The organism is Pseudomonas sp. LBUM1662 (assembly GCF_059695915.1).
The window spans coordinates 4297682-4354743 of the sequence record NZ_CP166793.1 but is presented as its reverse complement, the minus strand read 5'-3'; the positions used below and the strand labels follow the sequence as shown (position 1 = coordinate 4354743).

General features: G+C 60.0%; 52 protein-coding genes (2 of these 52 running past the window's edge). 22 read left to right on the top strand and 30 right to left on the bottom strand.

What is annotated here, in order from left to right; genetic code table 11:
* Positions 1-1026 carry the 5' portion of a UDP-glucose dehydrogenase family protein gene (locus tag ACA049_RS19725; RefSeq protein WP_497329107.1) on the bottom strand. 327 nt of this gene lie to the left of the window's left edge, so only the first 1026 of its 1353 coding nucleotides appear in the window; its start codon is at positions 1024-1026; its stop codon lies off the left edge, out of view.
* Positions 1027-1414: 388 nt separating this feature from the next.
* On the opposite strand from ACA049_RS19725, the gene ACA049_RS19720 reads away from it, so the two are divergent.
* The 8 genes from ACA049_RS19720 (at position 1415) to ACA049_RS19685 (ending at position 9870) form a co-directional block, all read left to right on the top strand.
* Positions 1415-3112: a sulfatase-like hydrolase/transferase gene (locus ACA049_RS19720; RefSeq protein WP_497329104.1), complete on the top strand. Its 1698-nt coding sequence runs from the start codon at positions 1415-1417 to the stop codon at positions 3110-3112.
* 168 nt (positions 3113-3280) lie between these two features.
* Positions 3281-3949, top strand: a complete 669-nt coding sequence (locus ACA049_RS19715; protein WP_497329102.1) for an ABC transporter ATP-binding protein — start codon at positions 3281-3283, stop codon at positions 3947-3949.
* Position 3950: 1 nt separating this feature from the next.
* Positions 3951-6422 (top strand): ABC transporter permease, encoded by a 2472-nt coding sequence (locus ACA049_RS19710; protein WP_497329100.1) that lies wholly within the window; start codon positions 3951-3953, stop codon positions 6420-6422.
* Positions 6412-7467 (top strand): lipocalin-like domain-containing protein, encoded by a 1056-nt coding sequence (locus ACA049_RS19705; protein WP_497329098.1) that lies wholly within the window; start codon positions 6412-6414, stop codon positions 7465-7467. Before ACA049_RS19710 ends, ACA049_RS19705 begins: the two co-directional genes overlap by 11 nt.
* A gap of 133 nt (positions 7468-7600) precedes the next feature.
* Entirely contained in the window at positions 7601-7843 is a 243-nt protein-coding gene (locus ACA049_RS19700; RefSeq protein ID WP_497329096.1) for a hypothetical protein, read from the top strand.
* Positions 7844-7854: 11 nt separating this feature from the next.
* Positions 7855-8028, top strand: coding sequence for a hypothetical protein (locus ACA049_RS19695; protein ID WP_497329094.1), 174 nt, complete (start codon positions 7855-7857; stop codon positions 8026-8028).
* A gap of 86 nt (positions 8029-8114) precedes the next feature.
* Entirely contained in the window at positions 8115-8699 is a 585-nt protein-coding gene (locus tag ACA049_RS19690; protein ID WP_497329092.1) for a hypothetical protein, read from the top strand.
* Positions 8700-9048: 349 nt separating this feature from the next.
* The gene (locus ACA049_RS19685) at positions 9049-9870 is read left to right on the top strand and encodes a VanW family protein (protein ID WP_497336918.1); all 822 of its coding nucleotides are present in this window, start codon (positions 9049-9051) and stop codon (positions 9868-9870) included.
* A gap of 90 nt (positions 9871-9960) precedes the next feature.
* Here the strand turns inward: ACA049_RS19685 and ACA049_RS19680 are convergent, their stop codons facing one another.
* The 6 genes from ACA049_RS19680 to ACA049_RS19655 all read right to left on the bottom strand — a co-directional run bounded on the left by ACA049_RS19680 (position 9961) and on the right by ACA049_RS19655 (position 19488).
* Positions 9961-10563: a hypothetical protein gene (locus ACA049_RS19680; RefSeq protein ID WP_497329090.1), complete on the bottom strand. Its 603-nt coding sequence runs from the start codon at positions 10561-10563 to the stop codon at positions 9961-9963.
* A gap of 62 nt (positions 10564-10625) precedes the next feature.
* On the bottom strand, positions 10626-11096 hold the full coding sequence (locus tag ACA049_RS19675) for a hypothetical protein (protein ID WP_497329088.1): 471 nt from the start codon (positions 11094-11096) through the stop codon (positions 10626-10628).
* Positions 11093-16072, bottom strand: a complete 4980-nt coding sequence (locus ACA049_RS19670; protein WP_497329086.1) for an RHS repeat-associated core domain-containing protein — start codon at positions 16070-16072, stop codon at positions 11093-11095. The genes ACA049_RS19675 and ACA049_RS19670 overlap by 4 nt, the downstream gene beginning before the upstream one ends.
* Positions 16069-16854 carry a DUF4123 domain-containing protein gene (locus ACA049_RS19665; protein ID WP_497329084.1) on the bottom strand — a complete coding sequence of 262 codons (786 nt, stop codon included), beginning with the start codon at positions 16852-16854 and terminating at the stop codon, positions 16069-16071. Before ACA049_RS19665 ends, ACA049_RS19670 begins: the two co-directional genes overlap by 4 nt.
* Positions 16799-18841: a type VI secretion system Vgr family protein gene (locus ACA049_RS19660; RefSeq protein WP_497329082.1), complete on the bottom strand. Its 2043-nt coding sequence runs from the start codon at positions 18839-18841 to the stop codon at positions 16799-16801. The genes ACA049_RS19665 and ACA049_RS19660 overlap by 56 nt, the downstream gene beginning before the upstream one ends.
* A 131-nt stretch (positions 18842-18972) precedes the next feature.
* Positions 18973-19488, bottom strand: coding sequence for an Hcp family type VI secretion system effector (locus ACA049_RS19655; RefSeq protein WP_033058787.1), 516 nt, complete (start codon positions 19486-19488; stop codon positions 18973-18975).
* Positions 19489-19903: 415 nt separating this feature from the next.
* Here ACA049_RS19655 and ACA049_RS19650 point away from each other — a divergent pair, with 415 nt between their 5' ends.
* The gene (locus ACA049_RS19650) at positions 19904-20581 is read left to right on the top strand and encodes a type 1 glutamine amidotransferase domain-containing protein (protein WP_497329080.1); all 678 of its coding nucleotides are present in this window, start codon (positions 19904-19906) and stop codon (positions 20579-20581) included.
* 112 nt (positions 20582-20693) lie between these two features.
* Here ACA049_RS19650 and hglS read toward each other — a convergent pair whose 3' ends face one another.
* The 3 genes from hglS to ACA049_RS19635 all read right to left on the bottom strand — a co-directional run bounded on the left by hglS (position 20694) and on the right by ACA049_RS19635 (position 24729).
* Positions 20694-22070, bottom strand: coding sequence for a 2-oxoadipate dioxygenase/decarboxylase HglS (gene hglS, locus ACA049_RS19645; protein WP_497329078.1), 1377 nt, complete (start codon positions 22068-22070; stop codon positions 20694-20696).
* Positions 22071-22304: 234 nt separating this feature from the next.
* Positions 22305-23252 carry an alpha/beta fold hydrolase gene (locus ACA049_RS19640; protein ID WP_497329076.1) on the bottom strand — a complete coding sequence of 316 codons (948 nt, stop codon included), beginning with the start codon at positions 23250-23252 and terminating at the stop codon, positions 22305-22307.
* Between the two features lie 22 nt (positions 23253-23274).
* Positions 23275-24729 (bottom strand): flavin-containing monooxygenase, encoded by a 1455-nt coding sequence (locus ACA049_RS19635; protein ID WP_497329074.1) that lies wholly within the window; start codon positions 24727-24729, stop codon positions 23275-23277.
* 248 nt (positions 24730-24977) lie between these two features.
* Here ACA049_RS19635 and ACA049_RS19630 point away from each other — a divergent pair, with 248 nt between their 5' ends.
* On the top strand, positions 24978-26051 hold the full coding sequence (locus tag ACA049_RS19630) for a diguanylate cyclase (RefSeq protein ID WP_497329072.1): 1074 nt from the start codon (positions 24978-24980) through the stop codon (positions 26049-26051).
* 212 nt (positions 26052-26263) lie between these two features.
* Positions 26264-27505 carry a M20/M25/M40 family metallo-hydrolase gene (locus ACA049_RS19625; RefSeq protein WP_497329070.1) on the top strand — a complete coding sequence of 414 codons (1242 nt, stop codon included), beginning with the start codon at positions 26264-26266 and terminating at the stop codon, positions 27503-27505.
* Between the two features lie 316 nt (positions 27506-27821).
* On the opposite strand, the gene ACA049_RS19620 is transcribed toward ACA049_RS19625, so the two are convergent.
* From ACA049_RS19620 to ACA049_RS19585, 8 genes are all read right to left on the bottom strand, one after another.
* The gene (locus tag ACA049_RS19620; protein WP_094471765.1) at positions 27822-28691 is read right to left on the bottom strand and encodes an isocitrate lyase/PEP mutase family protein; all 870 of its coding nucleotides are present in this window, start codon (positions 28689-28691) and stop codon (positions 27822-27824) included.
* A gap of 128 nt (positions 28692-28819) precedes the next feature.
* On the bottom strand, positions 28820-29854 hold the full coding sequence (gene astA / locus ACA049_RS19615) for an arginine N-succinyltransferase (protein WP_497329068.1): 1035 nt from the start codon (positions 29852-29854) through the stop codon (positions 28820-28822).
* Positions 29855-29915: 61 nt separating this feature from the next.
* Entirely contained in the window at positions 29916-30932 is a 1017-nt protein-coding gene (locus ACA049_RS19610; RefSeq protein ID WP_497329066.1) for an arginine N-succinyltransferase, read from the bottom strand.
* A 119-nt stretch (positions 30933-31051) separates the two neighbouring features.
* Positions 31052-32401: an APC family permease gene (locus ACA049_RS19605; RefSeq protein ID WP_497329064.1), complete on the bottom strand. Its 1350-nt coding sequence runs from the start codon at positions 32399-32401 to the stop codon at positions 31052-31054.
* A 57-nt stretch (positions 32402-32458) separates the two neighbouring features.
* Positions 32459-33211 (bottom strand): N-formylglutamate amidohydrolase, encoded by a 753-nt coding sequence (locus ACA049_RS19600; RefSeq protein WP_497329062.1) that lies wholly within the window; start codon positions 33209-33211, stop codon positions 32459-32461.
* Positions 33195-34526: a glutamine synthetase family protein gene (locus ACA049_RS19595; RefSeq protein ID WP_497329060.1), complete on the bottom strand. Its 1332-nt coding sequence runs from the start codon at positions 34524-34526 to the stop codon at positions 33195-33197. Before ACA049_RS19595 ends, ACA049_RS19600 begins: the two co-directional genes overlap by 17 nt.
* A complete protein-coding gene (locus tag ACA049_RS19590) occupies positions 34523-35167 on the bottom strand; it encodes a cysteine hydrolase family protein (protein ID WP_497329058.1) in 645 nt (214 codons plus the stop codon). The genes ACA049_RS19595 and ACA049_RS19590 overlap by 4 nt, the downstream gene beginning before the upstream one ends.
* A gap of 2 nt (positions 35168-35169) precedes the next feature.
* Entirely contained in the window at positions 35170-36024 is an 855-nt protein-coding gene (locus ACA049_RS19585) for a MurR/RpiR family transcriptional regulator (protein ID WP_497329056.1), read from the bottom strand.
* A gap of 341 nt (positions 36025-36365) precedes the next feature.
* Here ACA049_RS19585 and ACA049_RS19580 point away from each other — a divergent pair, with 341 nt between their 5' ends.
* On the top strand, positions 36366-36929 hold the full coding sequence (locus tag ACA049_RS19580; RefSeq protein ID WP_497329054.1) for a histidine phosphatase family protein: 564 nt from the start codon (positions 36366-36368) through the stop codon (positions 36927-36929).
* Positions 36926-37681: a precorrin-6A synthase (deacetylating) gene (gene cobF, locus ACA049_RS19575; RefSeq protein ID WP_497329052.1), complete on the top strand. Its 756-nt coding sequence runs from the start codon at positions 36926-36928 to the stop codon at positions 37679-37681. The genes ACA049_RS19580 and cobF overlap by 4 nt, the downstream gene beginning before the upstream one ends.
* A 109-nt stretch (positions 37682-37790) precedes the next feature.
* Here cobF and ftrA read toward each other — a convergent pair whose 3' ends face one another.
* Entirely contained in the window at positions 37791-38765 is a 975-nt protein-coding gene (ftrA, locus tag ACA049_RS19570; RefSeq protein ID WP_497329050.1) for a transcriptional regulator FtrA, read from the bottom strand.
* Positions 38766-38866: 101 nt separating this feature from the next.
* Here ftrA and ACA049_RS19565 point away from each other — a divergent pair, with 101 nt between their 5' ends.
* On the top strand, positions 38867-39301 hold the full coding sequence (locus ACA049_RS19565; protein ID WP_497329048.1) for a rhodanese-like domain-containing protein: 435 nt from the start codon (positions 38867-38869) through the stop codon (positions 39299-39301).
* Between the two features lie 125 nt (positions 39302-39426).
* Here the strand turns inward: ACA049_RS19565 and ACA049_RS19560 are convergent, their stop codons facing one another.
* Positions 39427-40059 carry a type 1 glutamine amidotransferase gene (locus ACA049_RS19560; RefSeq protein WP_497329046.1) on the bottom strand — a complete coding sequence of 211 codons (633 nt, stop codon included), beginning with the start codon at positions 40057-40059 and terminating at the stop codon, positions 39427-39429.
* Positions 40060-40304: 245 nt separating this feature from the next.
* On the opposite strand from ACA049_RS19560, the gene ACA049_RS19555 reads away from it, so the two are divergent.
* From ACA049_RS19555 to ACA049_RS19545, 3 genes are all read left to right on the top strand, one after another.
* Positions 40305-41084 carry an ABC transporter substrate-binding protein gene (locus tag ACA049_RS19555; protein ID WP_497329044.1) on the top strand — a complete coding sequence of 260 codons (780 nt, stop codon included), beginning with the start codon at positions 40305-40307 and terminating at the stop codon, positions 41082-41084.
* Positions 41085-41281: 197 nt separating this feature from the next.
* The gene (locus ACA049_RS19550; RefSeq protein ID WP_497329042.1) at positions 41282-42394 is read left to right on the top strand and encodes a succinylglutamate desuccinylase/aspartoacylase family protein; all 1113 of its coding nucleotides are present in this window, start codon (positions 41282-41284) and stop codon (positions 42392-42394) included.
* Positions 42395-42571: 177 nt separating this feature from the next.
* Entirely contained in the window at positions 42572-43288 is a 717-nt protein-coding gene (locus tag ACA049_RS19545; RefSeq protein ID WP_497329040.1) for an alpha/beta hydrolase, read from the top strand.
* 3 nt (positions 43289-43291) lie between these two features.
* Here ACA049_RS19545 and ACA049_RS19540 read toward each other — a convergent pair whose 3' ends face one another.
* The 4 genes from ACA049_RS19540 to ACA049_RS19525 all read right to left on the bottom strand — a co-directional run bounded on the left by ACA049_RS19540 (position 43292) and on the right by ACA049_RS19525 (position 46558).
* On the bottom strand, positions 43292-43879 hold the full coding sequence (locus tag ACA049_RS19540) for a DcrB/PsbP domain-containing protein (protein WP_497329038.1): 588 nt from the start codon (positions 43877-43879) through the stop codon (positions 43292-43294).
* Positions 43880-44027: 148 nt separating this feature from the next.
* Positions 44028-44702: a glutathione S-transferase family protein gene (locus ACA049_RS19535; protein WP_497329036.1), complete on the bottom strand. Its 675-nt coding sequence runs from the start codon at positions 44700-44702 to the stop codon at positions 44028-44030.
* Between the two features lie 81 nt (positions 44703-44783).
* A complete protein-coding gene (gene yddG / locus ACA049_RS19530; RefSeq protein WP_497329034.1) occupies positions 44784-45707 on the bottom strand; it encodes an aromatic amino acid exporter YddG in 924 nt (307 codons plus the stop codon).
* Positions 45708-45763: 56 nt separating this feature from the next.
* Positions 45764-46558 (bottom strand): hypothetical protein, encoded by a 795-nt coding sequence (locus ACA049_RS19525; RefSeq protein ID WP_497329032.1) that lies wholly within the window; start codon positions 46556-46558, stop codon positions 45764-45766.
* 164 nt (positions 46559-46722) lie between these two features.
* Between ACA049_RS19525 and ACA049_RS19520 the strand changes: the two genes are divergently transcribed.
* The 3 genes from ACA049_RS19520 (at position 46723) to ACA049_RS19510 (ending at position 49188) form a co-directional block, all read left to right on the top strand.
* The gene (locus ACA049_RS19520) at positions 46723-47256 is read left to right on the top strand and encodes a chalcone isomerase family protein (protein ID WP_497329030.1); all 534 of its coding nucleotides are present in this window, start codon (positions 46723-46725) and stop codon (positions 47254-47256) included.
* Between the two features lie 10 nt (positions 47257-47266).
* Complete coding sequence (locus tag ACA049_RS19515; protein ID WP_497329028.1) at positions 47267-47791, top strand: DUF3833 domain-containing protein; 525 nt, start codon at positions 47267-47269, stop codon at positions 47789-47791.
* Positions 47792-47868: 77 nt separating this feature from the next.
* Positions 47869-49188, top strand: a complete 1320-nt coding sequence (locus ACA049_RS19510) for an Nramp family divalent metal transporter (RefSeq protein WP_497329026.1) — start codon at positions 47869-47871, stop codon at positions 49186-49188.
* A 101-nt stretch (positions 49189-49289) separates the two neighbouring features.
* Here ACA049_RS19510 and ACA049_RS19505 read toward each other — a convergent pair whose 3' ends face one another.
* Positions 49290-50183 carry a LysR family transcriptional regulator gene (locus ACA049_RS19505; RefSeq protein ID WP_497329024.1) on the bottom strand — a complete coding sequence of 298 codons (894 nt, stop codon included), beginning with the start codon at positions 50181-50183 and terminating at the stop codon, positions 49290-49292.
* A 113-nt stretch (positions 50184-50296) separates the two neighbouring features.
* Between ACA049_RS19505 and ACA049_RS19500 the strand changes: the two genes are divergently transcribed.
* On the top strand, positions 50297-50899 hold the full coding sequence (locus ACA049_RS19500; protein ID WP_497329022.1) for an NADPH-dependent F420 reductase: 603 nt from the start codon (positions 50297-50299) through the stop codon (positions 50897-50899).
* A gap of 234 nt (positions 50900-51133) precedes the next feature.
* On the opposite strand, the gene ACA049_RS19495 is transcribed toward ACA049_RS19500, so the two are convergent.
* Genes ACA049_RS19495 through ACA049_RS19485 form a run of 3 tightly spaced genes read right to left on the bottom strand, consistent with a single transcriptional unit; the run spans position 51134 to position 53724 of the window.
* Complete coding sequence (locus tag ACA049_RS19495) at positions 51134-52315, bottom strand: acetyl-CoA C-acetyltransferase (protein ID WP_497329020.1); 1182 nt, start codon at positions 52313-52315, stop codon at positions 51134-51136.
* A gap of 11 nt (positions 52316-52326) precedes the next feature.
* Positions 52327-52992: a CoA transferase subunit B gene (locus ACA049_RS19490; protein ID WP_008153883.1), complete on the bottom strand. Its 666-nt coding sequence runs from the start codon at positions 52990-52992 to the stop codon at positions 52327-52329.
* 33 nt (positions 52993-53025) lie between these two features.
* Entirely contained in the window at positions 53026-53724 is a 699-nt protein-coding gene (locus ACA049_RS19485; RefSeq protein WP_059402853.1) for a CoA transferase subunit A, read from the bottom strand.
* Between the two features lie 305 nt (positions 53725-54029).
* Between ACA049_RS19485 and ACA049_RS19480 the strand changes: the two genes are divergently transcribed.
* Entirely contained in the window at positions 54030-54932 is a 903-nt protein-coding gene (locus ACA049_RS19480) for a LysR family transcriptional regulator (protein WP_497329018.1), read from the top strand.
* A 123-nt stretch (positions 54933-55055) separates the two neighbouring features.
* Here the strand turns inward: ACA049_RS19480 and ACA049_RS19475 are convergent, their stop codons facing one another.
* Positions 55056-55886 (bottom strand): NAD-dependent protein deacetylase, encoded by an 831-nt coding sequence (locus ACA049_RS19475; RefSeq protein WP_497329016.1) that lies wholly within the window; start codon positions 55884-55886, stop codon positions 55056-55058.
* Between the two features lie 202 nt (positions 55887-56088).
* Positions 56089-57062: the 3' portion of a class I SAM-dependent methyltransferase gene (locus ACA049_RS19470; protein WP_497329014.1), read on the bottom strand. It continues 73 nt past the right edge of the window; 974 of the gene's 1047 nt are visible here — the last part of the coding sequence; its start codon lies off the right edge, out of view; the stop codon is at positions 56089-56091.

Below are 57062 nucleotides of genomic sequence, written 5' to 3'. Positions count from 1 at the left end.
CAGGTAACGGCTGGGGGCTTCGCGCATGTCATCGGTGTTGGGCTTGAACGCCAAACCCCAGATCGCGATGGATTTGCCGGCCAGCCCGTTCGGGAATTGCGCTTTCAGTTTGCTGAAGAGGATGTGGCGCTGGCTGTCGTTGACGTCGGTGACGCTACGCAGCAGACGCAACGGCATGCCGTTGTGTTCGGCGGTGTGCAGCAGGGCGCGCAGATCCTTGGGGAAGCACGAGCCACCAAAACCGCAACCCGGGTAGATGAAGTGATAACCGATGCGCGGGTCCGAACCGATGCCTTTGCGCACCGCTTCGATGTCGGCCCCCAGCAGTTCGGTGAGGTTGGCCAGTTCGTTCATGAAACTGATGCGCGTGGCGAGCATCGCGTTGGCCGCGTACTTGGTCAGCTCGGCGCTGCGGTTGTCCATGAACATGATCTTTTCATGGTTGCGGCAGAACGGCGCGTAGAGCTCGCTCAGCTGGCCGCGGGCTTCGTCATCATCAGTGCCGACGATGATCCGGTCCGGGCGCATGCAATCGGCGAGGGCGCTGCCTTCCTTGAGAAACTCGGGGTTGGAGACCACCCGCACATTCAGTGCGCTCTTGCCACGGCGAAGCAGTTCTTCGTTGGCGGTGGCAGCCACCTGGTCTGCGGTGCCGACCGGCACGGTGGACTTGATGATCAGGGTGCGATCGGCCTCCATGTAACTGGCGATCTGGCGGGCCACATTCAGGACGTGGCTGAGGTCGGCGGAACCGTCTTCATCGGCGGGCGTGCCGACGGCGATGAAAATCAGCTCGGCGTGTTCGACCGCATCACTGGCCTGGGTCGTGAACAGCAAACGGCCGGCCTTGATGTTCTCTTCCAGCGTACCGGACAACCCCGGTTCGCTGATCGGCGGTACTGCCTGTTGCAGTTGCTTGATCTTGTTCGGATCGATGTCGACACATAAGACACGATGTCCGACATCGGCCAGTGCCGCTGCTTGTATCAGGCCGACGTAGCCCGTACCAAATACGCTCACGTCCATATTGGCGTGCCTCGTAAGACGGTGGAAAGAACTTAAATAAGACTGTCAAAAGGGGTATAGCCCAGCGTTGGGAAAACGTGTCAGCAAAATGACATGTTGCGCTGCTATAACAGGCCCATTTTTGGGGCGTTTTGCCATCAAGTGCTTGCCACTGCTGGATTTGCCGCGGTTTTGACGGGTTTTTCACTTTTCCAAGAAAACGATAAACGGTCGTAGGGCATGAAACACAAGGGTTACAGCCGGTCAGGTGTGTCAGATTTGAGTCAACGTTTTTTTGACGCTTTGTGTAAAAACCCGACATTTCTTGCGCTTTGATGGCCCGGTGCTAGTGTCAAAAAATGGCCGACAATCTATTGGCCAACGGACGGCCACGAGCATCGGAAATACTATGATTCGATACCTCAAAGAACTGCTCTTAGTTATCTATTTAGTTAAGAACTACGACTATTACCTGGAACGCCTGAGCGCAATGGGGATCGGTTTCCCGGTGCTGCTGTTTGGCGGGATGTTTATCGCGTTGACCGTGGCGCTTTTCATGACCGCGTACATTCGCCAGACACTGATCCGTCATGTGTTTGCCCTGACGATGTTTGTCTCGGCGGTGTTTTTCGATGTCTATACGCGGGTCACGGCCGACTACCTGACGTACAGCAGCTTCGTCTCGCTGGTGTATTCCGGCGGGTTCATTCAGGAGGCGGCGTACCAGTACCGCGACGCGATCATCAGTGGCGTACTCGGCGGCTTGTTGCTGCTGTTCGGCATCGGGCTCAAACCGCGTCGGCGCATGCCGTTGCCCGGTGCGTTGCTGGTGGCGGCGCCGGTGCTCGGGGTGCTGCTGCTCAGTGCGGTGTTGTTCGTGCGAGCGGGCGAGGGCGCCCGTGGCCTGCCGATCATGTACACGCCGCTGGCCTATTTGAACCTGTTCACCTATGAGGCCCTGCACAACACCGTCGGCCCGCGCGAGCCGGTGAGCCTGGCGCGCAACGACGCACCGCCGGGGCACGACATCGTGCTGATCATCGACGAAAGCATTTCCGGCAATTACCTGGACATCAACGCGCCGTTCGGTGTGCACAGCAACCTCAAGGAACCGCGTCCGGGCGTCGCGATCTTCAATTACGGTTATGCCGCTTCCATTGCCAATTGCAGCGCCGACACCAACATCACCCTGCGCTACGGCGGCACCCGCGCCGACTACATGCGCATCAACAGCACCCTGCCGTCGATCTGGCAGTACGCGAAGAAGGCTGGCCTGCGCACCGTGTACATCGATGCCCAGCGCACCGCTGGCAACTTGCAGAACCTGATGAACGAAACCGAGAAAAAGGACATCGACGAGTTTGTGCAATTCGACCAGACCAGCGTGCGTGATCGCGACATGGCGGCGGCGGCGAAGCTGATCGAGCTGCTCAACGACGGCAAACCGGAACTGGTGGTGGTCAACAAGGTAGGCGCGCATTTCCCTGTGCACGACAAATACCCGGATGCGTTCATGGCCTATCGCCCGACCTTGCCTCGCGGCCAGTTTGTGGAGATCGCAGACACCGGCAAGCGCGATGGATTCAACGGTCAGCCGGACGATTGGGTGCTTTACCGCAATGCCTACAAGAACACGCTGCTGTGGAACGTCGGGGAGTTTTTCTCACGGGTATTTGCCCAGGCGGACATGAGCAATGCGCTGCTGATCTACACATCTGACCATGGGCAGGACCTGCATGAACGGGGTAACCCCGGGTTGAATACGCACTGCGGGGGAGATCCGGTGGAGGAGGAGGGCCTGGTGCCGCTGGTGGTGATCCAAGGCGATCAGTTGCGCACACTGGATTGGCAGAAAGCGCTGGCCGCGAACAAGGACCGGTCGAGTCACTACAACATTTTCCCGACGCTGTTGCAGTTGATGGGTTATGACCTGGCGGGGATCGAGTCGGTGTATGGCAAGCCGTTGAGCGTGCCGACGGCGGACGACTTTACGTTCAACTATCGGTTCAATGCGCGGCTGGGGGCGAAGCCGGAGTGGAAGCACATTGATCTGAAGAGCATTGTGACGCCGGGGCAGGCGGCGACGAGTGTGGCGGTGGGGCAGTGAGGTTTCGGGTTGTCTGATCTGGCCTCATCGCGGGCAAGCCTCGCTCCTACAGTGGTTTGCGGCGTTCATAAAACCTTTGTAGGAGCGAGGCTTGCCCGCGAAGAACGATAACGCGGTGCCGCTACCGTCCGCTATCCTAGGCGCTCTCACTTCAGCGAGCCTCCCTTCATGCTTCAGGTCCAGGGCGTCTTCAAAAGCTACGCCACTCCGCAAGGCCCGTTGCCGGTGCTGCAAGGTGTCGACCTGACATTGAAACCCGGCAGCAGCCTGGCGCTGATGGGCGAGTCGGGCAGTGGCAAGAGCACCTTGCTGCACTTGATCGCCGGGCTGGACAAGGTCGATCAGGGCAGCATCCGCAGCGGCGAACATCGGCTGGACCAGATGAGCGAAGGGCAACTGGCGAACTGGCGGCGGACTGAAATCGGCCTGGTGTTCCAGCAGTTCAACCTGATCGGCAGCCTGCGTGTCGAGGACAATCTGGCGTTCCAGGCGCGGCTGGCCGGGCGGCATGATCCGCGCTGGCAGGCGCATCTGGTGCAGCGACTGGGCTTGAGCGATTTGCTGCGGCGTTATCCCGAACAACTCTCCGGCGGGCAACAGCAGCGTGTCGCGTTGGGCCGCGCCCTGGCGTCGCAGCCAAAACTGCTGCTGGCCGACGAGCCCACCGGCAGCCTCGATGAAGCCACCAGCGATGAGGTGTTGCAGTTGCTGCTGGAATTGCTCGACGACAGCCCGACCACCTTGTTGATGGTCACGCATAGCCACCGCGTCGCTGAACGGCTGGCGGAAAAAGTCGTGTTGCATCGCGGCCGTCTGGCTGGCGCGGGCGAGCACTGAGGTGCGAGTCTTTCGCGAAACATTGCGCGCGCTGCTCAGCCATTGGCGGCAGCACCCGGTGCAATTTTTCAGTGTGCTGACCGGGCTCTGGCTCGCCACCAGTTTGCTGACCGGCGTCGAGGCGCTCAACAGCCAGGCGCGGGAAAGTTATGCGCGAGCCAGTCAGTTGATCGGCGGCGAACCGCAGGCCAGCCTCAGCGCGCCCAGTGGCGCGACCTTCCCCCAGCAACTGTTTGTCGACCTGCGCCGCGCGGGCTGGCCGGTCTCGCCGGTGCTGCAAGGGCGGGTGACGCTCAAGGGCCATGAAGACCAGCGTTTGCAACTGATGGGCATCGAGCCGGTGTCGCTGCCGGCCGGTTCGGCGGTGGCGGGGCGGTCGTTGGCGATCGAGCAGATTGTCGAGTTCTTCACCCCGCCGGGCCGCACCTGGATTTCACCGCAGACTTTGCAGACGTTGGGTCTGCAGGAAGGTGCAGAGCCGCTGAGTGTGAGCGGTGTGGCATTGCCGCCGCTGCAGGTGCAGACCGACATGGCCCCCGGCATATTGCTGGTGGACATCGGCTATGCCCAGCAGATTCTCGGTCTGCCGGAGCAACTGTCGCGCCTGCTGCTGCCGAAGGATTTCAGCGCGGCACTGCCCGAGCAATACAAAGGCCAGTTGCAGCTCAAAACCAGCGGTGAAGAAAACAATCTTTCGCGGTTGACTGAAAGCTTTCATTTGAACCTCGATGCCTTGGGATTTCTATCCTTCGTGGTCGGCCTGTTCATCGTCCACGCCGCGATCGGGCTGGCGCTGGAGCAACGCCGAGGCTTGCTCAGAACCCTGCGCGCCTGCGGGGTCAGTGCACGAATGCTGATCGCAGGCCTCGCCGTTGAACTGGGGGCTCTGGCGCTGATCGGCGGGATTGCCGGCGTCGTCAGCGGCTACTTGCTGGCCAGCGTGCTGTTACCGGATGTGGCCGCCAGTCTGCGCGGTCTGTACGGCGCCGAAGTGGCGGGGCAGTTGAGCCTCAGTCCGTGGTGGTGGTTCAGCGGTGTGGGCCTGAGTCTGCTTGGCGCGCTGCTGGCCGGTGCCAACAGTCTGTTGCGAGCGGCGCGCCTGCCGTTGCTGGCCCTGGCCGATCCGCAAGCCTGGCATCAGGCGCACGCGCGCTGGTTACGCCGTCAGGGTTGGGTTGCGGCACTGGCCGCTGTCATCGCGCTTGTCGCCTTGTTCTGGGGTGACAGCCTGGCCAGCGGTTTTGTGCTGATGGCGGCGCTGTTGATCGGCGCCGCACTGGCCTTGCCGGTGGTACTCAATCTGGTCTTGAACCTGGCGTTGAGCCGCAGTCATTCGGTACTCGGCCAATGGTTTCTCGCCGACTGCCGTCAGCAACTGCCGGCGCTGAGCCTGGCGCTGATGGCGTTGCTGTTGGCACTGGCGGCGAACATCGGCGCCGGCAGCATGACCGCCGGTTTTCGCGAGACCTTCAGCGACTGGCTCGAACAACGCCTGACCGCCGAACTCTACGTCAATCCGCAAAACCCGGCGCAGTCCCGAGAGCTGCACACCTGGCTCAAACAGCAGCCTTCATTGACCGCCGTGCTGCCCAACTGGCAGGTGTCGATCCAGCTGCAAGGCTGGCCGGCGGATATCTTCGGCGTGATTGATCACCCGACCTATCGCCAGCATTGGCCGCTGCTGGAAGCCTTGGGTGACACCCCCTGGGACCGCTTGGCCAAGGACGATGCGCTGATGCTCAGCGAGCAACTGGCCCGGCGCTTGAAGGTGCGACTCGGCGATCACCTGACCATTCCCACGCCGGGCGGCCCGTGGTCGCCGCGGATCGTCGGGATCTACGCCGACTACGGCAATCCCAAGGGCCACCTTCTGGTGAACGCCAACCACCTGCTGCGCGGCTGGCCGCAGCTCACGCCCAATCGTTTCAATCTGCGCATCGAACCGGCATTGATTGCGCCATTCCTCAAAACGCTGCAAACGCGTTTCACCCTGGACGACAGCCGAATCGTCGATCAGGCCCGACTCAAGGGCTGGTCCACGCAAGTCTTCGAACGCACCTTCGCCGCCACCGCCGCGCTCAACAGCCTGACCCTGGCCGTTGCCGGCGTGGCGCTGTTCATCAGCCTGCTGACCCAGAGCCAGAGCCGCCTCGGCCAACTCGCGCCGCTGTGGGCGCTGGGCGTGACGCGGCGACAATTGATGCTGCTCAACCTCGGACAAACCTGGTTGCTGGCGGTCCTGACACTGGTGCTGGCGTTGCCGTTGGGGATTGCGTTGGCGTGGTGCCTGGACACGGTGATCAACGTGCAGGCATTCGGCTGGCGATTGCCGTTGCGGGTGTTTCCGTTGCAGCTGTTGCAATTGATGGGGCTGGCGTTGCTCGCGACCTTGCTGGCGTCGGCGTGGCCGCTGTATTCGCTGTACCGCACGCAACCGGCGGACCTGCTGAGGACGTTTGCGCATGAGGATTAAGGTCGGCTTGTTGCTATTGGTGTTGTTGAGCGGCTGCGATAACCCGGCGCCTGACGAAAAGGGCTTCGCAGGTCTTGGGGGGGAAGCCTCCGTGTTCACACCCGTAATACCCGGGCGGGAATTCAGCTTCCCGGCAGACCACGGTCCTCACGACGGTTTTCGCATCGAATGGTGGTACGTCACCGCCAATCTCAAGGACGATCAGGGCCGCGAGTTTGGCGTGCAATGGACGTTGTTTCGCAGCGCGTTGAAAGCTGTTCCGGAGCAACAGGGTTGGGGCAACCAGACCATTTGGCTGGGGCACGCGGCCGTGACGTCGGCCACCGCCCATCATGCGGCCGAACGCTACGCCCGTGGCGGGGTGGGTCAGGCCGGTGTGAGTCTCACGCCGTTCACTGCCTGGATCGACGATTGGCGGTTCAGCAGCCAGGGCGCCGATGCCTTGGCGGATCTGCAACTCAGCGCGCGGGACAAGGGCTTCGGCTACCAATTGCGGCTGACGTCCACCCGTCCGCTGGTGCTTCAGGGTGACAAGGGATTCAGTCAGAAATCCGAACAAGGGCAGGCGTCGTATTACTACAGCCAGCCGTTTTTCCAGGCCAGTGGCGCGTTGGAAATTGACGGTAAAACCTATCAAGTCAACGGCCCGGCCTGGCTCGACCGCGAGTGGAGCAGCCAGCCACTGACCGCCAATCAAACCGGTTGGGACTGGTTTTCGCTGCACCTGGACAGCGGCGAACAGGTGATGCTTTATCGCATGCGGCAAAAGGACGGCGCGCCGTACCTCACGGGCACCTGGATCGATGCCCAAGGCCAGACGCAATTGCTGCACGCCGACGATATCCTCCTTACCCCGCAAGACACCGCCAACGTCGCCGGGCGTTCAATGCCCATACGCTGGTCAATCAAAATCCCCTCCAAACACCTCGACATCACCCTCACCGCCCTCAACCCCAACGCCTGGATGGACCTGCGCATCCCCTATTGGGAAGGCCCCGTCCAATTCAACGGCGGCACCGGCTACCTCGAAATGACCGGCTACTAAACCCCTGCAGAAACCTGTAGGAGCTGTCGAGTGAAACGAGGCTGCGATCTTTTGATCTTGCCCCCCCAAATCCCCCGGAACTCCAATCGCCGCACAACCCTCTACCCTAAGAATCCCCCGCAGGTAATCACTCATGAGCGAAGACCTCAAACCACCCGACCTCTATGCCTGGCAACGCCTGTTCGAAGACAAGGCCTACTGGCAGCAATCCCCCGACGCCCATTACAGCGAACTGCTACGGGTCGCCGACGACTTGCTGGGGCAGGGCGCCATCGACCTGGAGCAATGGCAGGCCTTGAAAGCCAAGGCCGAACAATCCCACAAAGACTCGCCCGCGGTGAACGTCGCCCAAGAAGTCGATGACCCCGAAGCCTGAGGAGAACCACCATGAAACCCCAATCCCCCGACACCGCAGAACACCCGGACGAGCCGCGACCACCGGGCGAAGTCGAGCGCGATAACGACGCCCTGCGCCCCACCGACCCGACCCGGCGTAAGGAAAGCGGCAAGGGCACGCAAAGCGGCGAATCCACCGCGCAAGAAACTGCAAAAACTCCCTGAACTGCGTCTATGCTGAATTGCACAGTCGGCGCTGACCCACGGGCCAGAGCCGTCTGCTGCCATTCATCACAGGGAATGTACCGCCTATGAAACTTCACGCACTGACCAAAGCCATTACCCTCGCTACCTTGCTGTCTGCTACCAGCCTTGGCGCCATGGCCGCGGACATCCCGCTGTCTGCCGTTGTGGAAGCAGATCAGGTGACCACCAAAGTCGTCTCGGTCGATGCGGCTAATCGCCAAGTCGTCCTGGAAGGGCCGGAAGGTCGTCAGGTTCATGTACAACTGACCGAAAAGGCCAAAAACCTCGACAACCTGAAAGTCGGCGATCTAGTCGACGTCAAGGTCACCAGCGCCGTCGCCGCCTACCTCGACACTGATGTCGACAAGGGCCTGCCAGGCAGCGTCGAGCGCACCGGCGAAGTCCGAGCCGCCCCAGGCAGCGACAACCCGGGCGGCGAAGCCTACCGCCAAGTGCAGGTCCAGCTGAAAATCACCAAAATCGACCTGAAGAAAAATCAGGTGACCTTCGAAAACCCGGCCGGTCAATCCAAGACCATCGACGTCGTCAGACCCGAAGTTCAAGCAAAACTGAAAGACCTGAAAGTTGGACAAAGTGTCGTCGTGACCTACACCGACATCCTGACCGTGACCAGCAAACACGAAAGTTGAGTATTAGCTCTATATATTGATTGTTCTTGTACAGTTTTTTTGTATAAGAACAATCAGTTTTAATGGTCGAACTGGTGAGTTTTTGTTGTCGTACCAATAATATTTGAATTGACATTTAATTAATGTTGTATCGATAAATTTCATGATTACGTGTACGGACAACTTCACCAACTTCTATTAAAATACTTCCCGTTCGCCCAGTGGCAGGGCTCTTTACCAGTGCATGGATTGCCGAGGCCATTACACTGGGCGAACACCTCCTCGGAGTGCGATACGCACCGGCAGCAATACGTTAAGATGCGCGGCATTCAGATCAAGGATGAAAACGGCCGCCGCCGTTCTGACACAGATGAAACCACTCTCCCTTTATCACCCGGCCCTCTACTGGCTGCGCGTGTGGCAAAAAAGACTGTTTCGGCAATTAGCCTGGCGCTTCTCGAGCCGGCATTACGCCGTTTCAATCAACGCCGAATCCCGCTTGCCCTTTCGCTACCTCAAACACACCTCCAAGCTGATTCGTAAACTCGGCAACTCCGATATTGCACTGCAACACAACAAAGTCATCAACCTCAAACTGGCCGTGTCATCGATAGACGGCATAGTCATCGCGCCCGGCGAATACTTTTCCTTCTGCCGCCTGGTGGGCCGACCGACCCGAAAACGCGGTTACGTCGAAGGCATGGAACTGTCATTTGGTGAAGCACGCAGCGGCATCGGCGGCGGCATCTGCCAACTGAGCAACCTCATCCACTGGATGGCCATTCACTCGCCGCTGGTGGTGGTTGAACGTTCGAACCACAGCTTCGATCCGTTTCCTGATGAAGGGCGAGTGTTGCCGTTCGGTTCAGGGGCGGCGATTTTTTATAACTACGTTGATCTGATGCTGCATAACCCGACGGATCGGCATTTTCAGTTGAAGTTGAAGGTGGGCGAGCAGCAGTTGGAGGGGGAGTTATTGTGTGATCGGGTGCGGGAGTTTCGGTATCACGTTTATCAGGTTGGGCATCGGTTTTTGCGGGAGGGGGGGAGGGTGTTTCGGGAGAATGAGATTTGGCGGGAGGTTAGGAGTAAGGGGCAGGGGAGTGAGGTGTTGGAGAATGAACGGCTTTATAGGAATCGGGTGGTTGTTAAGTATGAGGTTGGGGAAAGTTTGTTGGCGGAGAATGGGTAAAAAGTGGGCGGCCTTAAGACCTCCGGTTTTTTGTTGTTTAAAGTTGTGCCTGTAGAAGCGAATGTAGGCTTGCTTGAACACTGAATTTTCTTAATATTTACGAACTTCAAGCGAGCCAATCTTGGAGGTCAGCGCCAGGGTAAATGCTTCTTCCGACGTAAACCGCGATGTTTCCACTAACTCCAAGAACCACTCTGCATTTAACGCAGAGAAAAGTTCCAACCATTCAGCATTATTGGCCTTGTGAGCTGGGACAGCAGTTCCACTCAATCCATGTCCCTTGCCTTCAAAAAAAAGAAAATAGTCATCGGCGTAACAATACCCGATCAACTTTGGCCACTCAGAAATATGGGGGAGTTCCGGTACAAGGTCCTTTTCGGCAGTTACGTAATAATTTCGTACCTTGCACTCCTGAGGTGGGCGGGAGCCGGAAAGCCAGATAAGGCATTGGGTCGCCCTGTCAACGTCGTCCATCCAGGCAGATTCTTTTTTATCCAGCTCAATAAATGACCCAGCTGATTCCTTAAGGTAGAACATCATCCAGCCTTCACGTCCTTCGTTGACGATCAAGTAGCTATGTCCATAACCTTCGACAGTGAGTGACCAGCAGCCGAAAAATACTCGCTGGTCCGAGAATTCGCTAAGGGTGAAGCCGGCACGCTGAATTGCTTTTTTCAGTTCGGGATAAGGCATCGGTAGGCTCCCGTCATGAAATAAATCCGTCTATTTAACCGCTTTTTCGGAGATCTTTATTGTTAAAGATTCTCTAAATCAGTTGGTCCGCCATCATTGATCAGCTTTGATAGTCGCCTGTTGTAAAGCTCGATGTCCTGTGCGTTTGTCGTTTTGTTTATTTCTTGACGCAGGAACTCCATACATTTAGATATTGTCATTTTTTCCTTGTTAGACATATCCCGGATTAGGTCAAATCCATTTTCCGATAAGGCTGGAACCTTTTTTCGCATATAGTAATAGCATCCTATATTTTCGAGAAGGTCGTTCGCGTCTTCTACGTTGTTTTTTACAGTCATTACATATTTTTCAAATGCATTTTTTAGAACTGGCACTGGATTTTTTTGTGTCTTGAGAAAGCTGCAAAGTCCTTGCCAGTTGATGATGTGTAACTGAGTTCCCCAGTCAGGATCTTTTGTGAAGTAAATACCGGTGCCTCTGAAGTACTCTGGGAATTCATCTCTGTTTAACGCTTTTTCAAAATTGCTGATCATTGAAGTTGTTCCCAGTCATCAAATTGGCTCAAAAGTTTATTCATGTCCGCTCCGTGATTGATTTTCTCAGATCCAATCAGAGCTGCTTCCTTTGTTCCACTTTTTGTCTCGCCTCCAGGCACCCATTCTTTTGGATAAGCACCTGCTTCATTGCCATTTGGAATTTCATATTTAAATCTAGGATCATCAGGCTTGATTTTGACGAGATAGATTTTGGCAGATGAAAGGTCTGCAGAGCCAAGATTGAGTTCCCTGTTGAGCACTTCCCAGTTAGCACCACTAGCTTTGTACTTCGCAACCACATTGTCCATTTCGGACGGCAATCCTACAAACTTCCTAGGAGGGAATGTTGGATAGCTAGAGCGTTCAATCCATTCGTCAATAACGACAAAAGAGCCTCCCTGATTCTTGAAGGCTTCTTCGTGCAAGTTTACGTATTGCTCCGGCAAGTATTCACGAGTATCGGCAGGCCGGTTTCCCTTTTCAAGGTTAATCACTTCATCGTACTTAGCCTGAGACATTGGAATGCTATCGGGTTTCGATGCATTTGCCGAATTATTGGGCAGCTTGCAATCAGGCCCCGGACACCCCGAACTCAACCCCAGCGGATCCACCCACCCCGTAGGGTTAGGCACGTACTGGTAGTTGTTCAACCCACCCGCAAGCTTGATCGGATCCGGCGTCAGATACCGTCCAGTGCCCGGATTGTAGTAGCGATGCCGGTTGTAATGTAAGCCCGTCTCCCCATCGAAGTACTGACCTTGGAAGCGCAGCGGGTTGTCGATGTTGGCAATGTCGAGGGTGGCGAGGTTGCCGTAGGCGCGGTATTTCGCCGACCACATGATCTGGCCGCTGTAGTCGGTGAGTTCCTGCGGGGTGCCGAGGTGGTCGAGTTGGTAGTAGTACGGTACCGCTTTGAGCGGGCCTTCGCCATCGAGCATGGCCAATGGGCGGAAGGTGCCCGGTTCATAGATGTAGCTGCGGTAGCGGTTGTTGGCGCTTTCGGCGATGAGACGTTCGCCTTGCCACAGGAACTCAGTGGTGTGGCCATCTACGATCTTGGCGATACGGCGGCCAAAGGCGTCGTATTTGTAGGTTGCATTACTGCCGCCGGGGAGGCTGACGCCGATCAGGCGGTGTTGGCAGTCGTAACGGTATTCAGTGACGAGTTTTTGTCCGGTTCCTCGACGTTCGCGCGCCAGGTTGCCGTAGGCGTCGTAGTCGTAGTGGCGGTCGCCCTGCATGAGCAAGCGATTGCCTTTGACGTTGGCCAGGTTTGCGGTTGGCTGGTCGCCTTGGCCAAGGAGGTTGCCCGCCGGGTCATGGGCGAAACTTTCAGGGGTGGTGCCACGGACGTTGATCAGTCGATCGAGCGGGTCGTAATGGTAGCTGCGATTGCCTTTGCGGCTGTCGTCGATGCCGGCGAGATTGCCATTGGCGTCATAGGCGTAGCGCCGCTGGAACAAGTTGCGATCTTGCTGACCCACCGTGTGGGCTTGCAGTCGGCCTTGTTCGTCGTACTGGTATTGGCTGAGCAGCAAGCCCTGTTGACGTTGCTGTTCGCGGCCGGCGCTGAACTGGTGAGTCGTCAGGCGCGAGCCGTTGAGGTCGATGCTGCTCAAGCGACCGCCGGATTGGTGGCGGTAGTCGAGTTTGCTGCCGTCGGGGAGGCGGCAGTGGCTCAGTTGGCCGAGTTTGTCGTACTCGTAACGCGTAGTGCCCCAGCTCTGGTGTTCGGTGATCAGGCGGTCTTGCAGGTCATATTCGTAGGCGAGAGGCCAGTGGCCGTCGTCGACGTTTACCAGGCGACCCAGTGCGTCGTAGCTGTAGTGAATTTCTTCGCCATCGGCCAGGGTTTTTACCAGCAAGCGGCCAGCGGCGTCGCGCTGGTACTCGGTAATCAGTTCGCTACCGTCGTCGCCAAATTCGGTTTTCTTCAGCAGTTGGCCGTTGAGGTCGTACTCGTAAGCGGTGCGGCGACCGTCGAAGCCGGTTTCCTGCTGGATCAGGCCGTTAGGGTAGTAATCGAGGTGGTAGTGCTCGCCACGTTCGTTTTCGATCTCGCTGAGCAACAGGCGCGAGTTGTCGTAGTGGTAACGCAGTTGGCTGCCGTCCGGGTTGATGCGGCGGCTGACCAGATGCAGGTTATCCGCATATTCGTAGCGGGTGACGCGGCCCAGTTCATCGCGTTCGGCGGTGACTTTGCCGTAAGCGTTGTAGGTGAACGCACGGGTTGCACCGCCGGGCAGGGTGATTTGCGCGAGGCGGTTCGCCGCGTCCCATTGATAGTGGGTGATCGCGCCGCTTTCATCTTGACGCGTGATCTGTCGACCCAGCGCGTCGTAGCGATACTTGCGCTGGCCGCCGTCGGGCAGCTGTTCTTCGAGCAGTTGGCCAAGGTTGTTCCAGCCCAGTTGATGGCGGCTGCCATCGGGGTGACGGATTTCCAGCAGACGGCCTTGGCGGTTGTAGCTGTAGTGGGTGGCGTTGCCGTCCGGGTCGATTTGTTCGGTGATGTCGCCCTGATCGTTGCGCCAGTAGGTCCAGGTGGCCGGACCACGGTTCACTACACGGACGAACCCGTGGTAGTACTCGTATGTGGTGGGGGCGTCTTCCGGTGGAATCACCGCGACCAGTCGGCCAGCTTCGTTGTACTGGTACTCGGTGACTGCGCCGAGCGGGTCTTTTTCGGCAATCAACCGGCCCTTGTCATCGTAGGCCTTGAGGTGTTCGGCACCATCCGGGTCGACTTTGGCAACCAGTCGGGCCTGATCGTCGTGGGTGTAGATTTCTTCGCTGCCGTCGGCGTTGGTAACCGTGACGCTGCCCTTGTCATCCCAGGCGTAATGCGCGTCCATCTGCGAAAAGCTCGCCCAGTGATGGATGCAGCGTGCCGACTTGCCTTCCTTTTCCCATTCCCAGTAGAAACTCGCGCCACCGGCCAGTTGGCGCTCAAGGATGACGTTTTGATCGTTGTAGGCGTAGCGTTCTGCTTCGCCGGCTGCGTTTCGGGCTTCAATCAGGCGGTGCTGGGCGTCATAGCCATAGGTGACCAGGGTCTGAACGGTACTCCACGCATCTTCCAGATTGTCCGCCGGGCTGAACTGCTGATAGTCGATGGCGACGATGTGCTTGCGGTCATAACGCACGAGGAGGGCGCGACCGGCACCGTTGTCGACACGCTTGATTCGCCCGTGAATATCACGGGTAATGTGCAGGCGATTGCCATAGTCGTCGCTGATCGCGATCAGCGTGGCGCCCTTGCTGTTGTAACGGAAATGGTAGAACTGCTTGCGTTCGCCAGCCTGCGTGAGGACCAGTTCGGAAGGATCGTCACCGATGAAAATTGCCGCTTCCGAGAGGCTGTTGGTGATCGCCGGACGCTTCACGCTTGGCAGCGGGAACGTGGTGACGCGGTTTTCATGGTCGGTCCAGAGGACTTCTTCGTCGTTGATGTCGACGCGTTGGGCCAAGGCATGGCTCCAGCCGTAACCGAGGCCGCAATCGATTTCTGCGGCGCTGGTGCGATAGAGTCGCGTCCAGCTGAAGGGCAGCAAACCGCCGAGCTCGCCATCGGTCAGTGTCAGCAACTCTTCACCCGTGACCATCGATACGGGGCAACCATTGGTGCAGGTTTTCTTGGCGCAGGCAGCGCTTTTATCGTCAGGCGTCTTCGACTGCGTCGGAACGTCGTCGACCTTTTCCTTGGGTGTGAGGGTGGTCTGTTTTTCTTTCTTGCCACGTGGAAACGAAGAAGCATCTTTGACTTCTTGCTTCGGCGTATCAGTGGTTTTCGGTACCTGGCTTTTGGACCCGTTGGCGGCAGCCTCGTCGATTTTAATCGCCGCCGTTTTGGTCGGCTTCATCGGCACATTCTTGGCGCTGGCAATCAACGGTTTCGACACTTCAGCGTGTGCCGGCAAGCTGTGTTTGCCGCTCAACGTCATCAGTTTCGCGGCCAGTTCCTCAAGGTACTTGATGGCTGTACCCGACTTGACGGTGGAAAGGGCTTTGGTGCCCACCCGCACCGCGATCCCGGCGCCACCGGTGAGGCAGATGCCCAACACCACGTTGATCAGGAACTCTGCTGCGATCGCCGTCACCACGTCGACAATGACCTGCGGAGGCAACATGCCGACCCAGGCGACAATTGCCGAAACGTAGATGAACATCAGTGGTTCGTCACTGAGGATCAACAGGCCTGACGCAATGGACTCCTTGGAGGCCGCATAGAGCTTGTCGATTTCGACGTCCGACAAGTATTTACGCAGTTTCTCAAGGTTTTCCTTCGGGTGGGCGAGCAGTTCGAACAGGCTTTTGATGTCGTCCCACAGCCTGAGCAACGCTTTCTCCATGCCATCCATCGCTTGTTTCAACAGAATGACCGAGCGGCCCATGCGGTCGGCCGCCGAGTAGCTGGCCCACTGCGGCTGGAACTTGCCTGACCATTCACTTTGTAGCCAGCCTTCGAGATTGCCGATTACGCCCTGATAGGAGTCGTAGAGCGCTTTGACGTCGCTCTGGGAAACGTTGGGGAAAAAGGTGATGCGGTACATCTGGCCTTTCTTGCAGCCGTCGATCACCTTGATGCCGCTGGGGCCGATAGTCGTTTCAATAACAGGGCCGGTGACGTCGTCGTAGAGCGTGCCTTTGGTGACAGGCTCCAATTTCACTGGCGTGTTGCCGATGGGGACGAAACGCGCTGACTCGAACATGTGGATCAGGGTGAAGTCGCCCACCAGGGGGCAGGTCGCGTAGGTCTCGACTGCGCCGGTTTTGGTCTTGCGTTTGGTGAGGCTGACTTCATTGCCGACTTTGAATGTCTGGTCGACATCCAGTGCCCAACCAGTGAGGAAACCGTCCGCCCACTCCTTGTAATCGCTCAGGCAGCTCTTGAAATCTTTGAGAATCAGATTCACGTCAGGCGTTTTGGCGTCCAGCACGCGCAGGACCAAGGTACCAATCGGGGTATTCATGACGTGACTTCCTTTGTCAGCTGAGCAGCAAGACGCTCTGCCATATCTTCTGTGTTGGGTTGTTGGCGGACGAAACGCTCGACCTTGTGGCGCAAGTTACTTTCGGGGAAGGCAAAGAACAGTTCAGGGCAGTCCTCGCCCAGCCACTGCATCAGGTTGTCGACGACGGTGCTGTGGTCTTTTTCCGCCAGCGTATCGAGCAGCGTCTGTGGCACTTCCCACCACGGCCATTCCTTCGCAGGAGGTACGGACCTCGGTCCCACTGCCAGGCTCTGCCCGTTGATCAAGTAACGGTCGAATACGGGTAGTACCTCGCCAGCGCTGGCGCCCAGTCCTTCAAGAATCGGGTAAATATGCCGCCCGTCCCAGAACCGGAAAAACACCTCGGTACCGTCGGGTGTACGTACTTGGGTCAAACTGCGCAGATGTTCGAACACAACGTCCGACGTGCTGGTAGAAACCGCCAGCCAACCCCAATCCTGGGCATCGGTTTCGGTAATCCATTGCAGAAAACCGGCGTTTGGCTTCAGCTCGGCGAGATAGGGCATGACTGGCTGCCAATCGGCGTAAGGCGTGCCTCCCCAGATAGGTATCAGTTCTGGTGCCATCTCTTGCTGGTAAAAGGCCTTGAGCGGTTCGGCATCGCTCGCAGCACTGACAATCAGATAGAGACGCTCATCGGCTTGCAACGGCCGTTCAGCCAACCACGCTTGTGGCGTCAACAGATCAGATCGCACAAGCACCTGCCTTACACTTCTCGCACTCTTCACAAAACGGCGCATTCCGCTTCAACGTATTAACTTGCGCCGGGGTCAACACCGCCCCAGCCTTATCCGCATCCGCCTGCTTCAACACCCCCGGCAACAACGGCGCAGCCCCCGTCCCGCTACCCGGCCCACCTCCGGAGTTCATATTGATCACCGGCCCGCTCATGGTCACGCCGCCGGCATCGATCTTGATGAAGCTGCCACCGCCGATCAGGGTCAGTTCACTGCCTGCTTCCAGCACGACTTTCATGCCGCTGCTCAGGTGGATTTCCTGGCCGGCGTCGATGAACTGCCCGGTACCGATCTTGATGTGCTGGTTCACGCCCACGGTCAGGTGGTCGTTGGCGCGGGCCTCGACTTTGCGGTCGGCGTAGACGGTGTGGTGTTCTTCGGCCTTGAATTCGCTGTAGCTGTTTTGCTCGACGGTGTCGTGGCGTTCGTTGCCGACGCGGATTTTCTGGTCGTGTTCGACGTTTTCGTCCCAGTCGCGCTGGGCGTGCAGGAAGATTTGTTCCTGGCCTTTTTTGTCTTCGATGCGCAGTTCGTTGAAGCCGCCACCGCCCTTGGAACTCAAGGTTTTGAAGGTGCTGCGGGTTTTGTTTGCCGGCAGCGGGTACGGGACGACGTTTTCCTTGTGGTACAGGCAGCCGCTGATCAGCGGTTGGTCGGGGTCGCCTTCGAGGAAGGTGACGAGCACTTCCATGCCGATCCGCGGGATGGCGATGCCGCCGTAGTGGGCGCCGGCCCAGGCGGAGGAGACGCGCAGCCAGCAGCTGGTCTTGTCGTCGGCCTGGCCTTCGCGGTCCCAGTGGAATTGCACTTTGACGCGGCCGTACTGGTCGCAGTGGATCTCTTCGCCCTTGGGCCCGGTGACCACGGCGCTTTGGCTGCCGAGGATGCGCGGCTTCTTTTGCGTCAGCGGCGGACGGTTCGGCACGTCCCATGGGGTGGCCTGGAAGCGGTTGCGGTAACCCTGATGGAAATCACCCTTGAGGCGGGTGGTGTCGCTGGTCACCGACTCTTCCAGCACTTGCGGCTGTTTGCCTTCGTGCAGGACTTCGGTCAGCAGCCACAGGTCGTTCCATTTGGCTTTTGGGTGTTGGGTCAGCGCCAGGAAATGGCCGCTGACCAGCAACGGCTGATCGCTTTTGCCTTCGGCGAGTTGGAAGTCGCTGCGGTGGCGTTCCAGGTTGCGCTTGGCCAGGTGTTTGCCGCGCTCGCGGTCGATGAAGCGACCGGGGTAGTCATAGTCTTCGAGGTCGGGCAGGGCGTCGCCGCGGTTTTCGCTTTCGAGGGTGAGGCGCGGTTTTTCGAAGTCGTAGTCGCGGCGGGTGGTGCGGCTGGTGCGGGTTTCCAGGCGCAGGTCGAAGCGCTTGATCACCGGGTTGTTGGCGACCATGCCGGAATCTTGCTGATAGGCCACGGGTGCGAGTTTCGGGAACACCGTCTGGTCATCACCGAACACCAGCTTGTGGGCGGTGGCGCTGTGCTGGAAGTGGTAGTGGATACCTTCTTCCTCGCACAGACGCTGGACGAACTGCAGGTCCGATTCATCGTACTGAACGCAGTAAATGCGCTCGGGATAAATCGCCCCGACTTTGAATTCATAGGCGTTGCTTTGGATGCCGTGCTCTTCAAGGACCATGCCGATGATTTTCGGCACCGTAAGGTTCTGGAAGATGCGTTGGTTGATGCGGTGCGCGAGGTAGGACAGTTGCGGGCGCAGGGTCACCGCGTAGCGGGTCAGGCGTTTGCCGGAATCACCCTGGGCGGCGCGATAGATCTGGCCATGGATGCCGCTGCCGTCAGGCGAGAGCTGCAAGAAGGCCGGTTTGTGCAGCAGGGTCTCGAGGTCCAGGGACGGCTGTTCACTGACCAGCTCCACCTCAAACACAAAAGGCTGGCTGATGGCTTCCCGACCTTGCAGGGAAAAGACCTGGAAGTCGCTGGAAAGACCTTCGATGGTCAGGGCAAAGTGAGTTTGATTGGCCGGCGCGAACATCCCTTGTTCCTCGTGCAGTGCTGCGGCATGCGCTGACAGCCGGAAACCGGGTCAACGGACGCGAAATTCTGGAAGGGCGGAAACAACATCGACCAGCAGAGCTGGCCGATGCTTGTGACGGTCAGCCTGACTTAGGCGACCGGCAGACGCCAGTCATCGGAACCCGAAGTACCGGATACTTCGTGGGTCCAGGTGATTTTGCGGTAGGTGAATTGCACTTCTTCCAGGTGAGTGAAGTGCGAGTTCGACGGATCCTGGCAGTTGTGCATTTTGTTGTTGATGGCGACGATGATCGCGTCTTCCAGTTTGGTGGTGTAGTAATGCTCTTGGGTACCTTGAGCCGAAGTGCGGTACCACTGGATAACGATTTCGCTCATGCGCTCGCCGGAGGTCAGAGCAGCTTGCAGCAGTGGCGAAGCCTTGTCGTAGACCTTGGTGATCACGACTGGCTTGTGAACGCGCTGACCGGTTGGCTGGCCGGATTGTGGGTCACGCGGGATGATCACGTCGTGGCTGAAAGCCTGAACCATGACCTGGTCTTCGTGACCTTCTTGATAGGTGTTGCCAACCGAGTCGGCGGTGAATGCGCCGGCGGTGATCAGACCTTGTTTTTCGCCAGTGACGGACATGTACGCTGGAGTAGCCATGGATGTGCTCCTTGCTGAATAAAGTGAAAGTGCCCGGGAGGCGTTATCGCCCGGTGGGTGCATGACTGTTATCAAGGTCCGTGCCAGAAATACTTAAAGCTAAGTAAATCAAGTGGTTGTGATTGTTTTAAGGGCTTTGAAAAGAGGTTCAATCAGAAACCCGAAAGAATGTGCGCAAGAACTTGCGCACCACTGCGCAACTTCTTGCGCACTCGACTGGAAGGCCTGACAGGCCGGGCGATCAGCGCCTCGCAAGGGCCATTCGACACAAGGGGTGCGCAACTTCTTGCGCATCAAGGCTTTGCGCTAGCACTCGATGGCTACGCGCATCGGTTGCAACAAATCGAGGGGCCGAGTGGTCCATAAAAACAGCGCCGTCGAGCGTCCGACAACCCTGAAACGGAGTGAGAACGACATGAAAATCCTGATGGTTTTAACGTCCCACGATCAATTGGGTGACACGGGTAAGAAAACCGGCTTCTGGCTGGAAGAATTCGCCGCACCGTACTTCGCCTTCAAGGATGCCGGTGCACAACTGACCCTGGTTTCGCCCAAGGGCGGCCAGCCGCCGCTGGACCCGAAAAGCGACGAGCCGGACGCGCAAACGGCGGCTACCGATCGTTTTCGCAAAGACTCGGCGGCCCAGTCAGCACTGGCTTCCACGGCTGTACTGAGCACGGTCAGACCTGAGGATTACGACGCCGTGTTCTATCCCGGCGGTCATGGTCCGCTGTGGGATTTGGCCGAAGACAAAATTTCAATCGCTCTGATCGAGGCGTTTATCAAAGCGGGCAAGCCGGTCGCGGCGGTCTGCCATGCGCCGGGTGTGTTGCGTCACGTCAAGGGTGCGGATGGCCAGCCATTGGTCAAAGGCAAGCGCGTGACGGGGTTCACCAATTCTGAGGAGGAGGCGGTGCAACTGACGAAAGTCGTGCCATTCCTGGTGGAGGACATGCTGAAGGAGAAGGGCGGTGAGTATTCCAAGGGCGCGGATTGGGCGAGTTATGTGCTCACCGATGGCCTGTTGATCACCGGGCAAAACCCGGCTTCTTCGGAGGCTGCCGCTGAAGCGTTGTTGGCGAAGCTTAAATAAGATTAAAAGATCGCAGCCTCGTTGCACTCGACAGCTCCTACATTTGGATAGCGATCCCCTGTAGGAGTTGTCGAGTGAAACGAGGCTGCGATCTTTTTTGCGCTGTGAAGGTTTAACTCAACGACGCAAAACACTGCTCGATCGAGCGCCGCTGCGTTTCGGCATACAGCCCCAGTTCGTCAATGGTCGGCCGCCCCAGCGCCGTTTCAAACGCCTGCTGGTTCGAATGCACGCCGTAATTTACCTGCGCCGCATCCCCAAGGTTCGACTGGAAAATCCCCGCCGCGCTGACCGGCAGAAAATCCTCGTACACCAACGGTTCAACCCGCAAATAACCGCCGCTGAGCAGTTCTTCCAGCGGCAACGATTTGAGCTCTTCTGCCGCGAGGCCTTTTTCTGTGAGGAAGTAGCGAAAGTACGCCAGTTCCTGTTGGCGCATGCCTTCGTAGGTGTCAGGGAATTCGCTGAAGTGCTGCGCCATCAGCGTGTTGTAGCGTGCGGCATTACCCTCGTTGGGGAAGTCCTTCAACTCATCGCGGGCGGCGTTTAGCAACCGGTCGTAAAGCGCCCGGCCTTTTGGCGTGAGCGCCGCGCCGCGCTGTTCGATTTCACCGAAGCGGGCGCTGTGGCTGCCGCGAGTCTCGGCTTGATCGGTGAAGGCGATCGGTTCGTCGAGCGCCTTGAAACTGGTCTGGCGCAACAGGATCGGGCACTGGCGGCGAGGCGGGCCCTCAATGACGGCTTTGGGCGTGATGCCGTGGGCGGGCATTTGCGCCTGAACGATGTCGATGTCCAGGGTGCGCGGCGTCAGGTGATTGATGTGCGGGCCTTTGAACGCGACCACGTCAGCAATCAGGCGATGTTGCGCGCTGAGTTTCTGGTACTGCTCGGCGGTGACGGTGGCGCTGTGGTGCCAGCGAAAGGTTTCCAGCGCCTGCTCGACGAATTCCTGGGCCTCCTGTTCGGTCAGACCGCCTGCGGTTTCGGCGCGGTCGATCAATGCAAGGGCGGCCGGGGTGAAGATCTGGCGCTTATCCAGCACCGACTGGGCGAAGGCTCGTAGTTCCAGGTCTTCGATCAGTTCCAGGCGCAGCAGTGAGGTAAACACCCGGAACGGGCTGACTTGCAGGGCGGCTTCGTGCACGGCGCGGAACGCGGTGGAGTGCACCGGTACGCCGGCCGGGGTCAGGTCGTAATAGCCGACGGGTTGCATGCCCATCACCTCGAACAGGCGGGCGAGGGTGGCCAGTTCGTCAGCGGTGCCGACGCGGATTGCGCCGTGACGCTCCAGGTCCAGCCGCTCGATTTCGCCGGTGCTATTGAGTTGCCGGGCCACCTGCGGATCGCTGTCGAGTACGTGACGGTTCGTCTGCTCAACCAGTTTCATCAGCGCGCCGTACAGCGGGACTTCTTCGCGGTACATGTCGGACATCGCTTTGGAGAAGCGTTGGCGGATCAGGTCAGGGCTGACGAAGCTTGGGTGGCTCATGAAAAAAATTCCTGGCGCGGGTGACGTAAAGGATGTGGGAAAAGATCGCAGCCTTCTGCAACGCCGACAAACGAAGAATCTTACGGACTTCATTCTCCCAAGGACTGCTTCGCACTATTGGCTGCCCACAACTCCCTGTAGGAGCGAGGCTTGCCCGCGAAGGGGCCCTTAAAGCCGCTAAAAGCTTCGCGGGCAAGCCTCGCTCCTACAGGATTGATTTGGGGGTTGTGGGGGTCACAGGTGCGAACGGCTTTCCGAGCGCAGCGATCCCAGGAATTCCCGATACAACCGCGCGGTATTGGCCGGTTGTTCGACCATCGGCATGTGGCCAATGTGGTCCCAGATGTCCACGCGCAAATCCGCGATGCCTTTACTCCAAACGGCCACGCTGCTGACATCGATCAGGCGATCCTTGTGCCCCCACAGCAGCAGCGCCGGGCATTTGATGTCGGGCAGTTTGGGTTCCATCGGCGGGCTGGCGCGAAAGTCGTTGAAGATTTCTTCCAGCTCATCGCGACTCTGTTCATAACGCTGTGCGATGGCGTCCAGCACCACGCCGGGCACCCACGGTGGCTCGGCCATGGTCATGGCGTAGAAGCGTCGAAATTCTTCCCGTGAGTGAATCAAAAAAGGGTTGTGCCCCTTGGCCAGATGCCGCTCCAGGTCACTGGCTTCGGGGGCGGTGACGCCGGCCGGGTCGATCAGGGCGACGGAAGCAATCCGGTCCGGGTAAGTCGCCGCCAGCCACGCCGCGATGTAGCCACCCATCGAATTGCCGATGACATGGACTTTGTCGACCCCGCAAACGTCCAGCAGCTGGATCATCCGCTTGGCCTGCAGCGGGATGTCGTAGCCGCCACCGGCCTTGAACCCGGTTTCGCCATGACCGGCGATGTCGGGAATGATCACCCGATAGTTGCCGACAAAGTGCCGGGCGAAACGCAGCCAGATGTTTTTGTCGGCGCTGTAGCCGTGCAGCATCAGCACACTGCTCGACGCTTCGTACGGCCCGCCTTGCCAGGTCGAAACGGTCATTTCCGTGATCGGTACGACGATTTTGTGCAGCCGATACAGCTTGGCTTCCATGGCCATGTTCAGGTCATAGAGCCAGTGACCGATGGCCGGGTAACTCAGCCAGCTCCAGGCCACAAAAACCGCGATAAGGACAACCAACACAAGCATCAGGCATCTTCCTTTTACGTGATCAGGACAAAATGTGGTCAGCGGGTTTCAGGGCCCGGGTCAACCGGTGATAGCTGAAACTGAACCCCGGGAACATGGCGATCACATGACCGCTCTTGCTTTGATACCAGCTGTGGCAACCCCCGGACTTCCAGACAGTGCGCTCCATTTCGCGGTGGATCATCTCAGTGTAGGTACGTTCTGCCTCGGGGCGTACTTCGATGCTGCGCAAACCCTGTTCTTTCAGCGTACGGATGCAGTCGAGGATGTAATTCATCTGGGATTCGATGATGAACAGCGCCGACGTATGGCCAATACCGGTGTTGGGCCCGGTGACGATAAACAGGTTGGGAAAGTCCGGCAGGCTGGTGCCCAGATAAGCCCGCGGGTATTGGGCCCAGACGTCTTTGAGTCGGGTGCCGTTTTTGCCGGTGACCGGGTAGGAAATCACCCCGTCGGTGGCGTCGTACCCGGTGGACCAGACGATCAGGTCCAGATCAATGTGCTGGCCGTCCTGGGTGACGATGCCGGTTTCGTCGATGGATGCGATGCCCTGTTCGCGACTGTGCAGCGTCACATTGCTGCGGCCGAGCGCCGGGTAAAGGGTGCTGGAGACGATGACGCGCTTGCAGCCGATGGTGAAGTCGGGTGTCAGTTTTCGGCGCAATTGCGGGTCGGGCACCTGACGCTTGAGGAAGCGCAGGGCGTGTTGCTGGACCATGTGGATCGCAGGTTTCGAATATTTGAAGGCAATCACCCGGGTTTCGAATTGCCAATAGAGCATCCAGCGCAGCAGTTTGTACGCCGGTTTCAAGCCCAATAGCCAACGCTGGAAGGGTCCAAACGTACGGTCGGCCCGGGGCAATACCCAATGCGGCGTGCGCTGGAACACATGCAGGTGCTCGACGTCGGGGGCGATGGTCGGAATGACCTGCGCCGCACTGGCGCCGCTACCGACGATGGCGACGCGTTTGTGGCGATAGTCGAAGGAGTGATCCCAATTGTTGGTGTGAAACGTCTTGCCCTGAAAACGTTCCTGGCCTTCGAAGTGTGGGACGACGGGTTGGCTCAGCGGCCCCGTGGCGTTGATCAGGAACTGCGCGTAAAACGTGCCTTTGGTGCCGGTGTACACCGCCCAGCGCTGGCCGTCGGCGTCCCATTCGATGCGCTCGACATTGGCTTGCAGTTCGACCTTGTCCCGCAGGCCGAAGTGCTCCACCACGTACTGGGTGTAGTGGTGCAGTTCAGCCTGATCGGCGAACATTTGCGTCCAGCGGTAGGGGGCGAAAGACAGTGAATAGAGCGGCGAGGGCACGTCGACGGCCGCACCGGGGTAGGTGTTCTGGCACCAGGTGCCACCGAAAAAGTCCCGTCGTTCCAGCAGGCGAAAATCGTCGATGCCGGCCTTGAGCAAATTGATCGCCGCGCACTGACCGCCAAAACCGCTGCCGATGATCAACACTTGAAAGGTCTGCATGGGCCTCCTTTTTTATCGATTATCTGATTCTCCCTTCATGTATAGCCCAAACATCACACGCATAACCTGTAGGAGCGAGGCTTGCCCGCGAAGGGGCCCTCAAAGCCGCCAAAAGCTTCGCGGGCAAGCCTCGCTCCTACGGAACCGCGCGCCCGCCGGTGATGGCTATTTAACGTTGCCCTGATAGACTCCCAGCACACCCGCAACCCGTGTGTTGTCGGGGTCCGTTCAGTGGCGCAGAGGCCCCTATGGGAAAGACGGGAGGAAAAGGGCTTTCTCTGGCCAGGAGGCTCTATACATCGCGAACCCTTGGTTTGACCTTGGGGTTGTTGTGTGTGGGCGCGGCGATGTATCCACTCAACCCGGCGCCGTGGGTCTGGGGGCTGATGCTGTTCAATGGCGTGCTTTGGCCGCATGTGGCCTATCAATGGGCGCGACGGGCGCAAGTGCCGTTTCACGCCGAGCATCGCAACATCCTGGTCGACGCTTTTCTCGGCGGCTTTTGGGTGGCCGCCATGCACTTCAATCCGCTGCCAAGCGCGGCGACGCTGTCGATGATGGCCATGAACAACGTGGCGATCGGCGGTGTGCGGTTCCTGCTGGTGGGCACGGCGGCGCAGATTCTCGGGATCGGTGTGGGCATGCTGATTTTCACACCGGCCTTCTTCGCGCAAACCAGTCCGTTGCAGCTGTACGCCTGTTTACCCTTGCTGACCCTGTATCCACTGGCGCTGGGCTGGATCTGCTTTCGCCAGACCACCACCCTTGGCCGGCACAAACGCGAACTGCTGGCCTTGAGCCGAACCGACAGCCTCACCGGCCTGTTGAACCATGGCGCCTGGAAAGACCAGCTCGAAGTTGAGTTCCAGCGTTGCCAACGTCAGCATCAGGGCGGGGCGATTGCGTTGATCGATATCGACCATTTCAAAACCATCAATGACACCTACGGCCACGTCGCCGGGGACATGGTGCTGCGACATTTGAGCAAAATGCTCAAGCAGAACCTGCGGGCGACTGACGTGGCGGGACGCTACGGCGGTGACGAGTTCTGCGTGCTGCTCCCGGACCTGCCCCTCAATAGCGCGGCAGCCGCCATGGACGCCTTGCGTGATCGCTTCGCCTCCCTGGGCTACGAGCAGAACCCGGCGCTGAAAGTCAGCCTGAGCATTGGCCTGGCAGCGTTCAATTCGTCGCACACCGACGCCACCCTGTGGCTCAACGATGCCGACCAGGCGCTCTACGAAGCCAAGAGCACCGGCCGCAACCGCGTCATTAGCGGCATTGGCGGCAAGCCCCAGCACGAACTGCTCGACCCGGTCTGACCTTCACGCAAAACCCCTGTGGGAGCGGGCTTGCTCGCAAAATATTCAGTTCATTCAACATCAATGCAAGCTGACCCGCCGCCTTCGCGAGCAAGCCCGCTCCCACAGGGGAGTTGTGGTGTGTCAGGTCTACAGGTGTCGCATTCGGCATAGAGCCGTGCAGCTCAGTGAGGTAGGGTTTCGGTTCCCCGACACGAAACAAGGACCGATTCATGACGCTCAATCTCCCTCGTTCCCTGCTGGCCACCAGCCTTGGCCTGACCCTCGCCCTCGGTGCATTCGCCCCGGCAGCCTTCGCCGAACCCCACAAACAAGCTCTCGCCGATTCCGAACAGTACAAGGGTGAAGCCCTGAAACTGCTGGAACGGCTGGTGAATATAGACTCCGGTTCCGGCTATGAACCCGGCCTGACGCAAGTGCGCGACATTGCCATTGATGAGCTGAAAAAACTCGGAGCTACCATCGAACTGGTGCCCAACACACCGGACAAAAGCAGCCACGTGATCGCCACCCTCAAAGGCACCGGCAAGGCAAAAATCCTGCTGATGGCGCACATGGACACCGTGTTCAAGGAGGGCTCGGCCGCCGAGCGCCCGTTCCACATCAAGGACGGCCGGGCCTATGGGCCGGGTGTGATGGACGACAAGGGCGGCATCGTTGCCGGGATCTACGCGCTGAAAGTCCTGAAAAACCTCGACTTCAAGGACTACGCGCAAATCACTTTCCTGCTCGACGCCAGCGAAGAAACCGGATCGGACATCGCCACCGACCTGATCAAGAAAACCGCCAAGGCCCACGACGTGACCCTCAACCTCGAACCGGGCCGCCCGGCGGATGGGCTGGTGGTGTGGCGCAAAGGCAGCGCGACGGCGGTGGTGGAAGTCAAAGGCAAAGCCGCCCACGCCGGTGTCGCGCCAGAGCTGGGACGCAACGCGGCAATGGAAGCGGCGCACCAGATTCTGCAGCTGGGCAAACTGGGCGACGCCGAGAAGAAAACCACCATCAACTTCACCGTGATCAAGGCCGGCGACAGGACCAATGTGATTCCGGACCAGGCCACGGCCAAGGCTGACGTGCGGGCGGCGGTGCCGGAAGAGTTTGACCGGATCGAGAAGGACCTGGCGCGGGTGTCCAAGGACAAGCTGATTGCGGACACCGAAGTCACGACCACACTGCAGCGCGGTTTACCGCCGATGCCGCAAACGCCGGAGTCGGATCGACTGATGGCCATGGCCCAGGGCATTTACGGAGAGATTGGCCGCACGTTGACGGAAGAAGGCAGCGGCGGGGCGGCGGATGCCAGTCTCTCGGCCGGGGTGGGCACGCCGACGCTGGATGGGTTCGGGATTGTCGGCGGCAATATTCATACGCCTGAAGAGTACGCAGAAGTAGAAAGCGTGGCGCCGCGGATTTACCTGCTGTCGCGGATGATTATGGAGTTGGCCAAGCAATAAGCGGCTGCATTACCCCTGTGGCGAGGGAGCAAGCTCCCTCGCCACAGGGATTTTTGGTGTTAGTAAAATCGAGTTCCTACAGGGGACGCTCGAAGGGCGCGTGATTCTGAATCTGGTCCAGGCGCGGGTGTTGCCGCGGGAGGAGGGGGTCAAAGCCATAGTTTAGCGGTGTGGCATCCGGCCCCTTCGCGAGCAAGCCCGCTCCCACAATGAATCTCCTGTGAACACCAGTCCTGTGATCACCGAGATCTAATGTGGGAGCGGGCTTGCTCGCGAAGAGGCCATCGCAGTCACTACTGCAACACCTGCTGCAGCGTTATTCCTTCACACTCATAAACTCTTCCGCCCAACGGATGTATTCCTCAGGCTGCGTATAGGTATGAGTCAGCTCGGTAGCACTCAAGTCCGACGCTTGGGTAAAGATCTGCCGCTGTTCGCGCAAGCTGTCGTACGTGGCCTTGATCGCCGCGAAGTACGCGCCATGACCATCAATGGTCACCCGCACGCCCAGTTCGGCCAGGCGTTTGTCGTCCCGCAGCGCAGGGTTGCCGTAGGTCACCAGCATCAGCGGCACGGTCAGGTGTTCGGCGATCTGTTCGAGGTGATCGAAGTCCCGCACGCCCACCATGCAAATCCCGTCTGCACCGGCCTGCTGGTAATGGCAGGTACGGCTGATGACTTCCTGAACCGGCAGGATCCCGGCGTTGGTCCGCGCGATGATCGCCATTTCCGAGTCAACCCGGGCTTCCAGTGCCGCACGAATCTTGCCGACGCCTTCCGCCACGCCGATCAGGTCAGTGGATTTGCGGCCGAATTGCGCCGGCAGGAGGGTGTCTTCGATGGTCAGCGCGGCAATGCCGGCGCGTTCCAGTTCAACGATGGTGCGCATCACATTGAGTGCGTTGCCGTAGCCGTGGTCGGCGTCGGCGATGACCGGCAATTGGGCGACACGGCCGATGCGCGTGGCCTGTTCGGCGAACTCGCTGAGGGTGATCAAGGCGAAGTCGGGAGCGCCCAGCACCTGCAACGAGGCGACCGAGCCACCGAGGATGCCCACTTCAAACCCCAGGTCCGCGGCGATGCGGGCTGACATCGGGTCGAAGACCGACGCCGTGTGATAGCAGGCATTGGAAGCAAACAGCTCGCGGAAGTTACGGCGCAAATCTTGATGAGAAAGCCTGGACATATGAGTTCCACCAATACAAAGGAATGGAAAGGCTTGAGCAAAGGTGTCAACGCCGAAGGAACAAAAGGCTATCACGCGCGCGAGGGGAAGATGATGACGAATTTACGCAGCGGCTGGAACACGAGCGATTACGCCGCAACAGCCTGCCGCTGTTGATCAGGCAGCGGCACCGCCCGCACCGAGTTCCCCGGTTGCAGTTGCAGGCGTTTTGCCGTGAGTCGGTCGACGATCAAACTGTTGCCCACCAACCGGGCCTGGGCGGTGGTGATGCGGCAGTTTTCCAGGCGGCGGTTGTGGATCAACCACACCGGGGCCTGTTCGTCAGGCGTGCCGATGGCCAATACCAGCGGTTGGCTGTCGCGCACGGTGCGGATTTTCGAGACCGGGGCTTCGATCACCGGGCCAGCGTCGAAGATGTCGATGTAACCCTGATGCACAAATCCTTCGGCGCTGAGAATCTTCAGCGCCGGTTCGGTGTTCGGGTGTGCCTTGCCGATGACCGCCTGGGCCTGTTCGGTGAGCAGGCAGGTGTAGAGCGGCTGGCGAGGCATCAATTCGGCGATGAACGGTTTGCTGCCCAGCCCCGACAGGTGATCGGCGTGGCTGAAATCCATCTTGAAAAAGTGCCGGCCCAAGCTGTCCCAGAACGGTGAACAGCCATGTTCGTCGGCGCTGCCGCGCAATTCGGCGATCAGCTTGTCGCCGAACAGGTGCGGGAACTCGGCCACGAACAGCAGGCGTCCCAGGGACAACAACCGACCGTTACTGCCATGGCGCTGATCGGGTCGCAGAAACAGCGAGCAGATTTCCGATTGGCCAGTCATTTCGTTGTTCAGGAACAGCGTCGGAATCTGCCGCTGAATGCCCAGGTCCGGCGACGAACTGACCGTCAGCCCGACCCGATAGTTGTACCAGGGTTCACGCAGGCCAACGGCGCCGGCCAACGCACTGATGCCGACCACTTGCTGATCGTCATCTTCGAGCACGAACAGGTAATCGGCATCCGCACGCTCGACCTGTTCGGCGAAGGTCCGCTGGGCCCAGCGCACCCGGTGCACCAGGCGTTCTTCGTTGGCCGGCAGGGTGGTGAACCCGGGGCCGGCCTGTTGCACCAGATCCATCAAGGCGGGCAGGTCGGTGACGCGAACCGGGCGGACAATCATGATGCAGCTCCTTCTTCGCGCCAGGTCGGGCGCTGTCGTTGGGCACGGGGCCGGGTGATGCTCACAGGGCAATCAGCCGGATCGGGCTGCCTTCGGTCACGTTCAGGGCGGCGCACATCTCGGCGCTCAAGCCCACCGGTTGCCCGGCCTGGACATTCAACTCGGCGACGATGGCGCGGTAATCCTTCAGCGAATCGTTGCTCACCAGGTAGCTGCCACTTGCATCAATGGACGAAGCCGACTGAACGTTGCCGGTCTGGCTTTGCGCGATCGAGAGAATGTTCGAGGTGCGTGCATACAGCGTCGGGCCTGCGTCAAACAGGTCGATGTAGCTGTTGGTTTCAAATCCCTCGCGCTCAAGAATATCGAAGGCTTCCTGGCCGTCGGGGTGGATCCGGCCGATGCAATCCTGTGCAGCCTGGGGCAGCATCGGCACGTAGATCGGGTAGTGCGGCATCAGTTCGGCGAGGAAGGTCCGGCTCTCCAGGCCGCAGAGCCGCTCGGCCTCGGCGTAGGGCAGGTCGAAGAAATGCTTGCCCAGCGCATCCCAGAACGGCGATTGCCCTTCATCGTTGCTGAAGCCGACGATCTCGGTGATCACCGCTTCGGCAAAGCGCTGTGAATGGGCGGCGATGAACAGCAGGCGCGCCCGGGACAGCAACTCCGAAAATGCTGTGCGCACCAGCGCCGTGTCGATATGAAAACCCCGCAGCAAGGTGTGACCGCTGAGGTCCTGGCACAACGACAATGCCGGCACGCCGTGTTCGATGTTCAGCTCTCGCGAGGCGCTGGTGAAGTGACGGTTGCGCAAGCTGTAGAACGGTTCGTTGAAGCCTGCAGTGGCGAGAATTTCCGAACAGCCCACTAGGCGCCGGGCCGCGAGATCCTCCAGCACGAAGAAGTAGTTCTCGGCGCCATGCACCTCCACGTCTTTCTCGAACGAAGCGCAGGAGTCGAGAATCCTCAGTCGCAAGCGTTCAGTGTCGTCCGGCAAGGACGTGACACCGATCAGGCTGTCGCGCGCCAGTTGCTGCAACTGGGGCAGGTCGGTTAACTCGACTGGGCGTAAGACCAGCATGGATGTACTCCTGTATCAAAGGGTTCGGCGGTGTGTGCCGAACCTGACTATCACTGTCGGTTTCCACGCATTAAATCGGCGGTCGCCTGATTTCTTGTCAGACGCCGCTCTTTTTCTTGTCAGCCGTTGCTCGGATCGGGCAGCGCCGTGCTGGCGCCCAGCTTGTTGAGGAAAAACAGATACACCAGGCCCAGGGCAATCCAGATCAGGCCGAGTTTTTGTGCATCGACGCCCATGTTGTACATGATGGCCGCGACGATGATGAAGCCAATCACCGGGCAGATCAGGTGACGGATCACCTGGCCGGACTTCTGCCGACGCCAGTAGTAATTGATCACGGTCAGGTGCAGCAACATAAAACCGCTCAAGGCGCCGAAGTTCACTAGCGAGGTGAGGGTGTCCACCGAGTTGATGAACAGGTAGCAAATCACCAGTGACAGCACGGCCACCAGATAGATGCTCAGGTACGGGGTATTGTGTTTCGGGTGAACCTTCGCCAGCACTTTCGGCAGCTTACCGTCCCGGGCCATGCCGAACAGCAGGCGCGAGACCGCCGCTTGCGAGGTGATGGCAACTGCCACGCCCCACGCCAGGGCCGTGGCCACGCCGGTCAGGGTGGCCAGCCAGCTGCCGGCAGCGATTTCGGCGATTTCATAGAACGCGGTGTCGGCAGAGGTAAAGCCCATGCCGGCCGCCAGGTCAGTGGCAATCCAGGTCTGCACGACGAAGATCACGCCCATCACCAACAGCGTGATCAGGGCTGCCTTGCCGACGCTGCGGCCCGGGTCGCCCTTGATTTCTTCGGCGAGGGTGGAGATCGCATCGAAACCGAGGAACGACAGCACCGCAATCGACACGGCTTGCATCAGCAGGGCGAAATTGAAGGTGTCGGGGTTGTACAACGGCGCCAGGGTCAGCTGACCGTTGCCGCCGCCGCTGTGCAGCGCATTCCAGGCGTAGAACAGGAAGATCCCCAGCACCACCAGTTGCGCCAGCAGAAACACAATGTTCATGCGGGCAGTGAAGGTGATGCCCCGCAGGTTGACGAACGTCGCGCTGACCAGAAACGCCAGGATGAAACCGACCTTGGGAATGTCCGGATAAAGGTGATTCAGCGCCATGGCCGCGTACACGTAGAGCAGCGGCGGAATCAGCAGGTAATCGAGCAGCATCAGCCATCCGGCGATAAACCCGACATGCGGGTTGAGGCCGCGTTGCGCGTAGGAATACACCGAGCCCGCAATCGGAAAGGCCCGGGCCATGCTGCCGTAACTCAGGGCTGTGAACAGCATCGCGACCATGCCGATGATGTAAGCCAGCGGCACCATCCCGGGCGCTTCGGCGTTAACGTAACCGTACACCCCGAACGGGGCGATGGGGATCATGAAGATCATCCCGTACACCACCAGATCGGTCAGCGACAGGCTACGTTTCAACTCCTGCTTGTAGCCGAATTCTTCTATTTCCATGAAGCCCTAACTCCTTGAGATGACAGCAGCTGCATGCTGCGGGTTTGATGCGAATGTTTACAACAGCGGTGCCAGGTAAGCGGTCCAGCGACTGACGTCTTCAGAGGTGCGCAGCAGATCGTTGCGCACCTCGATCAACACCGATTCCAGTCCTCGTGCATCGCCGTGGACCGGCACGGTCATGTCACCCAGCGGGTTGATTTTATAGGGCTCATTGCCGGCGACCTTCAAGGGGTGCTGGCTCAACCCGTCAACCAGGCGTTGGGCGTAGCCCTTGGCTTCGCCAAACAGCACGCCGACTTCCAGCGCGCGCGGCTGGCCGTGATAAACCGGGGTGAAGCTGTGAATGCCGACCACCCGAACCGGCCGCCCTTGTGCGACACGCTGGTCGATCAAGGTTTGCAGCCGGGCATGAAACGGTTTGAACAGGCATTCGCGGCGGTACTCGCGCGTGGCCTCGCCCAGATTCTGGTTGCCTGGTACCTGATAAATCTCGCTCTGGGGTGGAATGCTGTCCGGTGCAACCAGCGGGCGATTGAGGTCAATCAAGAGCCGCGAGTAATTGGCCGCCAGCAGCGTTGCCCCCAGTGCCTGGGACAAACTTTCGGCCAGCGCCAGTGCGCCAATGTCCCAGGCGATATGCTCGCGCGCCGCATCGTGACTCAGGCCCAGGTCATTCAACTCGGCCGGGATAAACCGGCTGGCGTGTTCGCACACCAGAATCAACGGGTGCGCCGAGTCTTCGCGGCTCAAGGTGTACGCGGGCTCGGTAAACAGACCGAGTTCAGCGGATTCAGTACAGGCGTGCATAGTGCTCACAGCATTCGGCGGGCGACAGCTGTTCCGTCAGCGTCAGTTCCTCGGATTTAAGGGCGAGCCAGGTGTCCATCAACGCACTCGGCAGGGCTTCGATCAGCGCCTCGCTGTTGCGCAGGCACTCGAGCGCCTGGGCAAGGGACGCGGGCAGGGCAACGATGCCACGGGCCTGGCGTTGTTCTTCGTTCAGGGAATCGGGGATTTCATCGGTGATCGCGTTCAAGGCCAGGCGTTGTTCGATGCCCAGGCGCCCGGCGATCAGCAGTGCGGCCATGGCCAGGTGCGGCGAAGCCGTGGCGTCCATGGCGCGAAATTCCAGGTTGTATTGCGCCGCCACGGATTGGCCGCCCAGGCTCACGGTCGGGCAGATCCGCAGCGCCGCTTCGCGGTTGCGCTGGCCGACGCAGGCGTAGGACGCGCTCCAGTGATGCGGCTGCAAGCGCTCGTAGGACACCGGTGTCGGTGCGGTAAACGCGCACAGCGCCGGCAAGTAATGCAGGATGCCGGCGGCCCAGTGCTGGCCGAGGGTCGACAGGCCATTGATCGTGCCGGCGTCGTACATCAGCGGCTGGCCGTCCAGGTCCAGCAGGCTCACGTGCAGATGCACGCCGTTGCACACGGCATGCTCGGACGTCTTCGGTGCGAAGCTCACGTCGAGGTTCATCTGCCGGGCGATTTCACGGGTGATCTCGCGCACGTTCACCGCGCGGTCCGCCGCCGCCACACCGAGGGCGGGGCGGCAGGTGATTTCGTATTGGTGCTTGCCGTATTCGGGCAGGAACATTTCCGGTTCGACGCCGCCGGCGCGCAGGGCGCTGAGCAGCCAGCCACCGAACTCGGCGCCCTGACGCTGGGCCTCAAGGGAGAACGCCAGTTGATCGGCCGCGCCGGTGTCCAGGTTGAATTCATGTTCGAACGCGGCGTTGACCTGCAAACCCAACTCGGCGCGATATCGCTCCACTTCATTGCGCAACAGCGTGCGCGGGCAGGCGCCCCACGGGCGGCCATCGGTTTCCTGAATGTCGCCGTGGATGAAGTCCAGCGCCGGGGCCGTGGCATTCGGGCCATTGCTGACCGTCACCCGGCTGCTCAGGTCGGGCATCAGCCGCAGATCGCCATAAGCGCCCCACGGATTGGTGGAGGCGATGATGTCTTGCGGGGTCAACGCGCTGTTGGCCGGCACCCAGCCGCAGCCTGTTGCCAGGTAATGTTCAAGTTCGTCTGTGGGGAACGAGCGGCCACGTGTCACGCCAATCAGGTCGGTGGTGACAATAGTGGTCATTGGCAGCGGCGACAGGCGTTCGCTCATGCTTGCATCTCCTGCAACCGGCCGAGCACCGTCTGGGTGTCGGTGATCCAGCAGTAACCCTTGATCGCGTTCAGGCAGGCTTGATGCCGTTCCGGTGTGTAGGTCGCACAGGCGTCCTCCACCAGCGTCACCAGGTAGCCGCGGTCGGCGGCGTCACGCACGGCCATGTCCACACACTGGTCGGTGACAATGCCGGCGATGATCAGGTGCCGGGTTTCAAGGTTGCGCAGCACGTAGTCGATGTTGGTGGAGTTGAAGACCCCGGAGGAGGTCTTGGGCAGGACGATTTCGTTTTCCGTCGGCGTCAGGTCGTCGATGATCCGCGCTGGAGCGCTGCCCTTGGGCAAGTGCATGTCCGAAAGTTTGTGGTCCAGCGAGCGGTCGCGACCATCGGCGGTCAGGCTTTCGATGATCGTGTGCAGCACGTTTTGCCGTGCGCTGCGAAAGGCGCTGAGCAGCCGGCGTTGATTGGGCACCACCTGCATGTGGGTGCGGGTCAGGAAGTATTCGCCGTCCGGTCCGTTGAGGTGCGGGTCGAACTGCGGTTCGAGCCAGGCCCGCTGCATGTCCACCAGCAACAGCGCGGTGTGATCGGCGGTGAACGGCAAGTCCCGGGGCGAGTGGTGGGGGAGCGTGAACATCCTTATTTATCCTCCAGCAGGTGAGTGTCGAAGTCGGTCCGCAGGGCATCGATGCCTTCCAGGCGATCGGCCAGCTCCGGGCTGCGCAGGGTCAGGCAGGTAATCAGCGCCTCGACCTGGGCCAGCGCCGGAACCATGGTGTCGAAGGCCGACACCGATTCCACTGGCGCACTGATAATCAGGTCGGCCATTTCCCGCAGCGGTGAAGCATAGATGTCAGTGAACAACACCACGCGGGCATATCGGCTTTTCGCCGCATGGGCCACGCGCAGGGCCTGTGATTGGTAACGGCGATAGTCGAACACCAGCACCACGTCCTGACGCTGCACGTCGAACAACCGGTCCGGCAGTTGCGCGTTATCTTCCAGGGCGAAACAGCCCGGGCGCAGCAGGCGCAAATGGTTGAGCAGGTAACTGGCGAGGAAACTGCTGAAGCGCCCGCCAAAGCAGTGAACCTGGTGGCGTGTTTCGAGCAGCCATTCCACCAGAATCCGCACGTCTTCGGGCTGGGTCAGCGCATGGGTATCCACCAGCGCCCGATGACTGTCCGCCAGGTAATGGCTCCAGGCGTCGCCTTTCTGCAGATGAGAACGAAGCTGTAACAAGGCGCTGGGGGACCGCAGGCGGTGGTCCATGTCGCTGAGCAGGGCATCCTGGAAATCGGCGTAACCGCTGAACCCCAGTTTCTTGACCAGCCGCACAATGGTGGGGTCGCTGACACCGGCATGTTCGGCCAAACGTGACATGGGGCCCAGCCCGTTACGCGGGTATTGGTCCAGCAAGGCACGGATGACTTTGCGTTCCGCCGGCGTAAGTTCCAGGCCGGGATCGGTGATCAGCTCTCTAAGGGTGGGCATCCGGGCTCCTGCTGGATGGGTATGTCGGTTTTGTTTCATAAATCGCCAAAACAGTATTTATGTAGCGCACGCTACATGTCTAGCGAATTTTTCCATGGGTTTTTCAGGGGCCAAAATCGGGCGCAAAGCCTGTGCGCTGGGGGCTACACGCAATTCGACTGGCTTTGTAGTCCATCGCCTATATGGGTGTCGGAGATTGCTGAATCTCAATGGTTGAATGAGCCCGCGTTCCGTTGCTGCTGATGCAAACGAAACGCCCTGGATCAAGCGTCTTGCGGCACAATTGCGTCATTATTGGCGGCATCATGCCGTTTTCCATTTGATCGACAGGGTGATAATCCGTGCAGGCAACCCGTTTGACCCTGATGTGCCACGCGCGAACCGTCGCACAAAAATTGGCGCGTTTTCCTACGAACGAGCCGTTGGAGTTTTATGGGCAATTGGCGAAGGGATCGCGTAGCCGCCAGTTCGAAGAGGCGCCACGGGTACTCTGCGGGCCGGAGTTGCGCACGCAACATACGGCCGAGTTGTTTGGCAATGACGTTGAAATCGTCTCGGCATTGAGGGATTGCGACTTCGGACGGTGGAACGGGGCGCGGATCAATGACCTGCAAAAGTCCGAGCCTGAGGCGCTGCAGGCCTGGCTCGAGGACCCGACCTCGGCGCCCCATGGCGGTGAGTCGGTCGCGCAGCTCACCGAGCGCGTGGCGCAGTGGCTCAAGTCCCTTGAGGCAACACCGGGGCCGATCCTAGCCATCACCCATCCCTTTGTCATTCGCGCCGCCCTGACGCAGGTGTTGCAAGCCAGGGCGTTCAATCTGGTCGACGTCGAACCGTTGTCGTCCATCGAGTTACGGTTTACCGGCTGCTGGCGGCTGCGCTTGCTTGAAGGAGTCATTGGATGAAAAAGCTTCTGGTCATCGGCATCGGTGCCGGCAACCCCGACTACATCACGATGCAGGCCGTGAAGGCACTGAACCTTGTCGATGTGTTTTTCCTGATGGACAAGGGCCAGAGCAAAGACAAGCTGATCGACCTGCGCCGTGAAATCTGCGAGCGCTACATTACCGATCACGACTACCGCTTCATCGAAGCCCGCAGCCCGGAGCGCGAACGCGGGGAGGTGGACTACAAATCAAGTGTCGAAGATCTGAACCTCGCCAAGCAGCAGACCTTCGAACGGCTGATCAATGAGGAACTGTCCGACGACCAGTGCGGCGGTTTTCTGGTGTGGGGCGATCCGGCGTTGTACGACAGCACCCTTCGGATCTTGCAGGCAATCCTGGCCTCGGGCCACTGTGAGTTCGAGTATGACGTGATCCCCGGCATCACCAGCGTTCAGGCATTGGCGGCGCAACATAAGGTGCCGCTCAATCGCATTGGCCGCTCGATTGAAATCACCACCGGCCGACGCCTGGCGGCGGGGCAGGTGAGCGATGCCGACAGCCTGGTGGTGATGCTCGATGCCGAGGATTCCTACCATCAGGTGGCGGATCAGGACACGGAGATTTACTGGGGGGCTTATCTGGGAACGCCGGATGAGATTTTGATCAGCGGCAAGCTTAAGGATGTCGCGGATGAGATCGAGCGGGTGCGCAAGGCGGCGCGGGTGGAGAATGGATGGATTATGGATACCTACCTGTTGCGCAAGCCTTGAGGTAAATCGGTGCCTAGGCTGACGCCTTCGCGGGCAAGCATCGCTCCTACGGGTATTGCGTTGCCTTTGTAGGAGCGAGGCTTGCCCGCGAAGAGGCCCTCAAGGACATCTAAAAAGCTGCTTTGACCCCACGCCCAAACCGCTCCCGATACACCGACGGCGGCACCCCCACCACCCCGCGAAACGCCACGCGAAAACTCTCCACCGACCGATACCCACACTGCTCGGCAATCTGATCGGTATTTTGATTCGTGCTCTCGAGCAACTCCCGCGCCCGCGCCAGCCGCTCATGCTGCAACCACGCCTTGGGCGGCATCCCCGTGGCTTCAGTAAACCGGCGCAGAAAGGTCCGTTCACTCATGGCTGCCTCGCTCGCCAGTTCGCGAACTTCCAGCGGTTCATGCAAGCGCTCCCGCGCCCACTGCATGACGCGGGACAAATCGCTGCGCGGCGTTGGACTGACGGGCGTAGGAATAAACTGCGCCTGACCGCCGGTGCGTTGCGGCGACATCACCAGCCGCCGCGCCACCGAGTTCGCCACCTGCGTGCCGAAGTCCCGCGCCACCAGGTGCAGGCACGCATCGATCCCCGCCGCGCTGCCGGCCGAGGTAATCAACTGGCCGGAATCGACGTAGAGCACGTCCGGGTCCACCAGAATGTTCGGAAAACGTTCGGCCAGCTCGGCGGTGTAGCGCCAATGCGTGGTGGCGCCGTGACCGTCCAGCAGGCCGGTTGCCGCCAGCACAAACACGCCGGAGCAGATCGACAGCAACCGCGCACCCCGCGCATGGGCTTGGCGCAGGGCGACGAGTAAGTGTTCCGGCACCGGCTCGGTACGGTCGCGCCAGCCGGGGATGATGAGGGTGCGGGCGTCTTCGAGCAGTTCCATGCCGCCATCGGCCAGCACCTGAATGCCGCCCATGGCGCGCATCGGGCCCTGATCCACGGCGACGATGCGATGCTCATACCAAGGGAAATCAAACTCCGGCCGCGCCAGGCCGAAGATCTCCACGGCGATGCCGAATTCAAAGGTACAGAGGCCGTCGTAGGCCAGAATCGCGACCAATCCAGGGTTAGGCTGCATTTGGCGGAAAGTTCCCGGTGAGTGTCTTGTGCGCCACTGTAGCCGCAAGTGGCGGGCGGATAAAGTCTTCTCACACCCACTCAAGACTTGGAGTACAGCCCATGACCAGCCTGGTCCGCGCCATTCCCGCAGCCCCTTCGGCCATTGCCCTGATGCACTTCAGCAATCGTCTGACCTATGAAACCGACTGTTCCGACGTGTACGGCAGCCAACAGGCCGCAGATGTGGATTTTGTCCTGGTGGACGTGCGCGGACCGTTGGCGTTCGAGCGCGGGCATGTGCCGGGCGCGATCAACATTCCGGGACGCCTGCTCACCGCCGAGCGCCTGGCGGACTACCCGACCTCCACCTTGTTTGTGGTGTATTGCGCCGGGCCGCACTGTAACGGCGTGCACAAGGCGGCGGTGAAACTGGCGGCGCTGGGTTATCCGGTCAAGGAGATGATCGGCGGCGTGACCGGGTGGCTGGATGAGGGGTTGGAGTTGAGTGTTGCGGTGCAACGGCCTGCCACCACCGTTATCGGTTGCGAATGCTGATGTAGTCGAAAAGATCGCAGCCTCGTTTCACTCGACAGCTCCTACAGGGATCGCGAAATTCCGCATTTTCCGATTCCTGTAGGAGCTGTCGAGTGAAACGAGGCTGCGATCTCTTGATCTTGCTTCTAAACGGATCCCCACCACCCATCCAGCGTCACTGACATCCACTCAAACACGGCGGCATAAGCGGCACTATCCTGCGGCCCCCGAGGCAACGGCGATTCATCGCCAAAATGCGCATTAAGCGTCGCCACCGACTCGGCATTCCACTCCGGATGAAACTGCAAACCCACTCGGGTCGGCCCCACGCGATACATCTGTTGCGCACAATGCTCGCTGCTGGCCAGCAACTGCGCATCGTGCGGCAGGTCGATCGCGTCTTCGTGCCACTCCAGCACTTTCAGCGTCTGACCATCGACAAACGTCACGTGGGTCCAGCCGGTTTCGGTCCGATCCATCCGCCGCACTTTCCCGCCCAGACTCAGTGCCAGCAACTGCGCCCCCAGACAAATCGCAAACACCGCCGCGCCGTGATCCAGGCTCGCCGCCAGCCACTGCCGTTCTGCTTCCAGCCACGCCGGCCCGGCGTTGGATTCATATGGCCCGCCCAGCACAATCACAGGCGCAGCACTCACCGGCGGCAACTGGCCGAGGTCGGCGCGAAAGACCTTCAGCGTCACTCCCCGGGACTCTGCCCAATCGGCAATGGCGCCAGGACCTTCGGCGGGGTGATGCTGGATCAGATTCAACGTTGCCATCGGTACTCTCTGTAGTTTTTGCGTGTAGGTTTTGTCTGAAAAAAGCGCTTGTCCTACAGGGCATGCACCGCCTTGGCGCACGCTTCAAGGGCTTTGAATTCCTCGGCCACTTTTCTATAAGTATTTGTCGCTTAAACACAATTTGCCCTGTGAAAGCCGCTCTAGACTGCCGGCCACTTCGATCTTCACCGACCGAAAGTCATTCGAAAGCTGCCAATAAAAGCCTCCGCACACAGGAGTTATAAATGAAGAAGCTAGTGATGTTTGGTGCCCTGGCACTGTCGATGTTGTCCCTGACCGCTGTGGCCGATGACGCCAAGCCGATCCGCATCGGTATCGAAGCCGGTTACCCGCCATTCTCGATGAAAACCCCTGACGGCAAACTCACCGGTTTCGACATCGATATCGGCGACGCGCTGTGCGAGCAGATGAAAGTGAAGTGCACCTGGGTCGAGCAAGAGTTCGATGGCCTGATCCCGGCACTGAAAGTGAAGAAAATCGACGCGATCCTGTCGTCCATGACCATCACTGACGATCGCAAGAAGAACGTCGATTTCACCATCAAGTACTACCACACCCCGGCACGTTTCGTGATGAAGGCCGGCACCGACATCAAAGACCCGCTGACCGAACTCAAAGGCAAGAAAGTCGGTGTGCTGCGCGCCAGTACCCACGACCGTTTCGCCACTGAAGTGCTGGTGCCGGCCGGTATCAACCTGGTTCGCTACGGCTCCCAGCAGGAAGCCAACCTGGACATGGTTTCCGGCCGCGTTGACGCGCTGCTGGCCGACTCGGTCAACCTGGACGACGGTTTCCTGAAAACCGACGCCGGTAAAGGCTTCGCTTTCGTAGGCCCGACCTACGAAGACGCCAAGTACTTCGGCGGCGGCGCCGGTATCGCTGTGCGCAAGGGCGATACCGAGCTGGCGGACAAATTCAACACCGCCATCACCGAAATCCGCGCCAACGGCAAGTACAAGCAAGTGCAAGACAAGTACTTCGACTTTGACGTTTACGGCCAGTAATCACGCCGTTCAAAAAAGTGGCAACCGTTGACGCGGTTGCCACTTTTTTTACGCTCATGAATTATCCTGCCCACCACATTCCCGATGTAGGAGCTGTCGAGTGAAACGAGGCTGCGATCTTTTGATCTTGCTTTTAAAAAGATCAAGATCAAAAGATCGCAGCCTCGTTTCACTCGACAGCTCCTACAGGAGTCCCCATGCAACGCATCGACCATCCTCTGCCTTGGAGCCATTTGGGCTCCGAACGCACCCTCAGCGTGTTTCGTTTTGGCGCGGGCACGCGCAAGGTTTACATCCAGGCCAGCCTGCACGCCGACGAGTTGCCCGGGATGCGCACGGCCTGGGAGCTGAAAAAGCGCCTGGCCGAACTCGAAACCAATGGCCAGTTGCAGGGCGTGATCGAACTGGTGCCGGTGGCCAATCCGATCGGCCTCGACCAGCACCTGCAAGGCAGCCACATGGGCCGCTTCGAACTCGGCAGCGGCAAGAACTTCAACCGCGCTTTCGTTGAACTCAGCGCCCCGGTGGCCGGGTTGATCGGCGACCGCTTGGGTCACGATGCGCAGGCCAACATCGCGCTGATTCGCCAGACCATGGGCCAGGTCCTCGACGACTTGCCGGCACCGGCCTCGCAGCTGGAAGCCATGCACCGCCTGCTGCTGCGCCACGCTTGCGACGCCGATATCACGCTGGACCTGCATTGCGATTTCGATGCGGCGATTCATCTGTATGCCTTGCCGCAACACTGGCCGCAGTGGCAATCCCTGGCGGCGCGCCTGAAAGCCGGGGTGGCGTTGCTCTGTGAAGATTCCGGTGGCAGTTCATTTGATGAGTCCTGTTCATCACCGTGGCTGCGCCTGGCGCGGGCCTTCCCCGAGGCGGCGATTCCGCCGGCCAACCTGGCGACGACGCTGGAATTGGGCAGCATGGGCGACACGCGTGTGGATCAGGCCCAGGCCAATTGCGAGGCGATTCTCGGGTTCCTCGCCGAGCAGGGTTTCATCACCGGCACCTGGCCGGCGGCACCGAGCGAGTGCTGCGAAGGCATGCCGTTCGAAGGCACCGAATACCTGTTCGCGCCGCATCACGGGGTGGTGAGTTTTCTGCGTGATTCGGGTGAGTGGGTGGAGCAGGGTGATGCGCTGTTTGAGGTGGTTGATCCGCTGAGCGACCGCGTCACCACCGTGCGCGCCGGGACCAGCGGCGTGTTGTTCGCGATTGATCGCGGGCGGTATACGCAGCCGGGCACGTGGCAGGCGAAAGTGGCGGGGCGTGAGCCGATTCGGGTGGGGAAACTGATTAACGACTGAGGATTGTCGCCGTTTTCCAAGGCCCCATCGCGAGCAGGCTCGCTCCCACAGTGGATTGCATTCCAAATGTGGGAGCGGGCTTGCTCGCGAAGGCGGCATCAGCAGCACCACAAATCCCCTTGCTGTGCGCACAGTGTTAGGCTCCCCCCGAATCCTGCGCTCCGTGAAGGAAGGTTTATGTTGAAGTTTCTCGCTCTGCTGACGTTGCTGGCCTGCGCCACCGTCCACGCCGAAACCCCGCTGCACACCGATCTGCCGCTCAAATATCTCGAGCAAGCCAACCCCGAATCCCGCCACCAGCCCCTGGTGATTTTCCTCCATGGTTACGGCAGTAACGAGGAGGATCTGTTCGGCATCAAGGATGAGCTGCCGGCGCAATACAACTTCCTGTCCGTGCGGGCTCCGATGGTGATGGAGGAGGGCAGTTACAAGTGGTTTCGCGAGAAGGGCAACGCGGCCTACAACGGTGAAACCGATGACCTGAAGGCCAGCGGCCAGGTGCTGCTGGATTTCATCGCGCAGGCGGCGAAGAAATATCACACCGAACCAGACAAGGTGTTCCTCGTCGGGTTCAGCCAGGGCGCGATCATGTCCTACGAGGTGGCGCTGCGTCATCCCGAGGCGGTGGGCGGCATCGCGGCGCTGAGCGGGCGGATTCTGCCGGTGCTGAGGTCCGAACTCAAACCGGATGAAAAACGCCAGAAGCTGGCGATTTTCATCGGTCATGGCACGGCAGACAAACGCCTGCCCTACATCGACGGCACCGAGGCCAACAGCCTGTTGCAGAGCCTGTCACTCAAGCCTGAGTTTCATGCCTACCCGGGCGTCGGTCACAGCATCAGCGCCACCGAAATGCAGGACTTGAGCGCCTGGTTGCAGCGCCTCAACCCTTGAGTCTTATTTGCCGGTGACGATCTGTTTGACCAGCGTCTCGTGGCCGCCATTGTCGCTGAGGCGGGAGATCACCTGAACGATCGCCATGCGTGTGTTGGACGCGGCCATCAGTGTGGTGTCGAGGGTTTTGCCGCCGCCCTGGGTGGCGGTGCTGTCGATCTGTCGCAGCCCCAGGCCGGTGCCTTTCTGGGTCAGGCTTTTTTCGCTGAGCTTGGTGAAGTCCGGCAGCGCCTTGGCTTGTTCGGTGGCGAAGTCGGCCGCGGCGGAGTCGAGGAACGGACCGTCGTTGTCCTTGACGTTGGCGCCACCGGGGATGGTGTTTTCAGCGGCGATCACCACGGTTTTGGTGGCCTGATTGGTGTACATGGTGCCCGTCGCCCCGGCGGTGCCGGTGGCCGCGTCGCCGGCGGGTAACGGGTTGGCGATGAAGCCTTTGGGCAGGGTGAACTTGAACTTGCCACCGAGCATCGAGACTTCTTGTGCAGGCGCTTTGTCGCTGGCAGTGGCCTTGGCGGCATAGGCATTCAACGCCCCCAGGCTGGCGGCCGCCGTCAGGAACAGGACAACGGCTTTTTTACTCAACAATGACATTCGGAAACTCCAGGGATGATCGCGCATTCGCCGCAATCATCCCATGGAACACGATTTGTAGCAGCTCCCACACTCCGCCCTCGTAGCAGCTGCCTCGCGCTGCTCGGCAGCTGCTACCAGATTGCGTAGTTTTGATCGCGCCTGGAAACTACTGCGCCTGATTCTGCGGAAACAGGTTGCGGCGGGTTTCTTCGTCGAACTCGGCCTTCAGCACCAGTTTCTCTTTCAGACCCTGCGCACGTTGGGCGGCCGGGCGGGCGCTGATTTCATCGAACAGACGCTTGACGTTCGGGTAGGCCGCCAAACCGTTCTCGCCGAGGATGTAAGGCGCGTAGCTGGCCCAGCCCCACAGTGCCATGTCGGCGATGCTGTAAGTGTCGCCGGCCAGGTATTGATGATCGGCCAGACGCTGGTCGAGAACGCGGTAGTGGCGTTCGACTTCCTTGAGGTAGCGGTTTTTCGCGTAGGGCAGGTCTTCCGGTGCATGGTGCAGGAAATGCACGGCTTGGCCGGAGAACGGCGACAGGCCGGTGGCGATGAACAACAGCCATGACAGCAGCTCGGCTTGCCCCGCGACGTTGGTCGGCAGGAAGCGCTGATGCTGTTGCGCCAGGTGCAGCAGGATGGCCTGGGAGTCGAACACGGTGGCGTCACCGTCGACCAGGGCCGGCACCTTGGCGTTCGGGTTGATCGCCAGAAAGGCTGGCAAGTGTTGCTCGCCCTTGAAGGTGTCAACGCCGATCAATTCGTAGGGCGTTTGCAGTTCTTCGAGCAGCAGGGCAACTTTCATCGGGTTCGGCGAAGGGTGGAAAAAGAACTTCATGGTGTAGGCCTCAGTCAGTGGGTTAGGAACTGAGGCGGATGGTGGGGCAAACCTGTTCGATTGACGTACGAGGTTGTTGCTTTACTCGTTCGGAATAATCGAACGTGTTGCCGGGGCTTTATCGCTTGCTCGCGACGTGGCGATCACCGCCCCGGCGATAATCAACACGGCGGGGACGATCAGGATCGGACCGGCATGGCTGCGTCCCACGGCGATCAGCAATAACGTCGAAATCAATGGCGCCAGGTAGGAAAGCGCCCCCAATGTCGCCAGGCTGCCGTGTTTGGTGGCGTGATCCCAGGCAAAAAATGCCATTCCGACCGGCCCGAGGCCGAGCACCACAATCGCGGTCCATTGGCCGAGATCAGGCTGCACTGTGGTTTCAAACGCCAGGTGACAGATCAGGCCGGACACCGCCGACATACCGCAGATCCCGCCGATGATGCTGCTCGGCACGTCGTTGAACCGTCGGTTGATCACCGAATAACCCGCCCAGATCAGCGCGCAACCAAAGGCCGCGAGATAACCGGCGATGGGCATCGATGCGCCAGCCTCCGGGCCGTGTTGTTGCATGATGAACGCCGTGCCGGCCAGCCCCAGCAGCGCGCCGAGCATCTGCCGTTTGTGCAGTTTTTCCCCGGCCGAGAACGCCGAGAGCAGCACCAGCAGCAGCGGCCACAGGTAATTGATCAGGCTGGCTTCGGCCGCCGGGGCGACTTTGAGCGCGAAGAAATACAGCGCGTGATAAACGAAAATCCCCACGAAGCCGGTCACCCATACCGCCCAGGGTTGTCGCCAACTACTGAAGCCGGCGAGCCCGCGTCGACCCAGAATCACCAGGCTCGCCGCAAACGCTATGCCGAAGCTCAGCGTCAGCAGTTCAAAGGGTGGAATGCCTTCGGTGAGGGTGGTCAACAGCGCCAGGCAGGACCAGAGAAATATCGCGATGACGCCAACAGCGGTGGCTGAATGGGGCGTACGGACGAGCGACGTTGCGAGACTCATGTCTGTTCCTTCAGCACGTAGCGGGCGACATCCTGGCCCTCGGGATGTGAAGGAGCTTAGCGTTTGATCGCGGCTCGTCCAGCCTCAGTCGTCGGGTTGGCCGGTCGGGCCAGCAAGCGCCGGGTGATGCCCAACATCCCCACGGACACCGCAACCCCCAGTGCAAACGCGCTCATGCCCATCTCGGGCAACGCCAGCGCCAACACCAGGCAAAACGCCGCAAACGAATACATGCCAGTCGCCGTCGCCCGCAGCAGCGCGGCCGTAAACGCCGGGCCACGGGTTTGCTGGGAAAACACCGCCATCACGCTGCCAAGCACCGGGAACACCGCGAGCAGGCCGCTCCAGCCTTCGCCGACGGTGCTGGCGAGTAACGTCACGGCGAGGGTGAGCAGGGCGCCGGCAATCATGCGCAGCAGAAGTTTGTCGGACTTCGGCGCCGGGCCGGAAACAATGGGTTGCACGCTGGGAAACAGGTACGGCGCCGCCAGCAGCGCGGTGGCGGCCGCGATCACCGAGAACACCAGCGAGGATGGAATCAGCGACAGCACCACCGCCACGGCAGCCCAGACCGACAGTGAAATCGTCAATGCCCATGGCCATCCCGCCCGTTGCGCGACCTGGGCGTAGGTCACGCAAAAGGCAATCATCGCGAACATCGCCGACAACGCCGCCGTCGCTGACTGCGCGGCGAACACTTCGCCTTGCTCGATGGCGAGGAAGAACAGAATCGGCCCGACCACCACCGGCAACCCCGACAGCCAACCGGCCACGCTAGGACCCCAGCGTTTACCCGCGAGAGAGATCAGCAGCAGAAATCCAGGAATCACCAGCAGTTTGAGCATCAACACGCACGCGTCTCCGACCTGAGTGAGGCGGCAACGTTAGCACTGTGGACGTTGGATTGCTCTAGAAATGAAGGAGTTTTGTATACAAAGCTGACAGCTCAAATAGTTGTACAAACAGATGCTTTGCGTATAGGTTTTTAGCAGATGCCCACCGTGAAAAGAACGCGATGAACAGACTCCGATTTCGCCTGCACCACAGTGTGTTGTTGCTGGGATTGTTAGGCAGCCAGGCCATGGCCAATTGGCAGGAGACCCTGCCCGGCGCGCAGATCATCGGCGTCGGCGAGTTTCGGGTGTTCGGGTTTGATGTCTACAACGCCCGGCTCTGGAGTGCGGCACGGCCATTGGCGCCGGACCAGCCGTTTGCCCTGGAACTGATCTATCAACGCAGCATTTCCCGCGATGATCTGGTGCAGGCCAGTGTCGATGAAATCAAGCGATTGTCCGGCGCCTCGGTCAGCACCGAGCAGCTCGAGCGCTGGAAGGTGCAGATGCAGCAGTCGTTCGTCGATGTAAAAGCCGGCACGCGCATTACTGGCATTTATTTGCCGGGGCAGGGCGCGCGGTTTTTTGTCGGCCAGCAGCCGCAACACGACGTGAAAGACCCGCAATTCGCTCGGGCCTTTTTCGCTATCTGGCTCGACCCACGTACGCGTAATCCCGAGTTGCGCCAGCAATTACTGGGCAGCGCCACTCCTTGAGGTGCATGACATGCTGAAAAAACTGCTGGTGGTGTTGCTCGTCTGCCTGGCTGGTTGCAGCGTTGATGTGCAGCGCTACAGCGAGCAAAACCCCAAGCTCGATCTGCCCGGTTTTTTCGTCGGGCGAGTGGATGGGTGGGGAATGTTCCAGAAACGCTCGGGCGAGGTGATCAAGCGTTTTCATGTGTTGATCAACAGTCGAATGGACGGCCAGAACCTGATCATGCATGAGGCCTTTACCTACAGCGACGGCACGAAACAGACCCGCGTCTGGACGTTGTACCCTGACGGTCCAGGCCGTTGGCGTGGCACGGCCGGCGATGTGGTCGGCGAGTCCCGCGGTGAGGTGGCCGGCAACGCTTTGCACTGGCGCTATGAACTCAGCCTGCCGGTGGACGACAAGGTCTACCAGGTGCATTTCGATGACTGGATGTACTTGCTCGACGAAAACACCATGGCCAATCGCTCCGCCATGACCAAGTTCGGTGTTGAGTTAGGCCAGGTGACGTTGTTCTTCCGCCGACACGGCGCCTGACACCCGGGCATTTGCCCCTTGGGCGCACAGGCTGAAACCTCTAAGCTGCGCTTTTCCACCTGTCGACGGATGTTTGCGTGAAATTCAGTTTGCCCAAAGTTGCCACTGCGCCGTTTTGCCCGCCGGAAGTGGCGGGCAGCGTTGCCGTAGACCCGCGCGCCTCGTTCTTCAAACGGGTCCTGCGCTTTGCCGGTCCTGGTTTGCTGGTGTCCATCGGCTACATGGACCCGGGCAACTGGGCGACCGCCATCGAGGCGGGTTCGCGGTTTGGCTACAGCCTGTTGTTCGTGGTGCTGCTGGCGAGTCTGGCGGGGATGGTGGTGCAGTGTCTGTGTTCGCGCCTGGGCATCGCCACCGGTCGTGATCTGGCGCAACTGTCCCGGGAGCGCTACAGCACGCGGACCGCGCGGACTCAATGGGTGCTGGCGGAAATCTCGATCATCGCCACCGACCTGGCGGAAGTGCTCGGCTGTGCCCTGGCCTTCCATCTGCTGCTCGGCTGTTCGCTGACGGTCGGCATCGCGCTGACCGCGTTTGACACGCTGCTGGTGCTGGCCCTGCAAAACCGCGGTTTCCGCCGACTGGAAGCAATCATGCTGGTGCTGGTGAGCACCATCGGCGTGTGTTTCTTCGTCGAGTTGCTGCTGATCAAGCCTTACTGGCCGGACGTGGCCCGTGGTTTTACGCCGTCCCTATCAGCCATCGGCGATGCCGCGCCGCTGTACCTGGCCATCGGCATCCTCGGGGCGACGGTGATGCCGCATAACTTGTACCTGCACACCTCGATCGTGCAGACCCGAATGATCGGCAAGGACCTGGCCAGCAAGCAGGACGCGGTCAAACTGGCGCGCATCGACACCATTGGCTCCCTGGCACTGGCGCTGCTGGTCAACGCGGCGATCCTGATCCTCGCTGCGGCGGCATTTCACAAGAGCGGGCATACCGACGTGGTGGACATCCAGGACGCCTATCACTTGCTCGATCCGCTGGTGGGCGGCGCCTTGGCCAGCGTGTTGTTCGGGGTGGCGTTGCTCGCTTCGGGGCAGAGTTCGACGTTTACCGGAACCATCGCCGGGCAGGTGATTATGGAGGGCTATCTGAACCTGCGGATTCCTTGCTGGCAACGGCGGCTGATTACCCGGGGGCTGGCGTTGATTCCTGCGTTTATCGGGGTCTGGCTGATGGGCGATAACGCGATTGGCAAGTTGCTGGTGTTGAGTCAGGTGGTGTTGAGTCTGCAGTTGCCGTTCGCGTTGTATCCGCTGATTCGCATGACCAACGATCACAAACTGATGGGGCCATTTGTGAATCGCTGGCCGACGCGGGTGTTGGCGTGGGGGTTGTTTGTGGTGATCAGTGGGGCTAACAGTTGGTTGATTCTGCAATTCTTGGGGTGACTGGTCGGGCCTCTTCGCGAGCAAGCCCGCTCCCACAGGTTTGATGTACGACACAAATCCCCTGTGGGAGCGGGCTTGCTCGCGAAGAACGATAACGCGGTCTACCGCTGGAACGCTTCAACCACAAAATCAATAAACACCCGGGTCTTGGCCGGCATCAACGTCCGGCTCGGGTAGTACAACGAAATCGGCCCCGCATCCGCGTGCCAATCGGGCAGCAGGCGCACCAGTTCGCCGCGCTGGATGTTCGCGGCCACGTCCGGCAACACCAGCAGCGTCACGCCCAGGCCGAGGATCGCCGCCTCACGCATGGCCGCCGGGTCGTTGAGCACGATGTTCTCGGTCAACATCGCCTGCGCCTCATTGCCCGCACCGTCCTGCATGACCCACTGCCGGATTCGTCCGGTGCGGCTGCCGCGCATCACAATGCCGTTCAATTGGGCCAGGTCTGCCGGGCTGTCGGGCAGGCTGCGCTGCGCGAGGTAACCGGGGGAGGCCACCGCCACGATGTGCGCCGCCGCCAATGTTCGGGAGATGACCCCGGGCGTCAGTTCGAATGCACCGCCGATGGCCGCGTCGTACCCCTCGGCAATCAGGTCCACCTGACGGTTTTCGAAATGCCATTCCGGTTTGATCAGCGGGTATCGCTTGAGAAATTGCGGCAGCAGCGGCAGCACATGATCGATGCCAAACGTCGGCGCCAGGCTGACTTTGAGCACCCCGGCAGGCTCGCCCTGATCGCTGCTCACCGCGCTGATCGCCGATTGCAACGCCTGCAGGTTGCCGCCGATGCTCGCCAGAAAACGCTCGCCAGCCTCGGTCAGCGACAGTTTGCGGGTCGAGCGCTGGAACAGCCGCACACCGATGTTTCGTTCGAGTATCGCCACATTGCGACTGACCGCCGCGGGTGTCAGCGCCAGCAAGCGCGCCGCTGCAGAAAAGCTGCCGGTCTCGGCGCTGCGCACAAACGATTCAAGATTGGCGAGGGTTTCCATGGCTGACACCTGATACAAATGCTTGAAGATGATTCAAGGCATTACCGTCTAATCAAGCCCTAATGGCAAGCGCAGTATTCACTCCAACGACAACCCCCTCGGAGTGAACCATCATGATCAAAATTGGAATCATCGGCGCCGGTGCCATTGGCTCAGCCTTTGCCCGGGCGCTTTCACGCAAAGGCATTGAGGTTGTGATCGCCAACAGCCGTGGGCCAGAAACACTGGCTTCACTGGTGGAAGAACTCGGGCCAACGGCTCGCGCCGGCACCCGTGAAGAAGCGGCTGCACAAGCCATTGTGCTGGTGGCGGTCAACTGGTCGAAATTGCCGACGGCGCTGGCGGGTCTGCCGGATTTTGCTGGGCGGATTGTTATCGACGCCAACAACTCGATCGAGGCGCCGTCCTTCAAAGCCGTGGACTTGCAGGGACGGATGTCCAGTGAGGTTTTTGCCGAATGGGTGCCCGGGGCGCGAGTGGTGAAGGCGTTCAATCATCTGGCGGCGCGGTTGCTCGAAAGCGATCCGGCGGCGGAGGGCGGGCAGCGGGTGTTGTTTGTTTCGGGGGATGACGCCGAGGCGAAAGCTCAGGTGATCGGGTTGACCGAGCGATTGGGCTTCTTCGGGATTGATCTTGGGGAACTGAGTGTCGGCGCGCGGCTGGCACAGTTTCCGGGTGGACCGTTGCCCACGCTGAACCTGGTCAAATTCGCCTGACACAATGCAATACCCCCCTGTAGGAGCTGTCGAGTGAAACGAGGCTGCGATCTTTTGATCTTGATCTTTAAAAAGCAAAATCAAAAGATCGCAGCCTCGTTTCACTCGACAGCTCCTACAGGGGAACGGTGTTGTTTTCGTGATGTGTAAAACCCGGTGCGAGGTGAGTCGCACCGGGTGTGTTGCCAGACTGCAGCGGTTCTTCGTGGGCCCCCGCGCAGTCTGTTGAACGCTTTAAGCCCGCTCGATCGCCAGCGCTACACCCTGACCACCACCGATGCACAAGGTGGCGAGGCCTTTCTTGGCGTCACGCTTGATCATTTCGTGCAGCAGGGTCACCAGCACCCGGCAGCCCGATGCACCGATCGGGTGACCGAGGGCGATGGCGCCGCCGTTGACGTTGACCTTGTTCAAGTCCCATTCCAGGTCCTTGGCCACCGCCAGGGATTGCGCGGCGAAGGCTTCGTTGGCTTCGATCAGGTCCAGTTGCTCGATGGACCAACCAGCCTTGCTCAGGCAACGACGAGTCGCCGATACCGGACCAATGCCCATGATCGCCGGGTCGACGCCCGCGTTGGCGTAGGCAGCGATTTTCGCCAGTACTGGCAGGCCCAGCGCCTTGGCTTTTTCAGCGCTCATCAGAATCACGGCGGCGGCACCGTCGTTCAGGGACGAGGCGTTGCCCGCAGTCACCGAACCGTCCTTCTTGAAGGCCGGTTTCAGTTTACCCAACGCTTCAGCGGTGGTGCCGGCGCGTGGCTGCTCATCGGTGGCGAAGGACAGCGGATCGCCCTTGCGCTGAGGAATCAGGATCGGCGTGATCTCATCAACGAAACGCCCGGCTTCGATGGCGGCCGTGGCTTTCTGCTGCGAGGCCGCGGCGAAGGCGTCCTGTTGTTCGCGAGTCAGGCTGTACTTCTCCGCCAGGTTCTCGGCGGTGATGCCCATGTGGTAATCGTTGAACGCATCCCACAGGCCGTCGCTGATCATGGTGTCGACGATTTGCGCGTGACCCATGCGCAGACCGGTGCGCGCGCCGGGCATGACGTAGTTGGACAGGCTCATGTTTTCCTGGCCGCCGGCAATGATCACCTCGGCATCGCCGCAGCGAATCGCCTGGGTAGCCAGGTGCAGCGCTTTCAGCCCCGAGCCGCAGACCTTGTTCAGGGTCATGGCCGGCACGGTAAACGGCAGGCCGGCCTTGATCGCAGACTGGCGCGCAGGGTTTTGCCCGGCACCGGCGGTCAATACCTGGCCCATGATCACTTCATCGACTTCAGCAACGTCCAGGCCGGTTTGCGCCAGCAGCTGGCGGATTACCGCAGCGCCGAGATCAACGGCAGAAACATTGGCCAGGGAACCCTGGAAACTGCCGATCGCGGTACGCGTGGCGGCAACAATGACGACTTCTTGCATGGAATGATTCCTCACTGGGCAGCGAACTGCATTTCCGGAACGTGATCCGGCACGATCAGTTTACCGGCGGTCTTGGCGACAATCTCCTCGACGCTGACGCCAGGTGCGCGTTCCTTGAGGACAAATGCGCCATTTTCGATTTCAAGGTAAGCCAGGTCGGTCAGCACACGCTTGATGCAACCGGCGCCGGTCAGCGGCAGGCTGCATTTGGACAGGAGCTTGGACTCACCGTCCTTGGACGCGTGGGTCATGATGACGATGATGTTGTCTGCGCCGGCCACCAGATCCATCGCGCCGCCCATGCCCTTGACCAGTTTGCCGGGAATCATCCACGAGGCGATGTTGCCTTCAACGTCGACTTCGAAGGCGCCCAGCACGGTCAGGTCGACATGCCCCCCGCGAATCATCGCGAAGGACTCGGCCGAGGAAAAGATCGACGCGCCGATGCGCGCGGTCACCGTTTGTTTGCCGGCGTTGATCATGTCGGCATCGATGGTTTCTTCAGTAGGAAAAGGACCCATGCCGAGCAGGCCGTTTTCCGACTGCAGCATGACTTCCATGCCTTCAGGGATGTAGTTGGCGACGAGGGTCGGAATGCCGATGCCCAGGTTCACGTAAAAGCCGTCCTGCATTTCGCGGGCGACGCGTTGAGCCATTTGTTCGCGGGAAAGTGCCATTGTTATTTTTCCTTCAAGTCCGGGGGCAGGGGATCACTTACGCACGGTGCGCTGTTCGATGCGCTTCTCGAACGTGCCGCAAATGACCCGGTCGACGTAGATGCCAGGGGTGTGGATCTGCGCCGGGTCCAGCTCGCCGGGCTCGACGATTTCTTCGACTTCGACCACGGTGATCTTGCCGGCAGTGGCGGCCAGCGGGTTGAAGTTCTGGGCGGTGTGGCGATAGATGACGTTGCCGAAGTGGTCGGCTTTCCAGCCTTTGACGATGGCGAAGTCACCGGTGATGGATTCTTCCATCAGGTACTTGCGACCATGGAACTCGCGCACTTCCTTGCCTTCGGCCACCGGGGTGCCGACGCCGGTGGCGGTGAAGAAAGCGGGGATGCCGGCACCGCCTGCGCGCATCTTTTCAGCGAGGGTGCCTTGCGGGGTCAGGACAACTTCGATTTCGCCTTTGAGCAGTTGCTCTTCGAACAGCTTGTTTTCGCCAACGTAGGAGGCGACGACTTTGCTGATCTGGCGGTCGGTCAGCAGTACGCCGAGGCCGAAACCGTCGACGCCGCAGTTGTTGGAAACCACGGTGAGGTCACGGGTGCCTTTGCGCTTGATCTCGGCGATCAGGTTTTCCGGAATGCCGCACAGGCCGAAGCCGCCGGCGATCACGGTCATGCCGTCTTCAAGACCTGCCAGAGCTTCCTCATAGGAACTCACGCGCTTGTCGAAACCTGCCATATGCACCTCTTTTATTCTTTGTGGGCGGCTGGCTAGCCGTATGGGGTAGGAGTGTCTCGCCGGAGGATTTATTTGTTAAGTTGATTTTTAAGGTTGATTGATAGATAAAACTCAACAATGTGACTCCCCGTCGAACTGTAGGAGCTGTCGAGTGAAACGAGGCTGCGATCTTTTGACTTTGATCTTGAAAAACAAGATCAAAAGATCGCAGCCTCGTTTCACTCGACAGCTCCTACAGGCTCCTACACGCTCCTACAGGGAAGTTTTTACGTTGAATTAATGTAGTTACCTTGGAGAGACCGCGCATGACCGTCAAGCAGATCCGCGCATTCCTGGCCGTCGCTCAGAGCCTGAGTTTCGCCGTGGCCTGCGAGCGGTTGCACCTGTCGCAATCGGCCTTGAGCCTGACCATCAAGGCCCTGGAAGAAGGCCTGGGCGGCCGACTGTTCACCCGCAACACGCGCAACGTGGCGCTGACGGCTGAAGGGGAATCCCTGGTGCCACTGGCGCGCCGGCTGATTGCCGACTGGGACAACGCCGAGGATGAACTGCGCCAGCGTTTCACCCTGCAGCGGGGGCGCGTGACCCTCGCGGCGATGCCGTCGTTTGCCGGCAACTTGCTGCCGCCGATCCTCAAGACCTTCCGCGCGCGCTATCCCAAGGTCAACGTCACGGTGAACGACGTGATCAACGAGCAAGTGCTGGAAATGGTCCGCGACCGGCAGGTGGAATTGGGCGTGGCGTTTGAGCCGACCCAGAGTTCATCGCTGGAATTCACGCCGTTGTATATGGACCGTTTTGTCGCCGTGGTACCGGACGATTCGCCCTTGGCCGCACTGCAAGACATCGACTGGCAAACCTTGCTCAAGGAACCGTTCATTACCTTGCAGCGCCCTTCGACGGTGCGGGTGATGCTGGAAGAACACTTGCAGGCCCGGGGGATGAAATTGCCGGTGGAGTTCGAGAGCCATCAGTTGGCGACGGTCGGACGAATGGTCGCCAGCGGATTGGGCGTGAGCGCCGTGCCGGCCCTGTGCGCCGGGCAGATGCGCGAGTTGGGCGCGCGGTGCATTACCTTGCGCGACCCGGTGGTGGAGCGGGCGATTGGAGTGCTGACCAAACCCGGTGTGGAACTGTCGGCGGCGGCGCAGGCGTTGTTCGATATTCTCAAGGCCGAGAACCTGGGCGAGCGCCTTTCTATGCCCTGATCACGGTCTACTGTGGGAGCGGGCTTGCTCGCGAAGGCGGTGTGTCAGACAACATTAATGTCGACTGACACGACGCCTTCGCGAGCAAGCCCGCTCCCACATTGCGATGTGGTTTTGTCAGTTTTAAGTACTCAGGCGCTGGGCCAGCAAGGGCAACAGCTGTTCACACGACGCCTCAATCTTCATATCCAGCAGGTCATCCGCCCGGGTCTTGCCCAGATTGATCGCTATCAACGGCTTCCCCTGATCCGCCACCACCCGGCACAAGCGAAACGCCGAATACGCCATCAACGACGACCCCACCACCAACAACCCCGCCGCCTGTTCCACCGCCGCCATGGCCTTGGCCGCCGTCACCTGCGCCACGTTCTCGCCAAAAAACACCACGTCCGGCTTCATCCGCTCACCCGCGCAATGCGGACAATGCGGCACCTGAAACCGCGCCTCGAACGCAGGATCCAGCAAGGTATCGCCATCCGGCGCCTGCACCGCATCGACCCCGGCCAGATAGGGATTCTGCGCTTCCATCAGTTGCTGGATCGAATCCCGCTCGCTGCGTTGCCCGCAGTCCAGGCACAGCACCCGGTGCAGGCTGCCATGGAGTTCGATCACGTCGTGGCTGCCGGCCTGATCGTGCAGGGTGTCGACGTTCTGGGTAATCAGCCCGCTGATCTGCCGGGTATTTTGCAGACTGGCCAGGGCTTCGTGGGCCACGTTCGGCTGAGCCTGGCGCACCCGCGGCCAGCCGAGCATCGCCCGAGCCCAGTAACGGCGGCGTGATTCCGGGGCTGACAGGAACTCCTGATACATCATCGGTTGCCGACCGCGCCGCACGCCCTGGTTGTCGCGGTAGTCCGGAATGCCCGACGGGGTGCTGATGCCGGCGCCGGTCAGGACCATGAACGGCTGCTCGGCCATCAAACGCTGGAGTCGGTCGAGTTGTTCGTCGAGCATGTTCAACACTCCGCAGGGGCTTGAGTGTTTTGCAGCGTAGCACTTGCCAGTCTGCTAAACGCAATCCCTTGTAGGAGCTGTCGAGTGAAACGAGGCTGCGATCTTTTGACTTTGCTTTTTTAAAAACAAGATCAAAAGATCGCAGCCTCGTTTCACTCGACAGCTCCTACAGGGATCTTCAGTGAATATCCGTCAGCGGTGGTTATTTACGCGCCTCCAGAATCAGGTTGAACGGCGTTTCCGTTGCCCGCCGGAAACTCTTGAACCCCGCCTCGGTGAAGACCTTGCGCAACCGCGCCTCACCCGCTTGGGCGCCGAGCCCCAGACCGACTTCCTGAGACAGCGAGTTCGGTGTGCAAATGAAGGTCGACGCAGCATAGAACAACCGCCCAACCGGGGTGACGTTGTCGTCGAGCGAGTCGTTGGCGAACGGTTCCACCAACAGCACCGTGCCGTCCGGTTTCAGGGCGTCATAAGCATGTTTTGCCGCGCCCACCGGATCGCCCATGTCGTGCAGGCAGTCGAAATAGCAGACCAGGTCATAGTCGTCGCCGGGGAAGCTTTTAGCCGTGCCTTGGAAGAACCGTGCACGCCCGGAAACCCCACCTTCTTCAGCACGTTGGGTGGCAACGGTGACGGACGGTGCGTGGTAGTCGAAACCGACGAACCGCGAATCCGGGAACGCCTGGGCCATGATCACCGTTGACGCGCCATGCCCGCAGCCGATGTCCGCCACTTTGGCGCCGGACTGCAGTTTGGCGACCACGCCGTCGAGGGCCGGCAGCCATTCGGCGATCAGGTGCGCCTTGTAACCGGGCCGGAAGAACCGCTCCGTGCCGCTGAACATGCATGGATGGTGGTCGCCCCAGGCCAGGGCACCGTTGCCGCGCATGGCGTTGACCAGTTTGTCCTTGTCATGGAAAAACGACGCGACCACCCCGACACCGCCGGCGATATACACCGGTGAGTCTTCAATGGCCAATGCCAGGGCCTGTTCTTCGGGCAGGCGGAACTGGCCGCCTTCGTGTTCCATGTAACCGGACGCGGCGTGGGCGCTGAGCCATTCGCGCAGCAGGCGGGTGTTGCAGCCGGTTTTGTCGGCGAGTGCTTCGGGGGTGATCGGCTGACTGTCGGCCATGGCCCGGTACAGGCCGAGCTCTTCACCGAGGATGACGT

Coding starts and splice junctions, on each gene's coding strand:
- ACA049_RS19500 (WP_497329022.1), top strand. CDS start 50,297: ATGATCAAAATTGGAATCATCGGCGCCGGTGCCATTGGCTCAGCCTTT.
- ACA049_RS19660 (WP_497329082.1), bottom strand. CDS start 18,841: ATGTTCGCGCCGGCCAATCAAACTCACTTTGCCCTGACCATCGAAGGT.
- ACA049_RS19720 (WP_497329104.1), top strand. CDS start 1,415: ATGATTCGATACCTCAAAGAACTGCTCTTAGTTATCTATTTAGTTAAG.
- ACA049_RS19475 (WP_497329016.1), bottom strand. CDS start 55,886: ATGCTCGACGAACAACTCGACCGACTCCAGCGTTTGATGGCCGAGCAG.
- ACA049_RS19560 (WP_497329046.1), bottom strand. CDS start 40,059: ATGGCAACGTTGAATCTGATCCAGCATCACCCCGCCGAAGGTCCTGGC.
- ACA049_RS19695 (WP_497329094.1), top strand. CDS start 7,855: ATGAAACCCCAATCCCCCGACACCGCAGAACACCCGGACGAGCCGCGA.
- ACA049_RS19505 (WP_497329024.1), bottom strand. CDS start 50,183: ATGGAAACCCTCGCCAATCTTGAATCGTTTGTGCGCAGCGCCGAGACC.
- ACA049_RS19675 (WP_497329088.1), bottom strand. CDS start 11,096: ATGATCAGCAATTTTGAAAAAGCGTTAAACAGAGATGAATTCCCAGAG.
- ACA049_RS19520 (WP_497329030.1), top strand. CDS start 46,723: ATGAACAGACTCCGATTTCGCCTGCACCACAGTGTGTTGTTGCTGGGA.
- ACA049_RS19495 (WP_497329020.1), bottom strand. CDS start 52,315: ATGCAAGAAGTCGTCATTGTTGCCGCCACGCGTACCGCGATCGGCAGT.
- ACA049_RS19665 (WP_497329084.1), bottom strand. CDS start 16,854: ATGCGCCGTTTTGTGAAGAGTGCGAGAAGTGTAAGGCAGGTGCTTGTG.
- ACA049_RS19700 (WP_497329096.1), top strand. CDS start 7,601: ATGAGCGAAGACCTCAAACCACCCGACCTCTATGCCTGGCAACGCCTG.
- ACA049_RS19670 (WP_497329086.1), bottom strand. CDS start 16,072: ATGAATACCCCGATTGGTACCTTGGTCCTGCGCGTGCTGGACGCCAAA.
- ACA049_RS19545 (WP_497329040.1), top strand. CDS start 42,572: ATGTTGAAGTTTCTCGCTCTGCTGACGTTGCTGGCCTGCGCCACCGTC.
- ACA049_RS19480 (WP_497329018.1), top strand. CDS start 54,030: ATGACCGTCAAGCAGATCCGCGCATTCCTGGCCGTCGCTCAGAGCCTG.
- ACA049_RS19655 (WP_033058787.1), bottom strand. CDS start 19,488: ATGGCTACTCCAGCGTACATGTCCGTCACTGGCGAAAAACAAGGTCTG.
- ACA049_RS19620 (WP_094471765.1), bottom strand. CDS start 28,691: ATGTCCAGGCTTTCTCATCAAGATTTGCGCCGTAACTTCCGCGAGCTG.
- hglS (WP_497329078.1), bottom strand. CDS start 22,070: ATGAGCCACCCAAGCTTCGTCAGCCCTGACCTGATCCGCCAACGCTTC.
- ACA049_RS19705 (WP_497329098.1), top strand. CDS start 6,412: ATGAGGATTAAGGTCGGCTTGTTGCTATTGGTGTTGTTGAGCGGCTGC.
- ACA049_RS19590 (WP_497329058.1), bottom strand. CDS start 35,167: ATGTTCACGCTCCCCCACCACTCGCCCCGGGACTTGCCGTTCACCGCC.
- ACA049_RS19550 (WP_497329042.1), top strand. CDS start 41,282: ATGCAACGCATCGACCATCCTCTGCCTTGGAGCCATTTGGGCTCCGAA.
- ACA049_RS19715 (WP_497329102.1), top strand. CDS start 3,281: ATGCTTCAGGTCCAGGGCGTCTTCAAAAGCTACGCCACTCCGCAAGGC.
- ACA049_RS19585 (WP_497329056.1), bottom strand. CDS start 36,024: ATGCCCACCCTTAGAGAGCTGATCACCGATCCCGGCCTGGAACTTACG.
- ACA049_RS19555 (WP_497329044.1), top strand. CDS start 40,305: ATGAAGAAGCTAGTGATGTTTGGTGCCCTGGCACTGTCGATGTTGTCC.
- ACA049_RS19595 (WP_497329060.1), bottom strand. CDS start 34,526: ATGAGCGAACGCCTGTCGCCGCTGCCAATGACCACTATTGTCACCACC.
- ACA049_RS19565 (WP_497329048.1), top strand. CDS start 38,867: ATGACCAGCCTGGTCCGCGCCATTCCCGCAGCCCCTTCGGCCATTGCC.
- ACA049_RS19610 (WP_497329066.1), bottom strand. CDS start 30,932: ATGCTGGTCTTACGCCCAGTCGAGTTAACCGACCTGCCCCAGTTGCAG.
- ACA049_RS19605 (WP_497329064.1), bottom strand. CDS start 32,401: ATGGAAATAGAAGAATTCGGCTACAAGCAGGAGTTGAAACGTAGCCTG.
- ACA049_RS19490 (WP_008153883.1), bottom strand. CDS start 52,992: ATGGCACTTTCCCGCGAACAAATGGCTCAACGCGTCGCCCGCGAAATG.
- ACA049_RS19625 (WP_497329070.1), top strand. CDS start 26,264: ATGACGCTCAATCTCCCTCGTTCCCTGCTGGCCACCAGCCTTGGCCTG.
- ACA049_RS19650 (WP_497329080.1), top strand. CDS start 19,904: ATGAAAATCCTGATGGTTTTAACGTCCCACGATCAATTGGGTGACACG.
- cobF (WP_497329052.1), top strand. CDS start 36,926: ATGAAAAAGCTTCTGGTCATCGGCATCGGTGCCGGCAACCCCGACTAC.
- ACA049_RS19515 (WP_497329028.1), top strand. CDS start 47,267: ATGCTGAAAAAACTGCTGGTGGTGTTGCTCGTCTGCCTGGCTGGTTGC.
- astA (WP_497329068.1), bottom strand. CDS start 29,854: ATGATTGTCCGCCCGGTTCGCGTCACCGACCTGCCCGCCTTGATGGAT.
- ACA049_RS19535 (WP_497329036.1), bottom strand. CDS start 44,702: ATGAAGTTCTTTTTCCACCCTTCGCCGAACCCGATGAAAGTTGCCCTG.
- ACA049_RS19540 (WP_497329038.1), bottom strand. CDS start 43,879: ATGTCATTGTTGAGTAAAAAAGCCGTTGTCCTGTTCCTGACGGCGGCC.
- ACA049_RS19680 (WP_497329090.1), bottom strand. CDS start 10,563: ATGCCTTATCCCGAACTGAAAAAAGCAATTCAGCGTGCCGGCTTCACC.
- ACA049_RS19690 (WP_497329092.1), top strand. CDS start 8,115: ATGAAACTTCACGCACTGACCAAAGCCATTACCCTCGCTACCTTGCTG.
- ACA049_RS19485 (WP_059402853.1), bottom strand. CDS start 53,724: ATGGCAGGTTTCGACAAGCGCGTGAGTTCCTATGAGGAAGCTCTGGCA.
- ACA049_RS19600 (WP_497329062.1), bottom strand. CDS start 33,211: ATGCACGCCTGTACTGAATCCGCTGAACTCGGTCTGTTTACCGAGCCC.
- ACA049_RS19630 (WP_497329072.1), top strand. CDS start 24,978: ATGGGAAAGACGGGAGGAAAAGGGCTTTCTCTGGCCAGGAGGCTCTAT.
- ftrA (WP_497329050.1), bottom strand. CDS start 38,765: ATGCAGCCTAACCCTGGATTGGTCGCGATTCTGGCCTACGACGGCCTC.
- ACA049_RS19640 (WP_497329076.1), bottom strand. CDS start 23,252: ATGCTTGTGTTGGTTGTCCTTATCGCGGTTTTTGTGGCCTGGAGCTGG.
- yddG (WP_497329034.1), bottom strand. CDS start 45,707: ATGAGTCTCGCAACGTCGCTCGTCCGTACGCCCCATTCAGCCACCGCT.
- ACA049_RS19685 (WP_497336918.1), top strand. CDS start 9,049: ATGAAACCACTCTCCCTTTATCACCCGGCCCTCTACTGGCTGCGCGTG.
- ACA049_RS19635 (WP_497329074.1), bottom strand. CDS start 24,729: ATGCAGACCTTTCAAGTGTTGATCATCGGCAGCGGTTTTGGCGGTCAG.